At 61.8% G+C, this 53,887-nt stretch carries 67 protein-coding genes and 14 pseudogenes (2 of these 81 only partly in view); 52 read left to right on the top strand and 29 right to left on the bottom strand.

The features are described from left to right. Window positions 1-407 carry the 5' portion of an amino acid permease gene (locus L0A91_RS18510; protein WP_311198043.1) on the bottom strand. The gene continues 82 nt to the left of window position 1, outside the view, so the window shows 407 of its 489 coding nt (coding positions 1-407); its start codon is at window positions 405-407; its stop codon lies beyond the left edge, outside the window. Beyond that, the gene (locus L0A91_RS18505) at window positions 326-619 is read right to left on the bottom strand and encodes a hypothetical protein (protein WP_311198042.1); all 294 of its coding nucleotides are present in this window, start codon (window positions 617-619) and stop codon (window positions 326-328) included. The genes L0A91_RS18510 and L0A91_RS18505 overlap by 82 nt, the downstream gene beginning before the upstream one ends. A 148-nt stretch (window positions 620-767) precedes the next feature. Between L0A91_RS18505 and L0A91_RS05655 the strand changes: the two genes are divergently transcribed. Both L0A91_RS05655 and L0A91_RS05650 read left to right on the top strand, forming a co-directional pair. Continuing rightward, entirely contained in the window at window positions 768-1,055 is a 288-nt protein-coding gene (locus tag L0A91_RS05655; protein ID WP_235246175.1) for a FadR/GntR family transcriptional regulator, read from the top strand. An 8-nt stretch (window positions 1,056-1,063) separates the two neighbouring features. Next, complete coding sequence (locus tag L0A91_RS05650; protein ID WP_235246174.1) at window positions 1,064-1,471, top strand: FadR/GntR family transcriptional regulator; 408 nt, start codon at window positions 1,064-1,066, stop codon at window positions 1,469-1,471. Here the strand turns inward: L0A91_RS05650 and L0A91_RS05645 are convergent. Next, window positions 1,468-2,226, bottom strand: coding sequence for a DsbA family oxidoreductase (locus L0A91_RS05645; protein ID WP_235246173.1), 759 nt, complete (start codon window positions 2,224-2,226; stop codon window positions 1,468-1,470). The genes L0A91_RS05650 and L0A91_RS05645 overlap by 4 nt on opposite strands. Before the next feature lie 92 nt (window positions 2,227-2,318). Here L0A91_RS05645 and L0A91_RS18500 point away from each other — a divergent pair, with 92 nt between their 5' ends. The 8 genes from L0A91_RS18500 to speB all read left to right on the top strand — a co-directional run bounded on the left by L0A91_RS18500 (window position 2,319) and on the right by speB (window position 8,740). Further along, window positions 2,319-2,654, top strand: a complete 336-nt coding sequence (locus L0A91_RS18500; RefSeq protein ID WP_311198040.1) for a DUF429 domain-containing protein — start codon at window positions 2,319-2,321, stop codon at window positions 2,652-2,654. Continuing rightward, window positions 2,621-3,295 (top strand): DUF429 domain-containing protein, encoded by a 675-nt coding sequence (locus L0A91_RS18495; RefSeq protein ID WP_311198039.1) that lies wholly within the window; start codon window positions 2,621-2,623, stop codon window positions 3,293-3,295. Before L0A91_RS18500 ends, L0A91_RS18495 begins: the two co-directional genes overlap by 34 nt. Window positions 3,296-3,336: 41 nt before the next feature. After that, window positions 3,337-4,065: a GTP pyrophosphokinase family protein gene (locus tag L0A91_RS18490; RefSeq protein WP_397333809.1), complete on the top strand. Its 729-nt coding sequence runs from the start codon at window positions 3,337-3,339 to the stop codon at window positions 4,063-4,065. A 225-nt stretch (window positions 4,066-4,290) separates the two neighbouring features. After that, window positions 4,291-4,716, top strand: coding sequence for a hypothetical protein (locus L0A91_RS05630; protein WP_235246172.1), 426 nt, complete (start codon window positions 4,291-4,293; stop codon window positions 4,714-4,716). Next, window positions 4,644-6,086 carry a primary-amine oxidase gene (locus tag L0A91_RS05625; protein ID WP_235246170.1) on the top strand — a complete coding sequence of 481 codons (1,443 nt, stop codon included), beginning with the start codon at window positions 4,644-4,646 and terminating at the stop codon, window positions 6,084-6,086. Before L0A91_RS05630 ends, L0A91_RS05625 begins: the two co-directional genes overlap by 73 nt. An 88-nt stretch (window positions 6,087-6,174) precedes the next feature. Further along, complete coding sequence (locus tag L0A91_RS05620; RefSeq protein WP_311198038.1) at window positions 6,175-7,230, top strand: APC family permease; 1,056 nt, start codon at window positions 6,175-6,177, stop codon at window positions 7,228-7,230. Next, a complete protein-coding gene (locus L0A91_RS18485; protein WP_311198037.1) occupies window positions 7,227-7,682 on the top strand; it encodes a hypothetical protein in 456 nt (151 codons plus the stop codon). The genes L0A91_RS05620 and L0A91_RS18485 overlap by 4 nt, the downstream gene beginning before the upstream one ends. A 2-nt stretch (window positions 7,683-7,684) precedes the next feature. Continuing rightward, the gene (speB, locus tag L0A91_RS05615; RefSeq protein WP_235246169.1) at window positions 7,685-8,740 is read left to right on the top strand and encodes an agmatinase; all 1,056 of its coding nucleotides are present in this window, start codon (window positions 7,685-7,687) and stop codon (window positions 8,738-8,740) included. 55 nt (window positions 8,741-8,795) lie between these two features. On the opposite strand, the gene L0A91_RS05610 is transcribed toward speB, so the two are convergent. Further along, the gene (locus L0A91_RS05610) at window positions 8,796-9,536 is read right to left on the bottom strand and encodes a LysR family transcriptional regulator substrate-binding protein (protein WP_235246168.1); all 741 of its coding nucleotides are present in this window, start codon (window positions 9,534-9,536) and stop codon (window positions 8,796-8,798) included. A gap of 11 nt (window positions 9,537-9,547) precedes the next feature. Then, window positions 9,548-9,718: a LysR family transcriptional regulator gene (locus L0A91_RS05605; RefSeq protein WP_235246167.1), complete on the bottom strand. Its 171-nt coding sequence runs from the start codon at window positions 9,716-9,718 to the stop codon at window positions 9,548-9,550. Window positions 9,719-9,959: 241 nt separating this feature from the next. Between L0A91_RS05605 and L0A91_RS05600 the strand changes: the two genes are divergently transcribed. Then, window positions 9,960-10,196, top strand: coding sequence for a DUF3592 domain-containing protein (locus L0A91_RS05600; protein WP_235246166.1), 237 nt, complete (start codon window positions 9,960-9,962; stop codon window positions 10,194-10,196). 31 nt (window positions 10,197-10,227) lie between these two features. Here L0A91_RS05600 and L0A91_RS05595 read toward each other — a convergent pair whose 3' ends face one another. The 11 genes and pseudogenes from L0A91_RS05595 to L0A91_RS05560 all read right to left on the bottom strand — a co-directional run bounded on the left by L0A91_RS05595 (window position 10,228) and on the right by L0A91_RS05560 (window position 18,849). Then, a complete protein-coding gene (locus tag L0A91_RS05595; RefSeq protein WP_235246165.1) occupies window positions 10,228-10,605 on the bottom strand; it encodes an ATP-binding domain-containing protein in 378 nt (125 codons plus the stop codon). Beyond that, window positions 10,599-11,267, bottom strand: a complete 669-nt coding sequence (locus L0A91_RS17320) for an AAA family ATPase (protein WP_260115310.1) — start codon at window positions 11,265-11,267, stop codon at window positions 10,599-10,601. Before L0A91_RS17320 ends, L0A91_RS05595 begins: the two co-directional genes overlap by 7 nt. After that, window positions 11,254-13,116, bottom strand: a complete 1,863-nt coding sequence (locus L0A91_RS05590) for an AAA family ATPase (RefSeq protein WP_260115309.1) — start codon at window positions 13,114-13,116, stop codon at window positions 11,254-11,256. Before L0A91_RS05590 ends, L0A91_RS17320 begins: the two co-directional genes overlap by 14 nt. Beyond that, a complete protein-coding gene (locus tag L0A91_RS05585; RefSeq protein WP_235246164.1) occupies window positions 13,077-14,162 on the bottom strand; it encodes a 3'-5' exonuclease in 1,086 nt (361 codons plus the stop codon). The genes L0A91_RS05590 and L0A91_RS05585 overlap by 40 nt, the downstream gene beginning before the upstream one ends. 160 nt (window positions 14,163-14,322) lie before the next feature. After that, complete coding sequence (locus L0A91_RS05580) at window positions 14,323-15,483, bottom strand: UvrD-helicase domain-containing protein (protein WP_235246163.1); 1,161 nt, start codon at window positions 15,481-15,483, stop codon at window positions 14,323-14,325. Beyond that, window positions 15,480-15,773 carry a hypothetical protein gene (locus tag L0A91_RS05575; protein WP_235246162.1) on the bottom strand — a complete coding sequence of 98 codons (294 nt, stop codon included), beginning with the start codon at window positions 15,771-15,773 and terminating at the stop codon, window positions 15,480-15,482. The genes L0A91_RS05580 and L0A91_RS05575 overlap by 4 nt, the downstream gene beginning before the upstream one ends. Continuing rightward, complete coding sequence (locus L0A91_RS05570; RefSeq protein ID WP_235246701.1) at window positions 15,767-15,913, bottom strand: hypothetical protein; 147 nt, start codon at window positions 15,911-15,913, stop codon at window positions 15,767-15,769. Before L0A91_RS05570 ends, L0A91_RS05575 begins: the two co-directional genes overlap by 7 nt. Beyond that, window positions 15,858-16,637, bottom strand: a pseudogene (locus L0A91_RS18480) (hypothetical protein). The gene L0A91_RS05570 and the pseudogene L0A91_RS18480 overlap by 56 nt, the downstream one beginning before the upstream one ends. 187 nt (window positions 16,638-16,824) lie before the next feature. Further along, window positions 16,825-17,229, bottom strand: coding sequence for a hypothetical protein (locus L0A91_RS18475; RefSeq protein ID WP_311198036.1), 405 nt, complete (start codon window positions 17,227-17,229; stop codon window positions 16,825-16,827). Next, entirely contained in the window at window positions 17,214-18,557 is a 1,344-nt protein-coding gene (locus L0A91_RS17310) for an exodeoxyribonuclease V subunit gamma (RefSeq protein WP_311198035.1), read from the bottom strand. The genes L0A91_RS18475 and L0A91_RS17310 overlap by 16 nt, the downstream gene beginning before the upstream one ends. Next, on the bottom strand, window positions 18,469-18,849 hold the full coding sequence (locus tag L0A91_RS05560) for a hypothetical protein (RefSeq protein ID WP_235246161.1): 381 nt from the start codon (window positions 18,847-18,849) through the stop codon (window positions 18,469-18,471). Before L0A91_RS05560 ends, L0A91_RS17310 begins: the two co-directional genes overlap by 89 nt. 458 nt (window positions 18,850-19,307) lie before the next feature. Here L0A91_RS05560 and L0A91_RS05555 point away from each other — a divergent pair, with 458 nt between their 5' ends. From L0A91_RS05555 to L0A91_RS05550, 3 genes are all read left to right on the top strand, one after another. Continuing rightward, a complete protein-coding gene (locus tag L0A91_RS05555) occupies window positions 19,308-19,982 on the top strand; it encodes a cation transporter (RefSeq protein ID WP_235246160.1) in 675 nt (224 codons plus the stop codon). A 102-nt stretch (window positions 19,983-20,084) separates the two neighbouring features. Next, the gene (locus tag L0A91_RS17305) at window positions 20,085-20,339 is read left to right on the top strand and encodes a YhjD/YihY/BrkB family envelope integrity protein (protein WP_260115308.1); all 255 of its coding nucleotides are present in this window, start codon (window positions 20,085-20,087) and stop codon (window positions 20,337-20,339) included. Further along, window positions 20,336-21,196 (top strand): YihY/virulence factor BrkB family protein, encoded by an 861-nt coding sequence (locus L0A91_RS05550; RefSeq protein ID WP_260115307.1) that lies wholly within the window; start codon window positions 20,336-20,338, stop codon window positions 21,194-21,196. Before L0A91_RS17305 ends, L0A91_RS05550 begins: the two co-directional genes overlap by 4 nt. Here L0A91_RS05550 and L0A91_RS05545 read toward each other — a convergent pair. Further along, window positions 21,159-23,643: pseudogene (locus tag L0A91_RS05545) on the bottom strand (DNA topoisomerase (ATP-hydrolyzing) subunit A). The gene L0A91_RS05550 and the pseudogene L0A91_RS05545 overlap by 38 nt on opposite strands. Before the next feature lie 204 nt (window positions 23,644-23,847). Between L0A91_RS05545 and L0A91_RS05540 the strand changes: the two are divergent. Then, the gene (locus L0A91_RS05540; protein WP_235246159.1) at window positions 23,848-24,066 is read left to right on the top strand and encodes a hypothetical protein; all 219 of its coding nucleotides are present in this window, start codon (window positions 23,848-23,850) and stop codon (window positions 24,064-24,066) included. Here the strand turns inward: L0A91_RS05540 and L0A91_RS18470 are convergent. Both L0A91_RS18470 and L0A91_RS18465 read right to left on the bottom strand, forming a co-directional pair. Further along, window positions 24,063-24,236 carry a hypothetical protein gene (locus L0A91_RS18470; RefSeq protein ID WP_311198034.1) on the bottom strand — a complete coding sequence of 58 codons (174 nt, stop codon included), beginning with the start codon at window positions 24,234-24,236 and terminating at the stop codon, window positions 24,063-24,065. The genes L0A91_RS05540 and L0A91_RS18470 overlap by 4 nt on opposite strands. Window positions 24,237-24,445: 209 nt before the next feature. Beyond that, window positions 24,446-24,613, bottom strand: a complete 168-nt coding sequence (locus tag L0A91_RS18465) for a nitroreductase family protein (protein ID WP_311198033.1) — start codon at window positions 24,611-24,613, stop codon at window positions 24,446-24,448. 114 nt (window positions 24,614-24,727) lie between these two features. Between L0A91_RS18465 and L0A91_RS05530 the strand changes: the two genes are divergently transcribed. The 7 genes and pseudogenes from L0A91_RS05530 (at window position 24,728) to L0A91_RS05495 (ending at window position 29,859) form a co-directional block, all read left to right on the top strand. Beyond that, the gene (locus L0A91_RS05530) at window positions 24,728-25,837 is read left to right on the top strand and encodes a GNAT family N-acetyltransferase (RefSeq protein WP_235246158.1); all 1,110 of its coding nucleotides are present in this window, start codon (window positions 24,728-24,730) and stop codon (window positions 25,835-25,837) included. Then, window positions 25,825-26,234, top strand: a pseudogene (locus L0A91_RS05525) (hypothetical protein). The gene L0A91_RS05530 and the pseudogene L0A91_RS05525 overlap by 13 nt, the downstream one beginning before the upstream one ends. Beyond that, entirely contained in the window at window positions 26,222-26,746 is a 525-nt protein-coding gene (locus L0A91_RS05515) for a hypothetical protein (RefSeq protein WP_235246156.1), read from the top strand. Before L0A91_RS05525 ends, L0A91_RS05515 begins: the two are co-directional and overlap by 13 nt. Before the next feature lie 238 nt (window positions 26,747-26,984). Continuing rightward, the gene (locus L0A91_RS05510) at window positions 26,985-27,371 is read left to right on the top strand and encodes an acetate--CoA ligase family protein (protein WP_235246155.1); all 387 of its coding nucleotides are present in this window, start codon (window positions 26,985-26,987) and stop codon (window positions 27,369-27,371) included. Window positions 27,372-27,389: 18 nt separating this feature from the next. Continuing rightward, a complete protein-coding gene (locus L0A91_RS05505) occupies window positions 27,390-27,977 on the top strand; it encodes a DUF5998 family protein (RefSeq protein ID WP_235246154.1) in 588 nt (195 codons plus the stop codon). Continuing rightward, window positions 27,974-29,128 carry an alkaline phosphatase family protein gene (locus tag L0A91_RS05500; protein ID WP_235246152.1) on the top strand — a complete coding sequence of 385 codons (1,155 nt, stop codon included), beginning with the start codon at window positions 27,974-27,976 and terminating at the stop codon, window positions 29,126-29,128. The genes L0A91_RS05505 and L0A91_RS05500 overlap by 4 nt, the downstream gene beginning before the upstream one ends. Before the next feature lie 32 nt (window positions 29,129-29,160). Continuing rightward, window positions 29,161-29,859 (top strand): thymidine kinase, encoded by a 699-nt coding sequence (locus L0A91_RS05495; RefSeq protein ID WP_235246151.1) that lies wholly within the window; start codon window positions 29,161-29,163, stop codon window positions 29,857-29,859. A gap of 16 nt (window positions 29,860-29,875) precedes the next feature. On the opposite strand, the gene sepH is transcribed toward L0A91_RS05495, so the two are convergent. Together sepH and L0A91_RS17300 are read right to left on the bottom strand one after the other, a co-directional pair. Continuing rightward, window positions 29,876-31,009: a septation protein SepH gene (sepH, locus tag L0A91_RS05490; protein WP_260115306.1), complete on the bottom strand. Its 1,134-nt coding sequence runs from the start codon at window positions 31,007-31,009 to the stop codon at window positions 29,876-29,878. Window positions 31,010-31,032: 23 nt separating this feature from the next. Continuing rightward, window positions 31,033-31,188: a DUF3071 domain-containing protein gene (locus tag L0A91_RS17300; protein WP_260115305.1), complete on the bottom strand. Its 156-nt coding sequence runs from the start codon at window positions 31,186-31,188 to the stop codon at window positions 31,033-31,035. Between the two features lie 107 nt (window positions 31,189-31,295). Here L0A91_RS17300 and L0A91_RS19630 point away from each other — a divergent pair. The 12 genes and pseudogenes from L0A91_RS19630 to L0A91_RS17280 all read left to right on the top strand — a co-directional run bounded on the left by L0A91_RS19630 (window position 31,296) and on the right by L0A91_RS17280 (window position 36,794). Further along, window positions 31,296-31,666: pseudogene (locus L0A91_RS19630) on the top strand (trimeric intracellular cation channel family protein). Further along, entirely contained in the window at window positions 31,618-31,968 is a 351-nt protein-coding gene (locus L0A91_RS05475; protein WP_235246148.1) for a trimeric intracellular cation channel family protein, read from the top strand. The pseudogene L0A91_RS19630 and the gene L0A91_RS05475 overlap by 49 nt, the downstream one beginning before the upstream one ends. Next, the gene (locus tag L0A91_RS05470) at window positions 31,965-33,161 is read left to right on the top strand and encodes a ferrochelatase (protein WP_235246147.1); all 1,197 of its coding nucleotides are present in this window, start codon (window positions 31,965-31,967) and stop codon (window positions 33,159-33,161) included. The genes L0A91_RS05475 and L0A91_RS05470 overlap by 4 nt, the downstream gene beginning before the upstream one ends. A 40-nt stretch (window positions 33,162-33,201) precedes the next feature. Continuing rightward, window positions 33,202-33,426, top strand: coding sequence for an inositol monophosphatase family protein (locus tag L0A91_RS19625; protein ID WP_397333852.1), 225 nt, complete (start codon window positions 33,202-33,204; stop codon window positions 33,424-33,426). Between the two features lie 5 nt (window positions 33,427-33,431). Beyond that, complete coding sequence (locus tag L0A91_RS05465; protein WP_260115304.1) at window positions 33,432-34,013, top strand: inositol monophosphatase family protein; 582 nt, start codon at window positions 33,432-33,434, stop codon at window positions 34,011-34,013. Window positions 34,014-34,220: 207 nt separating this feature from the next. Then, entirely contained in the window at window positions 34,221-34,520 is a 300-nt protein-coding gene (locus tag L0A91_RS05460; protein ID WP_220122691.1) for a DUF4193 domain-containing protein, read from the top strand. A 23-nt stretch (window positions 34,521-34,543) separates the two neighbouring features. Then, window positions 34,544-35,025: pseudogene (gene dut, locus L0A91_RS05455) on the top strand (dUTP diphosphatase). Between the two features lie 110 nt (window positions 35,026-35,135). Further along, entirely contained in the window at window positions 35,136-35,732 is a 597-nt protein-coding gene (locus L0A91_RS05450; protein ID WP_235246146.1) for a DUF3710 domain-containing protein, read from the top strand. After that, the gene (locus L0A91_RS05445; RefSeq protein ID WP_235246145.1) at window positions 35,729-35,938 is read left to right on the top strand and encodes a hypothetical protein; all 210 of its coding nucleotides are present in this window, start codon (window positions 35,729-35,731) and stop codon (window positions 35,936-35,938) included. Before L0A91_RS05450 ends, L0A91_RS05445 begins: the two co-directional genes overlap by 4 nt. Next, complete coding sequence (locus L0A91_RS05440; RefSeq protein WP_235246143.1) at window positions 35,925-36,095, top strand: hypothetical protein; 171 nt, start codon at window positions 35,925-35,927, stop codon at window positions 36,093-36,095. The genes L0A91_RS05445 and L0A91_RS05440 overlap by 14 nt, the downstream gene beginning before the upstream one ends. A 2-nt stretch (window positions 36,096-36,097) precedes the next feature. Next, window positions 36,098-36,603 (top strand): annotated as a pseudogene (locus L0A91_RS17290) (DUF3159 domain-containing protein). Next, window positions 36,600-36,794, top strand: a complete 195-nt coding sequence (locus L0A91_RS17280) for a DUF3159 domain-containing protein (RefSeq protein WP_397333808.1) — start codon at window positions 36,600-36,602, stop codon at window positions 36,792-36,794. Before L0A91_RS17290 ends, L0A91_RS17280 begins: the two are co-directional and overlap by 4 nt. Here L0A91_RS17280 and L0A91_RS05430 read toward each other — a convergent pair. Beyond that, window positions 36,791-37,485, bottom strand: a pseudogene (locus L0A91_RS05430) (potassium channel family protein). The gene L0A91_RS17280 and the pseudogene L0A91_RS05430 sit on opposite strands and share 4 nt — an antisense overlap. 9 nt (window positions 37,486-37,494) lie before the next feature. Next, window positions 37,495-38,141, bottom strand: a pseudogene (locus tag L0A91_RS05425) (potassium channel family protein). 147 nt (window positions 38,142-38,288) lie between these two features. Here L0A91_RS05425 and L0A91_RS05420 point away from each other — a divergent pair. From L0A91_RS05420 to L0A91_RS05380, 11 genes are all read left to right on the top strand, one after another. Beyond that, entirely contained in the window at window positions 38,289-38,564 is a 276-nt protein-coding gene (locus L0A91_RS05420) for a hypothetical protein (RefSeq protein WP_235246142.1), read from the top strand. Window positions 38,565-38,619: 55 nt separating this feature from the next. After that, the gene (locus tag L0A91_RS05415) at window positions 38,620-39,672 is read left to right on the top strand and encodes an APC family permease (protein ID WP_235246141.1); all 1,053 of its coding nucleotides are present in this window, start codon (window positions 38,620-38,622) and stop codon (window positions 39,670-39,672) included. Continuing rightward, window positions 39,650-40,198, top strand: a complete 549-nt coding sequence (locus L0A91_RS05410) for a hypothetical protein (protein ID WP_235246140.1) — start codon at window positions 39,650-39,652, stop codon at window positions 40,196-40,198. The genes L0A91_RS05415 and L0A91_RS05410 overlap by 23 nt, the downstream gene beginning before the upstream one ends. Continuing rightward, the gene (locus tag L0A91_RS05405; protein WP_235246139.1) at window positions 40,195-40,341 is read left to right on the top strand and encodes a hypothetical protein; all 147 of its coding nucleotides are present in this window, start codon (window positions 40,195-40,197) and stop codon (window positions 40,339-40,341) included. The genes L0A91_RS05410 and L0A91_RS05405 overlap by 4 nt, the downstream gene beginning before the upstream one ends. Next, on the top strand, window positions 40,302-40,511 hold the full coding sequence (locus tag L0A91_RS19620; protein ID WP_397333807.1) for a hypothetical protein: 210 nt from the start codon (window positions 40,302-40,304) through the stop codon (window positions 40,509-40,511). Before L0A91_RS05405 ends, L0A91_RS19620 begins: the two co-directional genes overlap by 40 nt. 11 nt (window positions 40,512-40,522) lie before the next feature. Then, complete coding sequence (locus L0A91_RS19615) at window positions 40,523-40,810, top strand: hypothetical protein (protein WP_397333806.1); 288 nt, start codon at window positions 40,523-40,525, stop codon at window positions 40,808-40,810. Then, window positions 40,750-41,109 carry a hypothetical protein gene (locus L0A91_RS05395; RefSeq protein ID WP_235246137.1) on the top strand — a complete coding sequence of 120 codons (360 nt, stop codon included), beginning with the start codon at window positions 40,750-40,752 and terminating at the stop codon, window positions 41,107-41,109. Before L0A91_RS19615 ends, L0A91_RS05395 begins: the two co-directional genes overlap by 61 nt. Further along, window positions 41,061-41,309, top strand: a complete 249-nt coding sequence (locus L0A91_RS05390) for an RsmD family RNA methyltransferase (protein WP_235246136.1) — start codon at window positions 41,061-41,063, stop codon at window positions 41,307-41,309. The genes L0A91_RS05395 and L0A91_RS05390 overlap by 49 nt, the downstream gene beginning before the upstream one ends. Then, complete coding sequence (locus L0A91_RS05385) at window positions 41,297-41,485, top strand: hypothetical protein (RefSeq protein WP_235246135.1); 189 nt, start codon at window positions 41,297-41,299, stop codon at window positions 41,483-41,485. The genes L0A91_RS05390 and L0A91_RS05385 overlap by 13 nt, the downstream gene beginning before the upstream one ends. 217 nt (window positions 41,486-41,702) lie before the next feature. After that, entirely contained in the window at window positions 41,703-41,999 is a 297-nt protein-coding gene (locus L0A91_RS19610; protein ID WP_397333804.1) for an aconitase family protein, read from the top strand. Next, window positions 41,974-44,412, top strand: coding sequence for an aconitate hydratase (locus L0A91_RS05380; protein WP_397333803.1), 2,439 nt, complete (start codon window positions 41,974-41,976; stop codon window positions 44,410-44,412). Before L0A91_RS19610 ends, L0A91_RS05380 begins: the two co-directional genes overlap by 26 nt. Window positions 44,413-44,478: 66 nt before the next feature. Here L0A91_RS05380 and ppk2 read toward each other — a convergent pair. Continuing rightward, a pseudogene (ppk2, locus tag L0A91_RS05375) lies at window positions 44,479-45,381 on the bottom strand (polyphosphate kinase 2). Between the two features lie 93 nt (window positions 45,382-45,474). Between ppk2 and L0A91_RS05370 the strand changes: the two are divergent. The 7 genes and pseudogenes from L0A91_RS05370 to L0A91_RS05345 all read left to right on the top strand — a co-directional run bounded on the left by L0A91_RS05370 (window position 45,475) and on the right by L0A91_RS05345 (window position 49,966). Beyond that, the gene (locus L0A91_RS05370; RefSeq protein WP_220122684.1) at window positions 45,475-45,840 is read left to right on the top strand and encodes a hypothetical protein; all 366 of its coding nucleotides are present in this window, start codon (window positions 45,475-45,477) and stop codon (window positions 45,838-45,840) included. Between the two features lie 40 nt (window positions 45,841-45,880). Next, window positions 45,881-46,462, top strand: a complete 582-nt coding sequence (locus L0A91_RS05365) for a TMEM165/GDT1 family protein (protein ID WP_235246134.1) — start codon at window positions 45,881-45,883, stop codon at window positions 46,460-46,462. Window positions 46,463-46,566: 104 nt separating this feature from the next. After that, a pseudogene (locus L0A91_RS18460) lies at window positions 46,567-47,342 on the top strand (1-deoxy-D-xylulose-5-phosphate synthase N-terminal domain-containing protein); the annotation flags it as partial. A gap of 9 nt (window positions 47,343-47,351) precedes the next feature. Then, window positions 47,352-48,413 (top strand): transketolase C-terminal domain-containing protein, encoded by a 1,062-nt coding sequence (locus tag L0A91_RS18455; protein ID WP_397333851.1) that lies wholly within the window; start codon window positions 47,352-47,354, stop codon window positions 48,411-48,413. Then, complete coding sequence (locus L0A91_RS05355; protein ID WP_235246133.1) at window positions 48,406-49,050, top strand: TrmH family RNA methyltransferase; 645 nt, start codon at window positions 48,406-48,408, stop codon at window positions 49,048-49,050. The genes L0A91_RS18455 and L0A91_RS05355 overlap by 8 nt, the downstream gene beginning before the upstream one ends. 83 nt (window positions 49,051-49,133) lie before the next feature. After that, window positions 49,134-49,307 (top strand): annotated as a pseudogene (locus tag L0A91_RS18450) (MerR family DNA-binding transcriptional regulator); the annotation flags it as partial. Between the two features lie 464 nt (window positions 49,308-49,771). Beyond that, window positions 49,772-49,966: a GyrI-like domain-containing protein gene (locus tag L0A91_RS05345; protein WP_235246132.1), complete on the top strand. Its 195-nt coding sequence runs from the start codon at window positions 49,772-49,774 to the stop codon at window positions 49,964-49,966. Here the strand turns inward: L0A91_RS05345 and L0A91_RS05340 are convergent. From L0A91_RS05340 to L0A91_RS05320, 5 genes and pseudogenes are all read right to left on the bottom strand, one after another. Next, window positions 49,963-50,466, bottom strand: coding sequence for a CoA-binding protein (locus tag L0A91_RS05340; protein WP_235246131.1), 504 nt, complete (start codon window positions 50,464-50,466; stop codon window positions 49,963-49,965). The two genes, L0A91_RS05345 and L0A91_RS05340, sit on opposite strands and share 4 nt — an antisense overlap. After that, window positions 50,463-51,776 (bottom strand): O-acetylhomoserine aminocarboxypropyltransferase/cysteine synthase family protein, encoded by a 1,314-nt coding sequence (locus tag L0A91_RS05335; protein WP_235246129.1) that lies wholly within the window; start codon window positions 51,774-51,776, stop codon window positions 50,463-50,465. The genes L0A91_RS05340 and L0A91_RS05335 overlap by 4 nt, the downstream gene beginning before the upstream one ends. A gap of 1 nt (window position 51,777) precedes the next feature. After that, window positions 51,778-52,643: pseudogene (locus tag L0A91_RS05330) on the bottom strand (ABC transporter permease). Between the two features lie 31 nt (window positions 52,644-52,674). Next, a pseudogene (locus L0A91_RS05325) lies at window positions 52,675-53,708 on the bottom strand (aliphatic sulfonate ABC transporter substrate-binding protein). A 70-nt stretch (window positions 53,709-53,778) separates the two neighbouring features. Further along, window positions 53,779-53,887 (bottom strand): annotated as a pseudogene (locus tag L0A91_RS05320) (ABC transporter ATP-binding protein) (it continues 688 nt past the right edge of the window).

Below are 53,887 nucleotides of genomic sequence, written 5' to 3'. Positions count from 1 at the left end.
AACGCACTCGACATGGTCGAGCCGTCCGGGTCGATGTTGACCAAGTTGCTGAACTCAAACTTCGGGATCAAACCAACCACGGTGGCAATGAGGGCCAGGACGGCGATAGCCGTGATGCCAAACATCAACTTCAGGGCTTCGCCGACACCCCAAATGTGGACGGCGATGAAGATGACATAAGCCGCGAGATAGATGGGCCAGCCATTGGTGAGGCCAAAGAGGCCAAGTGCCTCGACATAGCCACCGATGAACACGGCAATGGCTGCTGGCGCCACCGCATACTCGATCAAGACGGCGGTGCCAGTCGCGAAACCGCCTAGCGGGCCTAGCGCCCGGCGGGCGAAGCCATAACCAGCGCCCGACGTAGGCAGGGTGCTCGATAATCGGCCAGGCCAAACACCATGCACGAATACATCAGACCCATCGCGATGGTGGCGATCAGCAGTCCGCCCCAACCGCCTTGCTCAATGCCGAAGTTCCAGCCGGCAAAGTCGCCGGAGATGACGTAACTGACGCCAAGGCCAGCGAGCAGTATCCAGCCAGCGGCTCCGGACTTAAGCGAGCGATGCTCCATGTAGTCCGCGTCAACGCCTTGACCGGCATTCTTTGCCTTGCTCATGTGGTGCCCCTGTCCATTGGATCAGATGTAGACCATTGGGGCTGAGTGTTGCGTCAAAGAGCCTGGCGCGTCAAGGGTTTTTACCAACTCCAAACCTGGCAAAACTGGGCTTGAGGTGCGAAGCGAGTGTGCCGGTACGGTGAGAGCCATGAGCCAGCCGGTGACACCACGAATGCAGCCTATTCGGGTGGGCAATGTCTATGAGGGGACGCTTGAGCGACTTCTCCAGGCAATCAGGCTGGGGCAGTTCAGACCTGGCGAGAAGATGCCCCCTGAACGGGAACTGGCCGAGTCATTGGGGGTTTCCCGCACGACGCTGCGGGATGCGCTGTCTGGCCTGCAGAGCGCGGGCTACGTGGCCGTGGCTCGTGGTCGCTACGGGGGACACACGTATGCGACAGGTTGCCGGACCCTTCACGTTGGCCCGACGAATTAGAAGCGGGAGTGGTGCACGACGTCTTGACGACTCGAGAAGTTGTCGAGCCAGCGGTCAGCAGGCTGACTGCCCAGCGCGGGATTAGTCATGAGCAGGTGGCGGCATTACGCGCGGGCCATCAAGCACTATGTGACGCCCCGGAACATCACTATCGACCGCTGGACTCAAGGTTTCACCTGTTGATCGCGGACCTATGCGGCAGTCCGACGTTGTCAAACGTTGTGCTGCAAAACCGCGCTCGGGTGAACGAACTTCTGGATCACATCCCGCTCTTGACGCCCAATCTGGCGCACTCAACCCAGCAACACGAGGTGATCTTGCTGGCGATTGAGCAGGGGGATGGTGATGCCGCCGCAGCAGCGACGCGCGAGCACATTGAAGGCACCGCATCGCTGCTGCGAGGGTTCCTCGACTAGTTGCTCGTGCCGTCTTGCGCTTCCGGGACGGCGCAGCCATCTGGGCCGCAGGCGCTCGCATCCGCATCGCCCTGGACGGCGGTTAGTTGGGGCGCCTGGTCGGCCCGGGCTCGCTGGATGGCCTCGGCAAAGACGCTCGCTGGCTGCGCGCCAGAGATGCCATAGGTGCCATTCACGACGGTAAAGGGAACGCCATTGGCTCCATAGGCCTGAGCCTGGGCCATCTCGGTGCGGACCTCAGTGCTGAATTCATTGGAGGCCAGCACTTCAGCCACACGGTCAGCGTTCAAGCCCACCTCAATGGCCAACTTCGACAGCACCTCGGGTGAAGAGGTGTCGAGTCCCTGGGTGAAGAAGGCGGCGAAGAACCGTTCCTTCAGGGCATCCTGCAAGTTCGTGCTTTCCTCGGCCGCCAAGTGCAGCAGGCGGTGGGCGTCGGTCGTGTTGCCGGTGCCCACCAGGTCGAGATGGAAGTCGAGGCCTTCGCCTGCGGCGACCTTGGTCATCTGCTCATTCATTTGTTGGCCAGCCTCGATGCCGCCGCCATACTTTTGGCCCAAGTGCTCGGCCATTCCTTGACCGTGGCCAGGCTCGCCGGGGCGAGGTGAATTTGGATCGAGTTGAAAGGCTCGCCAAATGACCTCAACATCGCCGGAGCCGACGTCGCCGAGCGCAGTTTCGAGACGGCGCTTTCCGATGTAGCACCACGGGCATACGACGTCGGACCAAACTTCAATGGTGATGGGTTCGCTCATGCATGGGTCAACACGACAAAGGGTTCAGGTGTTCCGCCATTGCCCATTCGCCCAATGCTCGAATAACCGAGCGTTTCTGTCAGAGTGGCGTAATGCACTACATTGGCCTTGATCTTGCCTGGGGCGCCCGTAAACCCACCGGCGTTGCCGTGCTGGCGGGCGACGGCACGCTGTTGCACGTCGCTTCAGTGATGAGTGACGCGGACATCCGATCAGTTATCCAGGCCTATTTATTGGGGCCGATCGTGGTGGGTTTTGATGCCCCCATCATCGTGAAAAACCCCAGCGGTAACCGTGGTGCCGAGGCGGCTTTAAACAAGGACTTCGCTGGCTTTGAAGCCGGAGCACACCCTCAAATACGGCGAAGCCTGAGTTCAGCAACGGGACCAGAGCGATGCGAATTGCTCAAGAATTGGGTCTTGACCTGACACCGCTCGGGCAGAGTTCGCGTCGTGGCCTTGAGGTGTATCCACACCCGGCCACGATTGCACTCTTTGGCCTTTCCAAGACCATCAAATACAAGAACAAACCAGGTCGAACCTTTGAGGGGCTTAAAGGGGAGTTGCTGCGCCTGGTGACGTTGATGGAGGGCCTGAGCGAATATGACCCAGCGTTGGCGTTAGCCGACTCTCCGCTCTGGATCGAATTGCGTGAGCGGGTGACTTCTGCCCGGCGTAAGAGCCAACTGCGCATTGCTGAAGATCAAATTGACGCTGTGTTGTGCGCCTACATTGCAATGTTCTCGGATCGGCGGCCCGCCGATGTTTCTGTTTATGGCTCGGCGGAGGAGGGCGCCATCGTGACCCCGAGGTTGGGTGTGGCTCGCATCCGCCCCGAAGTGTCGCCGCGGCTGGCGCCAACCTTGGTGCACGCTGCAGTGCAGCAATATGCCGAGCGGTATCCAGGGCTAACGGGAATCACTGAGTCCTATCAGCAAGCCCTGACCCAGTTGTTGGACGACGCGGGCATTAACTATCTGAGCGTGACGGCCCGAACAAAGTCGGTGGCCTCTTTTGCCGGCAAAGCGAACCGGCACGTCGACGGGGCCCTGTCTATCCGGACCCGCTGAATCAAATCACTGATCAGATCGGCCTGCGGGTCGTCACCTATGTGCAAAGTGATGTCGCTGCTGTGGCAGATTTGCTGGCTGACCAATTTGCCATCCATGACGACAGAGACATGGGCGAAGAAACGGCTCGAGAAGGGCGATTCGGGTATAGCTCACGCCACTTGTTGGTCCAAGTGGCACCCGACCATGAGCGTGCCGAAATTAGGCAGCACACGGCTTCCGTCCAACTGCGCACGGTGTTGCAGCACGCCTGGGCCGAGTTTGAGCACGACATCCGCTACAAGGGCACCGTGTCTGAGCAGGATGCGCCGGACCTAGATCGCCGTTTCACGCTCGCAGCCGGCCTCTTAGAGCTGGCCGACGCCGAGTTCTCGAAGATCCGCGAGCGCCTCCAAGAGCGTTCGGGCCACGAGTTGGGGGAAGCCGACCCGAGCGATCCCCGAATCAGCGCCCAGGACTTAACGGCGTTCCTGTCGGCGACGATTCCAGAGGCGGGCTGGTCGCGCACGGAGCACTACGAGTGGGTGTCCGGGTTGCTGCTAGAGCTCGGCGTGACCTCGCTAGGGGAGTTGGGCGACTTGCTGCGATCCGTTGATTCGGCGGCTATCAGCGTGCAATTGGGCTATCGCTACCCGCCTGGAGCGGTCCGCCGGTTGGACGATGCGCTCTTGGCCATCTTTGGTCAGCGCTACGTCCAATTGCATGGCAATCAGGAGCGGACCGAGCTGTTGACCTCACGGTTAAGGCGCCTACAAACACCTCTCGTCTAGTCAATCAAGGCGAATTGCCTAGCAGGCATACGCGCTATGCAAAAGGGTGATTGACCGGCGGGCAGAACGGCGAGACTCTTGGCCAAGCCACTGTCGTCTGCCGAAAGAGACTCCCTTGTCATCTCACCCCCTAGATCCACTGTCCTCCGACGAGTTCCGGTCGGTGGCAAGCATCCTGCGGCGCGACCAGGAGTGTCTGAATCCTGGCGTTTTGCATCCATCGAGATGCAAGAGCCACCTAAGGCTGAGGTCAAAGCCTGGACGCCCGGCGACGCGATGCCGCGCAAGGCCATTGCCGTGTTGTGGGACCGCGAAAACAACGAGACCTTTGAAGGCGTCGTTGACTTGGCCGCTGACTCAGTTGCCTCCTGGACGCACATCCCCGACGTCACCCCAAACTTCACTGTCGACGAGTACCACGACGTTGACGAAGCCCTCCGAGTCCACCCCGACGTGGTCAAGGTGCTGTCGGAGCGTGGCATCACCGACATGTCGCTGGTCCTGATTGACGTCTGGACCTACGGCCGCGAGGTTATGCCCGAGCAGTGGCGCGATCGCCGGCTCGGTTGGTGCGACCTGTGGCTGCGCAAGACACCCACGGGCAACCCTACGCGCACCCGATCTCGGGCCTCAAACTCATCGTGGACATGAACACCCTTGAGTTGCTGGATATCGAGGACCACCACGACTACGGCCTGCCCGAAGTTGATGGCGAATACGTGCCCGAGTTGCGCGACAAGCCCATCCGCGAAGACCTCAAGCCACTCGACATCGTGCAGCCAGAGGGGGTCTCCTTCACCCTCGATGGCAACGAACTGACCTGGCAAAACTGGAAGATGCGGGTTGGCTTCAACTTCCGTGAGGGTATGACGCTGCACCAGATCAGCTTCAACGATCAGGGCGAAGAGCGCGACGTCGCATACCGGATGTCGTTCGCCGAAATGGTCGTTCCCTACCGCGACCCCGGCTATGACCACTACCGTCGCACCGCCTTCGACATTGGTGAGTGGGGTCTGGGCTACATGACGACTTCCCTCAGCTTGGGTTGCGACTGCCTCGGTGAGATCACCTACATCGACGCGGTCATCAACAACAGCAAGGGCGAGCCGGAGACCATCAAGCAGGCTATGTGTCTGCACGAGGAAGACAACGCGGTCCTGTGGAAGCACGTTGATGGCGACGGCAGCGCTGAAGTGCGCCGGATGCGCCGGATGGTGGTGTCGTTCCACGCAACGGTGGCCAACTACGAATACCTGGTCTACTGGCGCTTCTACCAGGACGGCAACATCGAGTGCGAGGTCCGCGCGACCGGTGCCATGGTGACCACTCCGCTGGAAAACGATAGCGACAAGGCACCGCCGAGCGGGACGCTGGTTGACACCCGCACGTATGCGCCCTTCCACCAGCACTTCATCGTTGCTCGGATGGACCTGGACGTCGACGGCGAAGGCAACACCTTGGTCGAGGTCGACTCCTCGGCGGCTCCGATTTCCGAGGAGAACCCCTACGGTCTCGCGCTGCAAACCCAGCAGACCCAGATTGCTTCCGAAAAGGATGCCGGTCGGGACTTCAACTGGGAGACCCAGCGGGCATGGAAGGTGATGAACCCCAACAAGACCAACAAGTTGGGCAGCAACACCGCATACAAGATCGTTCCGGGCGATGCCTTCCCAGCGATGCTGGATGAGTCTTCACCGGTCTACAAGCGCGCGCCCGTGATTGGTCACCAACTGTGGGTCACCGCAGAAGACCCGGCCGAGCGCTGGCCAGCGGGTGACTACCCGACCCAGTCGGTGGGTGGCGAAGGCATCACCACCTGGATCAAGGACGACGCGAACCTGATCGACGAAGACCTCGTGCTCTGGTATGTCTTCGGCGTGCACCACATCACTCGCATCGAGGACTGGCCGATGATGCCGTCCGACACCGTGTCGTTCTGGCTGAAGCCGTTTGGCTTCTTTGACCAAAACCCGTCGTTGGACGCACCGCGGTCCAAGCCCAAGGGCATGTCCTGCCACTAACAGCATGAAGGCGGCGAGTGCTCCCAGGCTGGGCACTCGCCGTCGCACCTCATAGCCTTCCCGCGACAACGATGTTGAGGACAATGACATGGCCGATAAAGGGCTAAAGGGCGACTCAGTCGGCCTGATAGGTAGCACCGTTCTAAGTATTTCTTCTGTTGCCCCGGCCTATGCCCTGACCGCAACGATTGGCATCTTGGCCGCCAGCGCCGGGGCCAAAGTGCCAGTGGTCATCATCGCGGGCTTCCTGCCGATGTTCTTCGCCGCCTATGCCTACCGTGAGATGAACAAGGTCTCGCCCGACTGCGGCACCTCCTTCACCTGGACGACCAAGGCTTTCGGCCCGGTCATCGGCTGGCTGGGTGGCTGGACAGCGATCTTGGCCACCATCTTCGTGCTGTCCAACTTGGCCGCTGTTGCCGTCCAGTTCTTCTACCAGTTCTTTGGCGAGGTGTTCGGCAGCCAAACCATCGCTGACCTGTGGCTGAACACTCCAATTAACGTCCTCACCTGCCTGGCGTTCTTGGGGATCGCCAGTTACGTCGCATACCGCGGCGTTGACGCCACCGAAAAGGTGCAGATCGTCTTGGTGAGCTTCCAACTCATCATCCTGCTCATCTTTTCGGTGCTGGCGATTGCCAAGCACGGCGAGTCAGGCGTCGGCCTGGACTTCAGTTGGGATTGGTTTAGCCCGTCCGGACTGACGTTGTCGGCCTTTATTGCTGGCCTGTCCGGCTCGATCTTTGCCTTCTGGGGATGGGATGTGTCGCTCACGGTCAACGAAGAGTCCAAGGACCGCGAGAAGATCCCAGGCCGCGCTGCGCTGTTGTGCGTCGTCTCGATTCTGTTGACTTACCTCATCGTCAGCATCGCCACCCAGATGTATGCGGGCCTGGGCGAAACGGGCATCGGCCTGGCCAACCCCGACACGGCCGACAACGTGTTTGGCGTGCTGGCAGAACCAGTCATGGGTAACTTCGGCATTTTGCTCTTCTTGGCTGTGCTGGCCTCCTCGGCAGCATCCTTGATCACCACGTTCTTCCCCACCACACGCACCATGTTGGCCATGTCCTCCTACAAGGCACTGCCAGCCGGCCTGCAGAAGATTCACCCGGTGCAAAGACCCCGACGGTGGCCATCATGACCGCTGGCATTGCTGCTGGTGGCTTCTACACCGTGATGACGATTGTCAGCGAGCGCGTCTTGCTGGACACGATCTACTCCCTCGGTATCGCGATCTGCTTCTACTACGGACTGACCGCGTTCGCCTGCATCTACTACTTCCGCAACCAGTTGTTTGCCAATGCCTTCAACTTCACTTTCAAGTTCCTGTTCCCACTGCTAGGTGGGTTGGGCCTGTTCTTCGTCTTCCTCATCACCCTGCGAGACAGCGCTGACCCGGCCTACGGCAGTGGCGCCGCCATCGCCGGTGTTGGTCTCGTGTTGATCCTTGGCTTGGGAATGATCCTGGGCGGTTTGGTCTTCATGGCTTTCCTCTGGATGAAGAACCCGGCCTTCTTCCGTGGCGAGACTCTGCCGCAGACAACGGCCGAGACGGACAACCAGGAAGCCCTTGAACTCAAGGAAGTGAAGTAAGGATGGCTCGTTACGGCCCCATGTTCGGCCCGGACATTACTTTCTTGGGCGTTGAACGCTGCGACCTGACTGATCCCAGCACGTTTGCCGACGCGGATGTCGTCATCTTGGGTGCGCCGTTTGATGCAGGTGCCTCGTATCGCTCGGGGGCCAGGTTTGGCCCTCAGGCGATTCGAATGACGGACTATTTGCCGCACGATGGGTCTCGCCCATCGTTGGCGTTGCGCACTGACGGGCTTAAAGACCTCAAGGTGTATGACGCTGGTGACGTAGAGATGTTCAACGGCGACATCATGACGTCGCTCAAGGCGTTGGAAGATGCCGTCGAGATCGTCTCGCGGGCGGGAGCAATTCCGGTCACGTTGGGTGGCGACCACTCGATCGCCTATCCAGATGCCAAGGGCTGTGCCAACGTCCTCGGCCTGGGCAAGGTGTCGATGATCCACTTCGACGCCCACGCGGACACTGGAGACATGGAGTTTGGCTCCTTGTGGGGTCACGGTCAGCCGATGCGCCGACTGATCGAATCAGGTGCGGTGCGCGGTGACCGCTTCCTGCAGGTTGGCCTGCGCGGCTATTGGCCCGAGCCGGAGACGCTGTCGTGGATGGCTGGTGAAAAGATGCGCAGCTTTGAGATGACCGAGATTGGTCACAAGGGGTTGCAGAACTGTCTCACCGAGGCCTTTTCGATCGCGGTCGATGAGTGCGAAGGCGTTTATCTCTCGGTCGACATTGATGTGGTTGACCCCGGCGCTGCTCCGGGCACTGGCACACCAGAGCCAGGCGGGCTGTCCTCGCGAGAATTGCTCGACTCGGTGCGGCGCATTTGCCTGGAGTTGCCGGTCTGCGGCATCGACATTGTTGAGGTCAGCCCGCCGTATGACCACGCAGACATCACTGCAGCACTGGGCAACCGTGTCGTGCTGGAGGCGCTCTCGGCCATTGCTCGGCGACGCAAGGATGAGCGCGACGGGACGACGTGGGACCCCGGTCTACCGTTGCTTGATGAGCGTGAGGCGCCCATCCCGGTTGGCGAGATTCACGGGCACAGCCACTAGTACGGCTGAGTGATGGGGTCGGTCAAGGCTTTCACGCCTGGACCGACCCCGTTTGTCATTCAGCTGCTGGAACTGGGAGCATGTTTGCTCCGTAAAGGTGCACGACGTATCCACCCAAGGTTGTGACTAGGCGCTCCAGGGCCGCCGCGGCGTGGTGCTCGGGTTGCCAGGCGGCAAAGAGGTCAATAGCCAGGGTGCTTCGTTGTGTCTCATTGGCGGTTGCTGGCACCGAAATGGGCACCCCGACTAGCTCGAACCGTGAGTCATCGGAGACGACGGCGACACCGTGACCAGCAGCCGCAACAGCTTGGGCAATTTGGCTGGAGGTGAACTCCCGAATGCTGGAGTATTCCACGCCTTGCGCGGTCACAACGGCGTCGAGGGCTGTCCGGGTGTAGGTGCCGGTGGGGGAGAGCAAGAGGTGGTGTGCCACCAACTCCGAGACACAGACATACTCCTTTGCAGCCAGGGCGTGCGCCGCGGGGACGTAGGCGAGAATTGGCAGCGTGGCGACCCACTGGTGACTGAAGCGCTGAGGGGGAACAACGGTGGTCAACACCAAGTCGGCGCCTTGCTCAAGGGCGTCACACCCCTGATTCGGGTCTAGTGCCGAAACCGTGGGCACTGGGTCGCCTGGGCCTAGACCAGCGATAAACGGAGCAAGAACATCCGTCAGGGTGACCGTTGGTGCGGCTATGTGAATGGTGTCCAGGGGACCCTTGCGGATCGCTTCGGCTGCGTTCTTGGCGTTGTCTGCTGCGGCCACCAGGTTTCGTGCAGTGGGGAGAAAGCGCAAGCCCGCGGCGGTCAGCTGCAGTCGACCGTCCCGGCTAGCAAAGAGTTGCAGCCCAGCTCGCTCTCCAACTGATGCAGTTGTCGGGACAGTGATGGCTGCGTGATGTGCACCAACTTTGTGGCGGCAGAGACCGAGCCAGCGTCTGCGACCGCCACAAAATACCTAACCGTGCGCAACTCCACGTGCTTGCTCCATCCTTGGAAATGACCCTGTAGTGGACTCTAGCCAGTGATTTGGCGAAGCATAATTTGGTGCTGTCTTCAGTGGGTGAAAATCTGACTACTCCACAAGTCGTGAAGGGGTAGTCGCAGTGGTTTTTCGTGGGCTGAAATCGGGGACGTCAGCACCGAAGAAGTCACCAACTACCGGCCCGGTTCCCTCACCGCTCGTCCTGTTTCGTCCTACGAAACTTGGCTCTATTCGGTGACGTTCACGACCAACGAGGGTCAGGTTGTCGAGGCGGAGTTTAATGACGGGCGCACGGCTGACCCAGCGGGCTACGACGTGGGGGCCAAAGTCACCGTGGCCTACCTGCCGGATGACCCGTCCGATATTCTCCCGATGCCCGAGCGTGAGCTATACGTCTACGAGCCTTCCTCGGGCCTACAAATCGAGTATGTTCTTCCGATCTTTTTGGTCTGGCGATGGTCGCGCTGGTGACCCATCAACTTCTGCGCAAGGAAGACGAGAGCTAGCCCAATCGCGCGGCTAGCCCACTTGCCCGACGCACCTGCCGTTGGACACCGGCGGCAAATACCTCAGGAGTGCCGACAACATTGAGCTGCGATTGGGCTCTGGTCATCGCAGTGTAGACAAGCTCGCGGGTCAACAACGCAGAGTCCTTGGCAGGGAGGATGACCGTCACGACCTGGGCCTGACTACCCTGAGCCTTGTGAATGGTGCTGGCGTGCACAGTCTCAAACGCCGACAGTTGGCTGAGCGAGACGATTCGCGGCTCCGGGGAGTTGCCATCGGCTGGGAAGGCTGCCTGCACGTCGTCGCCATCAAGGAACAGCACCCCAGTGTCGCCGTTATAGAGCCCGAGGCCGTGGTCGTTCTTAGTCACCATGATCGGGCGGCCGACATAATTGCTTCCCAGAGCGGTTGGCCCGTGTGCTCAGCGAGCCAGCGTTCAATCTGGCGATTCCAGGCGGCCACTCCGGCCGGCCCTTCACGGTGAGCACACAAGAGTCGGTGTTCGTTCAAGATCTCAAGGGCGCGTGCGGGCTCTGAATCTGCTGCGGCTCGATGCAAGCGGACCGCATGTTGAGTCAGAGATCGGCGCAGCACAGCGGGCGGGTCGTCTGTTTCGGTCTTCAGGAAGGTGATGCGTTCACCGGTCGGGCGTTCCAGAAGGTCGATCGCCTGCGCCGCATCGCCCCGCTTGACTGCCCCCGCTAGGTCGCCGATCTGTGAGTCGAAGCGATGCGTTCTATTCAGCGTGGTGACAGGGATACCAGCCTGGCCCGTAGCGAGGCCTTTGACCAGGTCAGATAGCACGGCTCCAGCTTCTACCGACACCAGCTGGTCTGGGTCGCCGACAATCAGCAATCTCGTATCGTCAGCCGTTGCCGCCACCAATTGAGCCGCCAAGGACAACGGCATCATCGAGGCTTCATCAACAATGATCACGTCATAGGGCACCCGGCGGTCGCGGTGAAAGTTTGGTGCGCGGTAGGAGGCGCTTGAGCCCAGCAAACGGTGCAAAGTGCTCGCTTCAACGGACTCCACTTTTGGGTGACTTCCACCAAGTTTGGAGCGTGTTGACGGGCGCGCTCAATGATTCCAGCGACCTCGGCGTGAATGGCCTCTTCAAGCGAAGGGCGGCCTTGGCAGTCGGTGCGGCCAGGGCAATCCGGAGTCGCCGTGGCGTGGGCTTTGTTGCTGCGCCGGTGTCGCTGGGCGAAGCTTGGGCGTTGATCCACAAGAGGGCGAGCAGGCCAGCGATGGCGGTCGTTTTACCTGTCCCCGGCCCACCAGTGAGGACGCTGGTGCGTGCGGCGACCGCTGTGAGGGCTGCATTTCGCTGGGCGTCATAGCTGGCATCGGGTGGAAACACCCAAGCAGCGGCCTCGCCGAGAGCTTCAGCGTCGAAAGGCAACGGCGGCAGTGCGGCCCGATGTGCCAGAGATTCGGCCAGGCTGACTTCTTGATGGTGGAAGCGCTGAAGATAAACGAGACCGTCGTCAATCACGAGGGCACCGGCTCTGGTGACCTCGTCCGACTGCAACACCTTGAGCCATTCTTGGGAGTCGGGCCAGCCAATCGGGTGTGATTCCGCCAGTGCCTCGACCTCGACCTCGAGATCAACGCAGATTGAGCCTTCGCGCAGGCCTCGCGCGGTGAGCGCGATCGCTAACTCGACCAACTCGCGTTGCTCCATGGGCCGCGCCGGGCTGGGTTCCGTTGATTTAGCGAGGGTCTGCGCAAGATGGACATCTCCGGCGTGCAGAACACCAGCAGCGTTGAGCTCGGCCAAGACGCCTGTTGCATCCCTCGCGCGCCGGGCATCGAACTCACTCAGCTGATCGATGGGATTAGTCGGGGAAATACTCATGGCTGGGCCCCGTCCAAGAGGTCGGAAATGGCTAACACCATCGCGGACGGTGGCGACCAAGAGAACACTCCACAGGGATGCCCGTCGATGACTGGAGTCCCTGGGCCACATCCCTCGTAGGTAGAGATACAGCACACCGCCCAAGTGGCGATCAGGCTCGTAGTCGCGCAGGCGCCCGCGGAGGAACCGGTGGGCTACCACCGCATACAAGATGGCCTGCAAGGGATAACTCGAGTGCCCCATGGCCGCCGCAAGGGCGCTTGGGTCGTAGGCGCTTGCTGTCAACGGCTCATCGAATGGCCCGAGCCAGTTGGTCTTGTAGTCGACCACCAGGTAGGTCTCACCAACCCGCAGCACCACGTCAATCGAACCGGTGAGGTACCCGCGCAGTGGCTGGGCCCCCCACGGGGCTCCACGCAACGTGCGCGCCCATTCTCGGACGGGGTCACCTTCTGCGAGGTGCTCCTCCAGGATGGGTGCCAGGTCGCTCAAGAGAAGGTCACCGTTGTGCGCCGATGGTGAGTCGCCACCAGCCAACGGAAACTCAAAGTCCAACTCCGCGAGCCGGTCGGCCACAGTAATACTGCCCAACGAAACGTTGCCAGCAAGCGGCCCGAGCGGAGAGTCATATACGGCTTCGAGAGCGTCAGCCAGTTCGTCGTATTGCTCTGGTGCCAGGCCCGCTGGCCAAAAGTGGGCTTGAGCCTCAATGGAGTCAAGCAAAGCCTGATGCCGGTCCGGGCTTGCTGGGTCCGTGTGTTCAAGGACTGCGTGCACGAGAGAGCCAAAGGTGGCACCTACCGGCAAACCGGCCATCGGTGACGCGACTTCACTGCCGGGGATCCACGGGCCAGGGAGTTCGTCACGAGGCGGAACATCGCTAGGCACCGCATCTGCGCCCTGATCGTCTGGCAACAGACCGTCATCGTCTGGCGCGACTTCTGCCTCGGTGCCCACTCCCGGCCCAGCATCGGCGGGGGCACTCAGGGCGCTGTATGAGGTGCGGCGCCACTGGGTGTCCAACGCCCGGGCGAAAGAGCGTGCGCTGGCCGGAACAACCGAGCGGGTGAGTTGACGCGCAGGAGCGTGGGCAGGCTCAGCATGTTCCACGCTGATGTCGCCACCCGCTGCGAGGGCTTCGAGTTTTGCCAAGCATCGCGGTCACTGGGAAGGGCTGTTTTGTCGGGTATGTGGGAGGTGTCCCGAGCGCGGCCAAAGAGCACCCGGTGTAATGGGGCTGGACGTGTGTTCTGGCCCGTTGGTGCCCACCACGCCACTACCTGACTCTGGGCCCTGGTAAAGCCGACATAGAGTAATCGCAGAGATTCGCCAGCATCTTCGGCTGCATACTGCACGTGAGCATCACTGAAGCCAGGCCCGTCCTTCCCTCCGACATACAGGCTCCGCTGATGTTCTGGCTCGCTGTGGAAGCGCGGCAGCTTCTCATCAGAAATGTAGCGATCAGCTAGCGACGGGAGATACACGACCGGCCACTGAAGACCTTTGCTGGCATGCAGACTAGCCATCTGAACTGCTGCGTCGTCGCTCTCTAGTCGACGCACGCGGGCTCCCGAGGCCAACACGTCGTTGCCCATGTGCTCAGCGAGCCAAGTGGCCAGGCCAGCGGGCGTCAACTGTTCCCGATGACTGACGTGGTGGAGCATTTCGCCAACCTGGCGTAGATCAGTGAGGTGGCGCTCACCGTCCGGGCGAGTCACCACCCGGTCAGTGAGCCCATTGATGAGTGAATACTCCAGCAGGGCGGCAACGCCGCGCTCCCCGACAAGAGTCGCGAGCATCTGCAATTCACCGCTCAACTCGTCGTCGAGCCGGCGGGGGTCGGCTTGAATACGAGCATCAAGCGTGAGCGCATCGTTGCCCATCAAACTCGTGAGGGCAGCTGATCGAGCCAGCGATCCACGATGTGGGCTGGCCAACGCAGTGAGGACTGTTAGCCACTCCGTAGCCGCAGCCGTCAGCAAAACGTTGGCCGCGGACGCGATCACCGAAGGAATGTTCAGGTCAGCCAGGGCCTTTCCAATGGCCTCAAACTCCTTGTTCGTTCGCACCAGCACACCAATGTCTTGGGGGTAATAGCCCGCCCATCGAAGGTGGTGCCGGAATTAAGCAACCCAGCGATATCGCTTGCAAGGTCTTCGGCAATGGTCGATCGCGCGGCCTTGATGCTGAGTGCCTTCGGCTTGCCGCTGCCTTGAGCGGGCGGACTGCTTAAGACACGAAGTCGCACTGCAGCATTGTTGGGTGCACCGTCGAGGCGCTTACCTTGGTGCTGGGCGGCGACAGGGCGCACCACGATGGCGGGATCACCGAGGGCGGCACCACCGAGGATGTGCTGGAGCCCTGCACTAGCGGTTGGTCCGAGCGAAAGTTGGTGCCCAGGGTCATGCGTCGATCAGCAGTTTGGGCGGCCTCCAGGTATGTCGTGACGTCGCCACCTCGGAAGCCATAGATCGCCTGCTTCGGATCACCGATGAGGACCATCGAACCGTGCCCGGAGAAAGCTCGGCTGAAGACCTTCCATTGGATGGGATCAGTGTCCTGAAACTCATCGACCAAGACGATCTTCCAACGCTCGCGCATCCTTTGTCTGGCCAACGAGTTGGCGTGCTCAAGCGCATCGGCAAGTTGGGTGAGTAGGTCGTTGTAGTGCAGAACGCCACGTTGCCGCTTACGCGCGTCAAACTCTTTGCGCACCACTTCAGCGAACTTGACGCGGCGAGCAGCGGCGCTGAACTCCGCGGCACCCTCGGGCAAGATTCGAGCATCGGGATCCCCGGTGACTGCTCTCGCAATGGCCAGCGCCTCGTGGTATTCGAAAGCGGGTGGCCGGTCGTCGTTGACGAATCCGCGCAAATAAATGTCGTCAACGACCTCGGTCAGAAGGTCATCGAGGTCCTGGACCAACTCAGCTGATGGATCCGTGTCACCGGCCACGCCCAGATTGCGCAACACCAACTGGCAAAACTGATGGATAGTGGCGATGGTCGAAGAGTCGAAGTCAGACAGGGCACTCTTGAGCCGCCGACGGCGTACGGCAATCTCGGCGGCTGAGCCTGACTTCAACAGCGAGATGAGTTCGTTGTCCCCGGCCTTGGGCTCTGACCCCAAGGCTTGATGAGCCTCAAGCAACTGCTCGCGGACTCGGGTGCGCAACTCAGCGCTGGCGGCCCGACCAAAGGTGACAATGAGCATTTCCGGCAGGGTGGCCTCACCGTCCGCCACCCAACGAGTCACCAAAGCCGCAATGGTCCACGTCTTGCCGGTGCCGGCGCTTGCCTCCAACAGCGTTGTGCCGTGGGGCAGCGGATCGCTGATTGAGAACGTTGCCACGTCGGATTGGCTGGCTGTAGGCCCCGTCCTAGCGGTCACAGATTGCTCCACTGTTCGTTACCCATTTCGGTTGATTGCCAAATTCGCATGCTCAACGCTCCGATGCGGGTTTGGTGGCTGCGGGTCCATGATTCATCGTCCCGGGCTGGCTCGAGCAGTCTGTCCAAACTGGCATGTTGGCCCCAGAGCGCCACCACGGCTGAGTCTTCCCGGTCACCGGACATGTACTTGGAGCCCATCCAGTGGTCCCCGATGCCGTAGCGCCCCGCCAGATCGTTTTGTGGATTGTTCCGCGTCGCGTCGAAGTACGCATAACTGGTGTTCACCATTGCCGGTAGCGGTTCCACAAACCCCGGTCGTGCAGATCGACAAGGGCATGGAGCTCGGCCAGGGCTGCCTCGGGGCTAATGCCGCTATAGGTCAGAGCCGCCGGGCGCTTGACCGGCGTCCAAAAACGATGCTCGACCAAGTCTGCGAGGGTGACCGGCGCACAGAGCCAGCAGGCGAACCCAAGCCGCTATCCGATGCTTCGCACTGATGCGCGAGTAAGTCGTCTGGACTCAGCCGCTGGTGCACGAGGTGAACACTCTCGAGCGGACCGGCACCGGGCACGGTTCCTCAAGCCGGCGCCCGTCACCCAGATCGATATTGATCTCGGCCCAGCGGCGCTCGCCATCCAGCACCTGACGAGCCCCTGCAGCGAGCGCAACTACAGTGGGCCCCACCTCGTCGAGGACCCTATTGCCGAGTGCGTGTGGCGGCAAGGTGCCGCGGAGCCTCTCGATCTCTCCGGCTTCCGCCTCGCCTTGTCCGCTCAGCAAGTTGGCCAATAGCCGGTCAGCGACTTCCCATTTCTTGAGCCCGTCTAACTCAATGGGGATGCTGTCGTGCTCGGATTCTTCGGGGCCGGGCGGATCGGCTAGCCCCAGCCGGTTACCTCGGTAGTGCGCGAAGGGGTTGATCAACATCTTGATGAGGTCATTGAGGTCGACCGATGCTGGAGGTAGGGCGGGGAGCCGTTGGTCCCGTGGCGCTTGTGGTTTATCGATGAGCAGGTTCGCGCGATTCGCTCCGGCGACGGCGGCTCGATCGAAGGTGAAGGGCCGGTCTTCGCTAGCGATCAGGGCACCGGGCTCAACATTGCGCCGGTCAAAGGGATGCAGCGGGTGTGAGATCACGATCGTGTGCCCCATGGGCACGGTGGTGTGCGTCGCATCAATCAACTCACCAACCGGCACTGCCGGCGGTTGCTCGGCCCCACTGTGCTCGTTGGCCCCGGTGTAGGTGACCACCAAGTGTCTCGGGCTGCCATCACCGCGTCCAACATCAACTGGCGATCCTCGGAGCGAGAATCTCGCTCTCCGGTTAACGGGTTTCGGCCTAGGGCATCGTCGCCATCGACGAGAGTCTGGCGAGGAAAGATTGATCGTCCATGCCAAGCAAGACGACGACCCGGTGGGGGACTGAGCGCATCGGCACCAGACTGCATACCGTCAATGTCCCGGTGCGGAAATTAGCGCGTGTTGGGCGGCCGCCCAGACGGTCGATCAACGCAGAACGCACCTCGGCGAGGCTCAAGGTGATGTCTGGATCGCTGCGCTCGCTGAGGCGTTCCAATTCGCGGTCTAGCTGTGTTTGTTGCCATATGAGGTCTGCTGGAGTTTGAGTCAGCGCCTGGACCTGGTGCCGCAATTCGGCGCTCCACTCTCCGGCCGTGCGCGATTGAGCCAGGCGGTGCACGGCGTGCCGCAGGCGGGTCATGAACTCAGCTAACCGACCGACCAAGTCGATGTCGCCGCTGCCCATCCACTCCAACGGCGAGATCGAAGGCAGGTGTCCACCGTGGACAGCGTCCATCGGGATGCCGGTGATGATCCGCTCCAGGCCACGTTCCCAACTGTTCTGGTCGTAGTTCTTGAGCGAGAACTTGTCCAGGTGGTCGGCATCAAGTCCCCACTCAATGCTGGCAGCCTCAATCCACTGACCTGCCAGGTCACGGAGTCTTCGTCGAACGAAAACCGTGCCTGCACGGGCGGCGCTGCCATCAGGCTTTTGACCTGGCTGGCGGTGACCCGTGAGTCGGCCAGGCTCAGCAGTTCGATGACAAAAGACAACAACGGGTTGGTATGCCGTGCGCCGCGGTCAGCCAGTCGCACCCGAAATTGGTGGGCAGGGTGTCCCTTCCGGGCTGCGCCGGGGACGTCCAGCATGCCGAACTGTGCCTGAATCAGCGGGGCATAGTCATCAACGCGGGGGCACATCACCAGAATGTCGCGGGGCTCCAACGTGGGGTCGTCTTCCAACAATCCAGCCAGCACGTCGCGGAGCACCTCGACTTGGCGGGCCGGGCCGTGGCACGAGTGCACCTGCACCGAACGGTCCTGCGCAGACACATCGCGATCGGCAACCTCAGCCCGGGTGGCTTCACGATCTGCCCGGATGTCGGCCTGTAGCCAGCTCAGCATGCTCTGTGGCGCTGGTGCCGGTACGTCCACCGGTGAATCGAGGTATTCGATACCGGCCAGGCTGCGTTGCAACTCGCGTGTATCGCGACCAAAGGCAGAAAGTATCGGGTTTGAGGCATGTGAAGCTGTGTCATCGGCGGTCCTGTAGACTACCCCATCAGCCACCAGGGGGGCCAATTTGTCCCACAACGTTGTTGATGTCTGCGGTAGCCATAGGTGAATATCGCGGTGCTGTCCCAGCGCCTCCAGCAGTGCTAGTTCACTGCGAGCCAGGCGAGTGTGGCCAAAGAGCGATAGTCGGTCCGGCAGATTGAGATGGCCGGTGTCATTGCTGCGTAGCCGCTCAAGGGTCGTGGCCAATTGCTGATCTGGAGCAGGCTCCGACACCCGGGCTGTCACTTCGCGCCAAAGGTAGGGCTGCCATTCAAGGTCGGCCGCGAGTGGGGCATACCCGTCGGTGGCCTCTTCGGCGCTCCAGGCGCGCAACATTTCGGGCCGCTGAACGGCATACGAGGAAAAGAGGGTGGCGAGGCGGCGGGCCAGCGAAAGCGTCGCCCGCTTAGTTGGGTTGAGCCATCCTTGCCCACGCCAAGGTGGTCGGCGATCGGCTGGGCCACTCTTGGTCGAGGTTGTCCTCGATAGCGGCAAGCACCGGCCAAGATAAATGGTCGGCTGACCACGGGTCGCTGTGCGTGCGATCCAGCAACAGGCTGATCAGTGAGTGCGGCGTGATGAAACGGACTCCGGCAGTCCTCCGTCCCCGCCGCGCGGGCCGACTCGAGTTTGTGCGAGAGCCGCTGGGTGAGCCAGCGTTCGATGCCACGGGCTGGCACCACCACGACGTCCTGCTCAAAGGATCTGCCAGCGGTATGGCCAGCACGTTGCCCAACTCTTCGGCGAGCAGGGACGTGTCGGGTGCTCTATGCAAGGTCAGGGCCACGCGTTGCACTCTAACTTTGGTCGGCCAGAACCGCCTGCGAAAGTGCACAGCCAACCTTCAAGATTGCTGGCTAATATGGGGCAGCGAGCAAGTTGGCACGCCACCGAGACCCCGGTACGAGGGCCCGCATTCAGGAGTTCACTAATCATGCCCGCCAGTCGCGGTCAGCAAGATGCACCAGTTTCGTCGCAACCTTCCGAAACAGGATCCTTGCCACAACAAACTCAGCAAAAGCCAGCCAACCACGGTGAGCGTCGAGCGCTGCTCGAATCTGGTGCCGTCACGTTGGCGTTCGCCATTGGTGCCATTTTGTGGGGCTTCCTCTCCGAGTCGCGCGTCATCATTTTTGATGGCGTTTACACGGCGCTGGGATTGCTGCTGACGGCCATGTCGATGAGGGTGAGCCGCGTCGTCGCCCACGGGCCAACGGATCGCTATCCCTTGGCCGATCCGCACTCATGCCGATGGCGATTGTCGTGCAAGGCGCAGCCCTTGCTGGCGTTTTGGCCTACGCGGCCGTCGATGCGGTCTTGGTTATCTTGGACGGCGGAACCCCGATCAACACCGGCAACATCGTCGCCTATGGCGTCGTGGCGGCGCTGGTCAGCCTGGCTATCGCCTGGCGCATCGGCCGAGTGGCACCCCGCTCAGACCTGGCCAAAGCCGAAGTCATGCACTGGCACTCGGGCGCGGTGCTCAGCGCCGTCATCGCTATCGGCGCCCTGGCTGGTCTGGTCGCTATTCAACTCGACTACACGAACATCATCGATTATGTGGACCCGAGTCTGGTGCTGCTGTCGTGCATCGTGCTCATTCCTGTCCCGTGGCGGATGATCTCTGGCTCGTTGGCCGAACTGCTGGAAGCTAAGGCACCCCGTGATGTGGTGGCTGCCATTGACGCTGCAGTGGCGCAAGTGAGCGCCGACCGTGAGCTCACTGTCACGCACGTTCGGTCCACTAAATTGGGCCCGCGCCTCTCTGTTGATGTCGATGCAATGGTGCTGCCCGGCGCATGGGATGTGTCCGATGTGGACGACTACCGCGAAGAGTTGACTGCGGCCCTGCAGTCGTTGGGCTTCGACGTCTGGGCCGGCATCGAAGTGACCACGCGCACACCGGCAGAGGGAAAATGAGCCGCTGATAAGGCAGTTCCTGCCCTACAGTCGTAGGAGTTGAGGCTGAGAAGGAGTTGCCGTGCTTGATCGGATCGATGCGTTCCAACAGCGACACCCACTTTGGGCTACCCGATTGCGGTCATCTACAAATTTGTTGATGACCAAGGCATCTACCTCGCGGCCTTGATTACCTACTACGGCTTTCTGTCGCTTTTCCCCCTGCTCTTGCTGTTGTCCTCGGTCTTGGGTTTTCTTTTGACCAATCAGCCAGCCCTCCAAGAGGCCATTTTGGACTCGGCGGCTCGCCAGATCCCGGTCATCGGCAGCGAAATTGCCACCCCCAGGGCCTTGAAGGCAATGGCATCGCGGCATTGATTGGTGGTGCCATTGCGATCTGGGGTTCACTGCGAGCCTCGCAAGCCACGGGGCACGCCATGGACCTCGCGTGGGGCATCGCCCGGTATGCCCGTCCTAATCCAGTCTTGGCGCGGGTGCGCAGCGCCGGACTGGTGGGCCTAGCGGTTGTCGCGCTGTTGGGAAGCACCATTGTCTCGGGTGTGGTGAGCAGCGCTGACAGTTTCAACATTGAGTTGGGGCAGTGGACCATTGTGTTCATCACCCTGGGGACCATCACTGTCAACACCATCGTCTTCACCATGGGTATGCGCATCTCCACTGTGCGTGACCTGCAATTCAGTCAGGTTTTGCCAGGGGCCCTCGTGGCAGCGCTGGGTTGGCAGTGGTTGCAGAGCATTGGCACCTCATACGTTGGACAGATCGCGCGGACCACCTCCGACACCTATGGCGTTTTCGCCTTTGTGCTGGGCCTCATGGGATGGCTCTTTGCGGCAGCCTGCATCTTGGTCTTCTCGGTGGAGTTGAACGTTGTGCGAGTGAAGCGCTTTTATCCACGCGGTCTCTTGGCACCGTTCACCGAGGATTCGGGTTTGACCCCAGCCGACCGGGCGGCATACCGCCAAGTGGCGTCGGCAACACGGTTCAAACAATCCGAGCAAGTCACCGTCACTTTTGAGCCAGGCAGCGAAATGCGAGGCGCTCGAGCCGAGGCAGCCAAGGCCAGAGTTGAAGCCGAATCCAAGCGGCTCGCCGCTCTCTACAAGGGCGACGGTGTGGACTGGCAGCAGAGCAGTATGCCGCAGTCTTCAGCACCAACCGAAAACTCGTCTAGTTCGGCTACTGAGCCTCTGAATCGCTGGCCGACCTGGCCGTAATGGGGGTTGCGCTCACAGCGGCGATCGTTGCGGCGGCCGGCACTCCAGACCCATCACGTCGGCCGGCGGCGCCAGGCAGTGCAACCGGACTGCCCAAATCATCGCTGGCCTTTGGGGGAGTGGGGCCAACCCAGCCCACAGTCAGCGCATCTTCGCCCTGCAAGAACCGGTGACAGCGCACGCCACCGGTAGCGCGGCCCTTGGTGGGATATTCGACGAGCGGGGCCACTTTGACGCTGCCGTGGTCAGTGCCTGGTAGGGCTCCCGGACCGTTGGCGACCGTCACGACCACATTCTCCTGGTCACTATCGACCGCGGAGAAGCCGATGACGTGGGCGCCCGCCCCGAGTTTGATCCCGGCGACCCCGGAACCGCTGCGCCCTGCGGTCGCACCAACCCGGCACTGAACCTCAAGAGTTGCGCGTCGCTGGTGACAAAAATGAAATCCTCGCGGCCGCTATCTAATTCGATTGCCCCAACGACCTGGTCGCCATCCTTGAGGCTGATGACCTCGAAGTCATCGCGGTTGCCCGGATAGTCCGGGTTCACCCGCTTGATGACGCCCTGGCGGGTGGCGACGGCCAGCCCAGGGCCGTACTCAGTCAGCGAGCACAGCGACAACGGCTCTTCGCCCCCGGCCAAGTCGACAAAGGCCGCAAGCGGCGCGCCACCAGAGAGGCTAGGCGAGCCATTGGTCGGCGGCAGGGTCGGCAACTCAAGAGCCGACAGCCGGATGATGCGGCCGGCTGAGGTCAAAAGCCCGACATCTCCGCGAGCAGTTGAGCGGACTGCGGATGTGATGACGTCATGCTGATGACGAGATTCGTCAGCCCCCAGGACTCGCCATGGTTTGTCCGAGCCAGCAGCCCGGTCGCAGACATCAGGATCCAGCACGGGTCGTCGGCGACTTCGAGGGAGTGGCTGCGGACTTGCTGGTGGCTGAACCACTCGACTCCAGCAATACGGTGCGACGGGGAGTGCCATGTTCTTTGGCCACCGCGGCCAACTCGTCGGAGACGAGGTTGAGCAACAAGGTTTCGTCTTCAAGCAGTGCCCGCAACTCAGCGATGGCGGCCAGCAAGGCGTCGCGCTCAGTCTCCAACTCGATGCGAGAAAACTTCGTCAGTCGGCGCAGTTGCAGATCCAGGATGTAGCCGGCTTGCGTCTCGGAGAGGTCAAAGACGCTCATCAACTTGGTGCGTGCCTCAGCGGCGTCGTCGCTGCCGCGGATCAGTTGGATGACTTCGTCGATATCGAGAATGGCGATGAGCAGGCCCTCAACAAGGTGCAGTCGCTCCTCCTTGCGCCGCAGCCGATAGGTGGTGCGGCGACGGACGACGTCAGTGCGGAACTCGACATACACCGTGAGCAGTTCCCGTAGTCCCAGCGTCCGGGGCTCACCCTGAACCAGCGCGACGTTGTTGATGCCGAAGGACTCTTCCATCGGCGTCATTTTGTATAGCTGCTCCAACACCGCTTCGGGGTTGAAGCCATTTTTGATCTCAATGACCAGGTTCATGCCTTGAGCGCGGTCGGTGAGGTCGTTGATGTTGGCGATGCCCTGCAACTTCTTGGTTTGCACCAGTTGCTTGACCTTCTCGATCACCTTTTCGGGACCAACGAGGTAGGGCAACTCGGTGACGACGATGCCTTTGCGTCGAGCGGTGACATTTTCAATGCGTGCTTTGGCTCGCGTTTTGAACGAGCCACGCCCGCCCTCATACGCGTCTCGGATTCCTTCGAGGCCAACAATGGTGCCGCCACTGGGCAGGTCCGGCCCGGGGATAAAGCGCATCAGGTCATCCAGAGTGGCTGATGGCTTCTTGATCAGGTGGCGAGCGGCACTGATGACCTCGACCAGGTTGTGTGGCGCCATGTTCGTGGCCATGCCCACGGCGATGCCGGAAGCTCCATTGACTAAGAGATTGGGATAGGCAGCGGGCAACACATCTGGCTGGAAGAGTTGGTCGTCGTAGTTGGGGACGAAATCGACGGTCTCTTCATCCAAAGTGGCCGTCATCAGCAGCGCCGAGGACGCCATCCGGGCCTCGGTGTATCGCGAGGCTGCGGGACCATCGTCGAGGGAGCCGAAGTTTCCGTGTCCGTCAACGAGGGCGAGGCGCATCGTGAACGGCTGGGCCATTCGGACCATGGCGTCATAGATAGCCCCATCCCCGTGTGGGTGGTACTTACCCATGACTTCACCGACGACACGCGAGCACTTCACATGGGCGCGCTCCGGGCGCAGGCCCAACTCCGACATACCGAAGAGGATGCGTCGCTGGACCGGCTTGAGACCATCGCGGGCGTCAGGCAGGGCCCGGAGTAAATCACCGAGTAGGCGTACTCAAAAAGGCGCCCTGCATCTCGTTGTCGACGTCAATGTCCACGATTTTTTCGGTGACATCGGCGAGGTCCTCGGCGGCGGGACGTGAGCGACGGGCCATGCTTGATGAGCTCCTGGGTCAGGGGGGTGGAACATTGTGATCGTATGCCGTGCTGGGCCGAAGGTGGTGCACCGCCTCAACGTGCGCGTGGGCAGTCAATGGCATTTCGCCCGCCGGGACGCTAGGCAGTGGGGGTATTCGCACTTAAGGTGATCTTGGTTAGCGCGCAACGAAAGGGGGCAGGATGAATACGGATGCAGCATTGTGGTTGGTGATCTTTTTGGCATTGGCCTGTTTGTTCTGTTCCTCCTCGGCTTTGCTCTGTTCATCTTCGGCATCGTGGTCACTGGCATGATGACGGGCAAAGGTCGAGTGAAGTACAGCGGCCCAGTGTTGCGTTCGCGCCAGGTTGTCTCGCAGTCTGGCCTGCACCATTCAGATCATCCTGGCGGTTCAGCTGGCGGAGGAGGAGGCGGCTACTAGCCACCGTTCCACCGCTGGCCAAATTCGCCGTCGTGCGCCACGGTTTCCAGGGCGCGCCGTCCCCGGCGCAAACTGGGAGACTTGCGATCGGCAAGCGGGTAGCCCATCGCCACCACGCCGACCAGTCGCCGCTCCTGGGGAATCTTCAGCCCTTTCTTGACCTCGGCCATGGCGTGCGCAGGGACACCAAAAATAGCGCCCCAAGCTCGTGGTCAGTTGCCGTGAGCAGCATCAACAGGGCAGCCATCCCGGTGTCTACATCCCAGTAGGGGATGGGCCAACGGTCCGTGTCCCGGTCTGCCCACCCCTTATCCGGCTCGGCATACCGATCGAGGTAGGCGTCCGGGTCAGAGACACACGATGAGGCACGGCGCAGCGCTCACCCCCGTGAGCCACCGATCGGCCGGGCGGTCTTCGCTCGTCGTCGCCGACCAGAACTTTGGGTCTGCTCGCCTCGCAAGACCACAAAGTCCCACCCTTGGGAGAAGCCGGCTGAGGGGGCTCGAGTCGCATGCTCAAGGGCACTCTGGAGTATGTGGTGGGGCACCGGCCGATCGGCGTCGAATCCCGCGTCATGCGACGCCGACGAACAACCTGAGAAAACTCCATGAGTCCATCCTGCCTGCGAGCCGAAGAAAGGCCGTCATGGGATGCTGGAGACATGACGCCACAGGAACCATTGCCACCTGGCTACCCCACCTCCTGGGAAGCCGATGTGGTTCTTGCCGATGGCTCCGTGGCCTGGGTTCGACCCATCAAGCCAAGCGACGCTGAAGGTGTTCACCGCTTTCATTCCGGCCAGTCAAAGGAGTCGGTCTACTTCCGCTTCTTTGCTCCGATTCCCCGGCTGAGCGACCGCGACGTGCGGCGTTTCACCAACGTTGACTACAACGAACGGGTCGCGCTGGTGCTGATGATCCGCGGCGATATTGCTGGGATCGGACGCTTTGACCGTCTGGAAGGGCCGACGTCAACTACTGCGGAGGTGGCATTTAACGTTTCGGATGCTCACCAGGGCAGAGGGGTTGGCTCAGTCCTGCTAGAGCACTTGGCCGACATCGGGCGACAACTGGCTATTCGGCGCTTTGTCGCTGACGTTCTGCCGTCGAACCGCAAGATGATCCGAGTCTTCAAAGACGCGGGTTATGAGATCGAGCAGGCTTTCGACGACGGGGTCCTTGGCGTCTCCTTCGACATCGAGCCCACCGATGCCTCGCGTGCGGTGTTGATGTCCCGCGAGCATCGAGCCGAGTCAGTCAGCGTCCGTCGCGTATTGAGCCCCACGTCGGTCGCCATCATCGGTGCATCTCGGGATAAGGGCGCCGTTGGTCGCGCGACCTTGGACCACATCGTAGGCGGCGACTTTGCTGGCGAGGTATTTGTCGTGAACCCGCAAGCCGAAGAGTCGATCGCCGGGCTGCCTGCCTACGACAACGTGACCGACATTGACGCACCGATTGACCTTGCGGTGATCGCGGTTCCGGCAGTCGCCGTCAACGAGATCATGGCCCAATGCGCGGATGCCCAGGTAGGGGCTGTGATGGTGGTCTCCTCTGGCTTTGCTGAGGCTGGCCCCGAAGGCGAGGAGCGGCAGCGCGACCTGCTGCGCATTGCTCGAGCCAGTGGGATGCGAGTCCTCGGGCCCAACAGCTTCGGGATGATCAACAACGATCCACAGGTGCGGCTGAATGCCTCCCTAGCCAGTGACATACCGGATGCAGGCGGGTTGGGCTTGTTGCCCAATCTGGTGCGCTCAGCATCGCGGTCCTGAGCTCGGCACATCGGCGCGGGCTCGGCATCTCGACCTTCGCCTCGGCAGGCAACCGGGTCGACATCTCGGGCAATGACCTCATGCAGTACTGGCTAGATGATGATGCGACCTCAGTCGTTGGCCTCTACCTGGAGAGCATGGGCAATCCAAGAAAGTTCTCGCGGATCGCTCGAAAGCTAGCGACGACTAAACCAGTCATCGTGGTGAAGTCCGGCGTCAGCGAGCACAGCGTGCCCCAGGTCACACCGTGCGGATCACCCGTGAGCGGCCAGAGGTATTCGGCTCGATGCTGCGCCAGGCTGGCGTGATCCGTGTTGAGAACACCCACCAAATGTTTGACGTCGCCCAGTTGGTGCTGCATCAGCCGCTGCCCAAGGGCCGCGGGTGGCCATTGTGACGAACTCCGATGCTCTCGGCTCACTGGCCGCCGACTCGTGCGTGGCCTGGAGCCTGCAGGTGATGGAACCGCCGACTATTTTGCCGGCCTGGGCAGAGCCGGAAGCATTTGCTGACGCAGTGCGAGATGCCCTCGAGAACCCCGAGGTCGACTCGGTCGTGGCAAGTTTTATCCCACCAGCAGCGTTGATCGATCCAGAGATCATTGACGCAGTGCAAGAGACCTCAGACCAGTACGACAAGCCCTGTGTTGCCACTTTTGTCGGTATGCGGGGTGGCAACGAGCGCGGGTCTCTGCCGGTCTACTCCATGCCAGAGGACGCCATCCGCTCGTTGGCCGCAGCCACTCGCTACGCCGACTGGAAAGAACGGCCCTATGGGGTCAGGGCTAGGCCCAGTGGCATCAATCGGCGCGAAGCCCAGAATGTTGTGGAGTCCTTTGGCGGCCAACCCCGGTGGCGGCGTGCTGAACCAACGAGATGCCTCCCAGTTGCTGGCCGCCTATGGCATTGAGGTCTGGGAATCGCGCACGGTCGGCTCGCCTGAAGAGGCCGCCCAGCGAGCCGTGAGATCGGCGGCATGGTGGTGGTGAAGGCAACCTCGGACGTGGTGAGCCACCAGCCAGGTGAGCGCTGGGTGCGTACCGGGTGTCGGATTCGCGCGAGGCCGCCAAGGCATACCGGGCAATCGCTGCTCAACTCAGCGAGATTGGCCTGGACGGAGTTGCCGTGCAGGCGCACGCGCCCACGGTGTGAGTGTCGAAATCACCAGTGTCGAAGACCCGCTCTTTGGTCCCGTGGTGGGCTTTGGGATTGCCGGTTTGCCCTCTGAGTTGATGGGTGACGTCGCCCACCGGTTCCCGCCGCTGACGAACCTGGATATTGAAGACATGGTGACGGCTGTTCGAGCCGCACCGCTGCTTGATGGCTACCGCGGAACGATGCCCGTAGACCACTCAGCCTTGTACGACCTGCTAGGCCGAGTTTCGGTGATGGCCGAAGACTTGCCCGAGATGGCTTTGCTCAGGCTTAACCCTGTTCAGGTGCACCAAGAAGGCAGCGCGGTGCTCGGCGCCCACATCAGATTGGAGCGCGGTGGCCAGCGTTCAGACACCAACCGGCGTGCCCTGATCACCTGAAGTGCGATGATGTTTGGCATGCCACGCCGACAACCGACATCTGTGCTGCCCGAGGGACTGAACCGCGACATTGAAGATGCAGGCTATTTACCTGCCGTCGTGCGCGACATCGTGGCCACAGCACTGGGCAATGACACGGTCGTCACACACCTGGTCCACCAGGAAATGACGTTTGACCAAGAAGCCGTGCGTCGCCACCTCACTGTCCTCGTGCTGACTGAGCACCGCCTGGTCATTGCGCACGCTGACGACCATGAGTCCGCCGAGCCGGGTCGCCAACACATGGCGACCGCCACGACTGAGGTTGTGACTATCCGCTCGGTGCGCAATGTCATGCTCACCCACGTTTTCCCGGAGCCCTCGACGTTCAAGGGCGGACTTGCAGGCCGAGCCGTGACCCTGACCTTGGGCTGGGGATCGGTTTCACGCCTCGACCTGATGCCCGCGACGTGCGGAGATCCCAGTTGCGAGGGTGATCACGGATACGAGGGCACGGTTGCCAGCGGCGATATCTCGCTCCGCATTGCGGCTGACTCTGAAGGTGAGCCTGCCCTCGAGCGTGCTTTGCACTTCGCCCAGTTGCTCTCGGCCCGGTTGGGTCGATGACTCAAAACGTTGGCTGGGCGCTTCCTCCGTATGACGTGACGCTGGCTGACACTTTGCCAGCAGCGCTTGCTTCGATGGGCGTTGAGTTGCCCTCTCAAGCTGAGATCGGTCGGCGGACGGGTTTAAGTTTGCCAACGGCACGCAACGTCGTGGTGGTGCTGGCCGATGGGTTGGGCGCCGCACAGTTGGAGCGCAGGCGTGGGCATGCGGCGTTCCTGCGCAACCTCAAGAGCGCCGCTAGTGAAGTGCGTTGTGGGTTCCCCTCCACGACTTCGGTCAGCCTGTCGAGTTTGGGCACTGGCCGGCTCCCCGGCGAACACGGCATCACGGCCTGGCAGACCAAGGTGCCCGGGGCTGATCGCCTGCTGAACCACTTGTCTTGGGCTGATGGGCCCGACCCACGGGCATATCAACCCGTCAAGACGCTGCTCCAGGAAGCAGATGAGGCCGGTGTGCACGTCACCACGGTGAGCCAGCCGCAGTTTCAAGGCTCTGGTCTGACCACAGCAGCCCTGCAGGGTGGCGACTTTGTGGGGGTCGCGAAGATTGACCAACGAGTGCCGACGGTGGCGCGATGCCTGCGGGCCCAGGACAACCACCACCTCGTTTACTTGTATTGGCCAGAGATTGACAAGGCTGGTCACGTCTACGGGCCAGATTCGCAGGAGTGGACCGGAGCCCTCGAGGTCTTCGACGCCGCCATGGCGCAACTCTCACGGTCGCTCCCGCCAGAGACGCTCCTGGTCATCACGGCCGACCACGGGATGATTGAGGCACCGCCGGCGCAGCGCTATGACCTCGTGGAGCGCAGCGAGCTCGCTCAGGACGTGCTGCTTCTCGGCGGCGAGCCTCGCGCCCCTTACGTTTATGTGGCACCAGGACAACAGGCCGCGGTCAAGGCTCGGTGGACCGAAGTCTTAGGTGATGACGCCTATGTGGTGGATCGCGATGAGGCCGTTGAGCGCGGTTGGTATGGCCCGATGCGCGACGGAGTCCTTGAGCGACTCGGTGACCTCATTGTGCTGATGCGTGGACGTGCCACGGTGGTTGACTCGTCCGCTTTGCGTCCAAATCTGCTGGCGTTGCCCGGCCTGCACGGGTCGGTGACCGACGAGGAGTCTTTGATCCCGATGCTGACCTACCTGTCCTGATCCCGGCCTAGCACCGCGTAAACTCGACTCTCGTGGCTGAGCTCTCCTTCTTCACCGGAACCATGGACTGCGGCAAGTCGACTCTTGCCCTGCAGATGGATCACAACCACGCCGCTCGGGGGCGCAGTGGATTAACGTTCACGCAGCATGACCGGGGTGGCGAGTTCGTGCTGTCCTCGCGGCTGGGGCTCTCTCGTCCCGCATTGGAGGTCTCGGAGTCGACGGACTTCTGGGAGTTGGTCGTTGAGCAGGCTACTCACGGCCGTCGCATTGACTACCTCATCTGCGACGAAGCCCAGTTTTATACGCCCGTCCAAGTTGAGCAGCTGGCCCGGCTTGTCGACGAGATGGCCGTCGACGTCTTCGCCTTTGGCATTACGGCCGACTTCAAAGCTCAGCTCTTCCCTGGGTCGCAGCGGCTGATTGAGTTAGCTGATCGCACTCAGGTGCTGCAGGTCGATGCGCTGTGCTGGTGCGGCCGGGTCGCCACCCACAATGCGCGCACCGTTGGCGGCGAGATGGTGGTCGAGGGGGAGCAGGTTGTGGTCGGCGATGTTGGAGACGCAGACGGCGATGACGACGCTCCCTCCGAGAGCGCTGCGGTTGAGTATGAGGTGTTGTGCCGACGGCACTACATGCGACGGATGACTGCGCATTCTGCGCGAGCACAATCGTCCTCTAGCGCCGTGTTGCCCTTTGATTTGGATCTTTGTCCGCTGCCATTGCGTTAGCGAGCGCGAAGAGCGGTTAGCGGTTGCGGCCGCGGGCACCAAACATGATGTCGTCCCAACTAGGCACACTGGGCCGGTTCTTCTTGGCCTTGCTCGATTCTTCTTCGCTCAAATCCGGCACCGAGGGGTCCGGGACGGCTTCTTCGGTCTCGGGGGTGGGCTCTGACTCAACCTCGATGGCTGACTCTTCGCCCTCTTCAGGCTCGCCAGCCTCATCCTCAATAAAGTCTTCCGATTCGGAATCGCTGGCACCCTGCTCGTGATGCTCAGCGTCGTCATGTTGGCTCACGGACTGGGCGTCGCTCTCCTCGCTCACGCCGTCGCCGTCGCCACCTTCGTCCTGGGGCTCGTCGTCTTGCTTATCGTCGGAGTTTCGGCCAAAGAAATCTTCCAGCGTGGCCTCTCGGGTGTCCCGATCGTCATTGCCGCGTGCGCCCGGTGGCAGTCCAGCCGAGCGGGGGTCATAGTCGAAGTCTTCTAAGGGCAGCGCCTCGTTGGGGAAGTTTTCGGCACCAGGCACCGCACTGGGATCGGCGCTGCCGACGCCAGTCGCGGAGTCGGGATGCAGTGCGGCGTGAGCAGCCATCAACTCGGCTTCAGCGTCCGCGTCCGTGTCAGGGGCAGGTGCCTCAGGAGCAGCTTTCTTGCCCCGTGGACTACGGGTGCGCTGACGGCGACGCTCGCGCATGGAGTTCATGAGGTCATCTGGTTCATCACCAGCAGGGGGCCCAAACACGGCGTTGGATGGTGCTGCGCTGCTGGGCAGGGACTGCTCGTCCTCGCTGAGCCAGCGTGCCTCGTCATCCATCGCTTCAAGACCGCGAGCCTGAACATCGAAGTGCCAGTGGGCTGACCGACTGCGAGCTCCGGCGGTGAAATTGACTGCAACGGTCCAGCGACCGCCCTCTGGGCGCGTGGCATCCCAGACGATGTCTTTGCTCGAAACGCCGCGAACTTCTAGTCGGTTCGTGACGCGCTGACCGAGTGTCGGCGGCGTTTGGGACCGTTCGTGAGAACGCACCGTGCTGGCCTGGGCCAGGCTCGCGATGTGCTCGCGTTCAGCAAGGATGGGACCTTCGTAGCGTTGAATCCGCTCGATGGCCCAATCGGTCTGGGCCGCGATATCGCTTGCGCTTCGGCCGGCGCGCATGAGCGCTTGGACTTCGCGTGGAGTCAGGGAGAGGCCTCCTCGGCCCCCGGGGTCCGTGACGTGCGGACAGCTGAGCGCAGGCCATCAGTTAGCGGCACTGCATACCGAGAACCGTCTGTCGCGGTCATCAGCAACTGCGTGCCATCTTCGTTGAGCCCAGTGAACCTCAGTTGGTCCATGTCACCTCTCCATTTCGCATGCCTTGATGGCGACTGTGCCACTTGAGTAGTGCTCACTGGTGGAGGCCACGCCGTGACCCCAACTGGCGGGTAAAGTTTGTCCCACCATGGTCGCCTCCTCTGCAGAGATACAACTGATTCTTGACATCATCGGGGTCTTTATTTTCGGGCTGTCCGGGGCGCTCGTGGGTGTCCGTCGGGGGCTTGACATGATCGGCGTCGTGATGTTGGCGTGGGTTGCCGGCCTGGGGGAGGCATGATCCGAGATGTCTTCCTGGGGGACCTGCCCCCTGTGGGCATCACCGACTGGCGTCTCCTCGTTGCCGTCTGGACCGCTGGCTTCTTCATCTTCGGTCTGCATCCACACCTCACTGAAGTACGGCAAGAACGCCCCCGACTTCGACTGCGACTCATTAGCCAATCGGTGCAGTGGTTAGACGCCGCCGGCCTGGCCATCTTTGCGTCGGCGGAGCACTGAAAGCGATCTCCTACAACGCGCCCCCGATCGCGGCCGTCATCCTGGGGGTCATCACGGCAGTCGGTGGCGGCGTGATCCGCGATGTTCTTGCGGGACAGGTTCCCGAACTCCTACGCGGGCAACAGCTTTATGCTTTGCCAGCCTTGGCGGGTTCGACCGCCGTGGTGATCGCCTTTGAAACGGGCCACCTGAGTGTGTGGCTCATTTGGCTATCAGTCATGCTGGTCTTTCTGATCCGCATGGCTGCGGTCTTATTCAAAATCAACATTCCGACCGCAATGCGCAACGAGGGAGTTTCATGACGACACCGGCAGCCGAGCCCACCGAGCCCACCGAGCCCACTGGCGTTGAGCCACAGGAGCCTCAGACCGAGCTAGAGACTCCCGAGTCCAGGGGCGAAGAACTCGCGCCCTACGACGCGGTCGTGCTCGTGTCGTTTGGTGGCCCCGAAGGGCCAGACGAAGTGATGCCGTTCTTGCGTCGAGTCACCGCGGGGCGTGGTATCCCGGATGAGCGTCTGGCCGATGTGGCCGAGCACTACCACCACTTCGGCGGCCGTAGCCCGATCAACGACCAGAACCGTGCGTTGTTGAAGGCAATGCGCGAAGAGCTGGATCGGCGCGGCATCAGCACACCCTTGTTGTGGGGCAACCGCAACAGCGAGCCTTTCCTCACCGACACGCTGCGTGAAGCACACCAGGGCGGGCTGACCAATGTGGTTGCGGTGACGACCAGCGCATACTCGTGCTACTCCTCCTGCCGCCAATACCGCGAAGACCTCGCCGCGGCCTTGGAAGAATTGGCCTTTGAAGACGTCAGCCTGAACGTCCACAAGATTCGCCAATATTGGAACCACCCAGGCTTTGCCGCAGTGAACACTCGTCTCGTCACTGAGGCGGCTCGCGAGGTCAAGGAACGGACTGGCGTGATGCCTCGCGTGGTCTGCGTGACGCACTCGATTCCGGACGCGATGGATGACACGTCGGGTCCGGGGGATGAAGACGGCAACCTCTACAGCGCTCAGCACAAGGCGCTCACGGTCGCGATCGCCGATGAGGCCAGCGCCACTTTGGGTGAAACCGTCACTGCCGAGCTCGCCTACTGCTCGCGATCTGGCCCACCCAGCCAGCCATGGCTTGAGCCCGACGTCAATGACCACCTGAGGGAGTTGCACTCCCAAGGCGTCCAACACGTTGTCGTGGCGCCTATCGGCTTTGTCTCTGACCACATGGAAGTGGTGTTTGACCTCGACACTGAAGCCCGTGAGACGGCAGATGAACTGGGCTTGGACATGGTCAGGGTGCCCACCGTCGGCATTGACCCAGAGTTCGTCAGCGGCCTGATTGACCTCACCGTGGAGCGTTCCGCAGAAGCCCGCGGGCAAGACGTCGTCAAGCCGGCCTGGCCGATTTCCGAACCTCGCCCGTCCACTTGTCGGCCAGGCTGTTGCCCGAATCTGCGTGCAGCCAAACCTGCCTGTTGCGGAATGGACTGAGCGTTAAGAACGTGACTTTGAGTGAGAAAATCTCGAAGACCTGCACGCCCTGGCGCTTGAGTTAGCGCTGGCTGGCGGACGCTTTGTCCGCGATCAGCGACCGGACAAAGTTTTGGTGTCCCAAACAAAAGAAACCGATCTTGACGTGGTCACGATCATGGATACCCAATGCGAAGCACTGCTCCGCGCCATGATCCGTGAGCAGCGCCCAGACGATGCCATCCTCGGTGAAGAGGGGATGCTGTCACTGGAACCTCTGGATTGACGTGGGTGCTGGATCCAATTGATGGCACCGTCAACTACCTCTACGACGTGCCTGCCTACGCGGTGTCGATCGGCGTTGTCACTGGCGATCCGCTGACCCCAGGGGAATGGGAGGCCGTTGCTGGTGCCGTGTACAACCCGATTATTGATGAGGTGTTCCACGCCCACCGTGGCGGAGGCGCCAGGCTTAGCCGTCCGGCGACGGCACAGATCGACGACGGGTTCGTTTTGCAGGTGCAAGAGCCTGACACGTTGACGAAGGCACTGGTCGGGACCGGCTTCTCCTACAGCGTCGAGGATCGCCGCAGTCAGGCAGTTATCGCCAGCGAAGTGCTCGTGAACGTTCGTGACCTGCGGAGGATGGGCGCAGCGTCGTTGGATCTGTGCGCCGTCGCGGCTGGCAGGCTGGACGCCTACTACGAGCGCGGGCTGCACCCGTGGGACATGGCGGCTGGCTGCGTGATCGTCTCGGAGGCCGGCGGGGTGGTGTCAGGCTTGCTTAAACCTGTCTCTCGCGAGATGACTATTGCTGGGGCTCCGGGAGTGCATGCAGCGCTGCATCGCTTGCTCGTTCGGATCATTCGCTAGGCCCCGAGTGCGCGGTTGGGGCCAACTCGTGATAGAACACACCCGTGTCGCGCAGGAGAGCCTCGAAGGGGCAATCCGGTAGCACGCTCAATTCATTGGCGACGGTGGGCACAAAACCGGCCTTCAATGCGTTGCTAAGCCAAGACCAACGTGGCGGCCCCTGTGCCGTCACATCCACATACAAGCAGTTAGGACAGGGAGACAGTCATGGCAACTGACTACGACGCCCCACGCAAGTCCGAAGATGACGTCAACGAGGACTCCCTCGAAGAGCTCAAGGCGCGCCGCAATGACAAGAGCGGCAGCAGCGTTGATGTCGACGAGACCGAGCACGCCGAAGGATTTGAACTGCCGGGTGCAGACCTTTCCGGCGAAGAGCTCTCGGTGCGCGTGCTTCCACGTCAATCGGATGAGTTCACCTGCACCAAGTGCTTCTTGGTGCACCACCGCAGCCAACTCGCTAAGGAAGACGGCGGTATGCCGGTCTGCAGCGAGTGCGCAGCCTGAGACCACCGTTAGTCTGGTGAGTTGTGACTGACCAGAACCAGCCCGTGCCCGTGCTGCTGCGGCGACTTGATAATGAGTTGCCGGTGCCGGCATACGCGCATCCAGGCGATGCAGGCGTCGACCTGTGCGCCGCCCAGGATGTAGTGCTGGAGCCAGGCGCCAGGGCCCTCATCGGGACAGGCGTGGCAATGGCTCTTCCGGCTGGCTACGTCGCCCTGTTGCACCCCAGGTCGGGATTAGCCGCAAAGCACGGAATCACAGTGCTCAACGCACCAGGCACAGTCGATGCTGGGTATCGCGGAGAGATAAAGGTCTGTCTGCTCAATACCGATCAAAACAACTCGTTCACCATCACTCGAGGGATCGCATCGCCCAGTTGCTGGTGCAACCCATTCCCTCCGTGAGGTTCATTGAAGTGAAAACCTTGCCTGGCAGCCATCGCGGCGATGCAGGGCACGGCTCAAGCGGCGGATTTTCTGCTGCATCACCATCAGCGAAGGACTAAGGCAACAACGTGGCTATTTTTGGCAAGCGTCAGCGCAACTCGGAGCCGGTCCAGCCGGACGTCGAGGAAAACCTGCCTGCCCCCGACGGCGAGCCTGGTGTGGACCGCGCTTGGCATCGCCCCGTGGATGGTCCCTTGACATCGCTGAGCGCCCCGACCTCGATGGACTCCTGGACCTGGGGTCGATGCGGATCCCGCAGCGCTCGGGCATGGAGCTGCGTCTCGATGTGGAGAAGTCAACGCAGCGTCTCGTTGGCGTGACCTGTGGGCTTGGCCCCAACAAGGTTCAGTTGCAGGCTTTCGCTGCGCCGCGCTCAAGCGGCTTGTGGGCCGAAATCCGCGCAGCGCTCGTCGAGGGATTGGCTAAGGCCGGTGGCTCCGCTGAAGAAACCGAAGGCATGTTCGGGCCAGCCCTGCAGGCGCGGATGCCCTCCCGCAGCAACGATGGCCGAGTGGTCTATCAGCCTGCCCGCTTCATGGGCGTTGATGGGCCACGTTGGTTCTTGCGCGTGGTGATCAATGGGCCTGCTGCTGGACAAGATGACTCCTTGACCGATGTGCTTTCGTTCGTGCGCAGCGTTGTCGTCGATCGCGGCGACGAGCCCCGCCCGCCTCGTGAGTTACTGGAGTTGCGTGCCCCGCAGGCCGTGGTCGACGCTGCGGCGGCAAAGCAGGCAGCCAAGCAGCAGTCGGCCGGACAGGTATGAGCGTCCTGACGCGCGCCTTTAGCTCCTGGGGGCGTGACCAGGCGCTCATCGAGGCTGACGAGGTCGCCTACGAGTGCGCTCGCCCCGGATGCTCGCCCATCGGTGGCGTCACCGAGGGTGAGATTGCCCAGGTCACCGGCACGGTGCACAGCATGGCTGTCCAGCCGTCGGGCAAGCGCCCAGAATTGCGCGTTGAGTTGTCATGACGGCACGGCCATTCTCGAACTGATCTGGCTGGGCCGCCGCAGCATCGCTGGGATCGCGCCCGGCGCATACCTGACGGTGTCTGGCCGCATTGCTCAACACGGCGACAACCTGGTGATGTACAACCCTGGCTACGACCTCTTACCGGCACGAGGCTGAGGGTGAGCACGCCCGAGCAGTCAGGGCCGCCAGAGCCTGGGCCGCAGGCGCAGACAGTCGAGCAGAGCGTCGAGCACGTGATCCGCTCACGCCTGTCCGATCTCCTGGGCGGCTGGTATGGCTCGCTGGAGACGGCACTCCCAACCGTTGCCTTTGTTGTCTTGTGGGTCTGGCGCAGCGACGTTCAATTCGCCGTTATTGGCGCTGTCGTCGCCACCGCCATCTTGATCGGCCTGCGTCTGGCTCGTGGCGGATCTCTGCGCTATGTGTTGTCGTCAGTGATCGGCATCGCTCTGGCTGCGTTTTCGCGTTGCGTAGTGGCGACGCCGAAGATGCGTTCCTGCCGGGCATTTTGATCAGCGCGGCCTATGGCGCTGGAGCCCTTGTCTCGATCTTGGCGCGTTGGCCCTTGATTGGCTTCTTGGTGGCCGCTGCCGATCCCACTTTGCCGAGCAGCCGACCGCATGGCGCCGCGACCGTGGGCTGGTGCGGGTATGTAGCCGCTTGACCTGGGTCTTGGTTGGCCTGTTCGCCGTGCGTCTGGTCATCATGCTCCCGCTGTATCTGGCTGGGGAGGTGGCGTGGCTGGGCATCACCAAGATCGCGCTGGGCTGGCCCGCCTACATCGTCGCTATCGCGATTATGGGCTTCATGTTGAGCGTCGGCCGGACGCCGGTTGAAGGCCCTGAGCAGGCCTAACCCTCGTCCTCTTCGTTGTCGTCGCGCAGATGGGCGTCGGGGTTAAGCGTGAGGGCCAACTCTGTCTCTGCCTCGGGCGGGCACATAAAGATCACTTCGTCTGCCATTTCGAGCACCTCGTCGGGCTGAGGCACCATCGCTCGGCCATCGCGCAGGATGGCCATCAGCGCCGTGTCCGCGGGCAACGGGACATCGCCGACCCGCCGACCGACATACGGGCTCGATTCGGGCATAGTGAGCTCCACCATGTGGACCTGGCCCTGTTGGAACTCGAACAAGCGCACCAAATCGCCAACCGACACGGCCTCTTCGACCAGTGCTGTCATCAGCCGGGAGTCGAGACCGCAACATCGACGCCCCACGAGTCATTGAACAGCCACTCGTTACGGGGGTTGTTGACGCGGGCCACCGTGCGCGTGACGGCGAACTCGGTCTTTGCCAAGAACGACACCACCAAGTTGACCTTGTCGTCACCGGTTGCGCAGACCACGTGGTCATACGACTCGAGGTTGGCTTCGGCCAAGGTGCTCAACTCGCAGGCATCGCCCAACAACCACTCAGCGGCTGGCACCCGAGAGGTCTGGTCAGGATCTGGCTCTTCGTCGATGATCAGGACGTCGTGTCCGTTGTGGATTAACTCTCGCGAGATTGAACGGCCCACACTGCCGGCACCAATAACTGCTACGCGCACGGCGATCTCCTAATCCTGCGGCGGTGCCGCGTCGAGGCGTTGTTCAAGCTCGGGCAATCGCATCCGCTCAGTCAGCAGGTGCACTTCGTCACCCTCCTGATAGACCATCTGCCGATCGGGCAGCCTCGCCTCGCCCAAGCGCGTGATGAAGGCCACCCGAGACTGGCTGAAGTCTTCGATGTCAGTCAGTCGGCGGCCCACCCAGCCGTCATCGAGATGGATTTGCGCCAGCACGAGTTTGCCTGAAGGGTCGAAATAATCAGGTGTCGATCCCTGGGGAGCAGGTGGTGCAGCGTCTGGTCCGCAGCCCAGCGCACGGTGGCGACGGTGGGGATGCCCAAGCGCTCAAAGATTTCGGCGCGACCTGGGTCATAGATCCGGGCCACGACTCGCTTCACCCCGAAGGTCTCGCGAGCGACTCGCGCCGCAATGATGTTGGAGTTGTCACCGCTGCTGACCGCGGCGAAAGCGAAAGCCTCTTCGATACCTGCGCGGCGCAACACATCACGGTCAAAGCCCACGCCACGGATCTGGTGGCCCTGAAAATCTTTGGCTAGACGGCGGAACGCCAACGGGTCACGATCAATGATCGCGACCTCATGGCCACGCCGCTCCAGACTGGTTGCAAGCGTTGATCCGACTCGGCCGCAGCCCATAATCACGAAGTGCACACCCCGACGCTATCCCGCTCTCGTAGAATCGTCATCTATGGGCTATCCACGGTTGCTGCTTAAGCGCGCCTTCTTGGCCGTGCTCTGCGCAGTGACCGGTTAAACGAGACGCTTCTGCCCAAGCGGTTGGGTATGCCGGTCTTTGCCAGTGACGCGTTGTCGTCGGTGGCTTATGCGCCAGATGAGATCGTTTTGACTCTCGCACTGGCGGGTGGCACGGCGATCTTGAGCCAGTCGTGGGAGATCACGCTGGCGGTCTGCGCTGTGATGGCGATCATCGTGGCTTGCTATCGGCAGAATGTGCACGCTTATCCCAGTGGTGGTGGCGACTACGAGGTTGCTTCAAGAACCTCGGCCCGACAGCAGGCCTGGGTGTCGGTGCCGCGTTGGCCGTCGACTACATCTTGACTGTTGCGGTCTCGGTCTCGGCTGGTGTGCAGAACGCCGGGTCAGCGCTGGACTTTTGCGTGGCTATGAGCCCTTGGCGGCTGCGTTGCTGATCGTTGGCCTCACTTTGATTAACCTGCGTGGCGTCCGCGAGTCTGGTCGGGCCCTGGCGGTGCCGGTGTATGCGTTCCTCGGGGCGATGGGGCTGATGCTCGGCTATGGCGGATTCCAGTGGGCCACGGGCACACTGGCGCAGGCTGAGAGTGCCGGGTATGACTTGGTGCCGGCCAATGGCTATGAGGCGCTCACCGCGTTGGGCGTCGGGGTGCTGATCCTGCGGGCTTTTGCCTCAGGCACTGTCGCGCTGACGGGCGTGCAAGGCGTCGCCAACGGCGTTCCGGCCTTCCAACGGCCCAAGAGCAAAAATGCCGCATCCGTTTTGGTGATCATGGCCACCTTGTCGATCACCATCTTGCTGTCGGTGATTGCCCTCGTGGCAGCCTCCGGCATTCAACTGGTGGTGGACCCGCAAGAGCAGTTGCGCCTTGACGGCTCCCCACCAGCCGAAGACTTCGCGCAAGACCCGATCTTGGGTCAGTTGTCGACGGTGATCTTCGGCGAAGGCAGCATCGGTCTACTTGTCGTCTCGTTGGTCACTAGCGTGATGTTGATCGTCGCGGCAAACACAGCATTCAACGGATTCCCGCAGTTGGCCTCCCGGCTAGCCACTGATGGTTTCCTGCCGCGGTTGCTGCTCAGCCGTGGGATGCGCCTCGCATACTCCAATGGCATTTTGCTGCTGGCTGGCGGCGCACTGGCACTAGTATTGGTCTATCAGGCCACCGTGACCGAGTTGATCCAGATGTACCTGGTGGGCGTCTTTATTTCTTTCGCGGCCAGCCAAATCGGGATGGTCAAACACTGGAATAGCCAAATGCGCCTGGAGTTGAGCGAACGCGCGCCCGGTCCAGGTGCGCAGCCGGTTGATCAACATCATCGGGGCTACTGTTTCCATCACGGTGCTGGCCACCGTCATAACGACCCGGTTCACCCAAGGTGCCGGTCTTTCTCTGCTCGCGATTGCAACCCTGTGGATGGTGATGACCGTGGTGTATCGACTTCACCGTGATATAGACCGCGAGATCGCTTTGCCCGAAGAGGGCGAGGTCACTCAGCGAGTACCGTCCCGAGTGTTGGCCCTGGTCTACGTTGAGCACCTTGACTCGCCAACCCTGCGCGCCGTGGCCTATGCACGGGCAACCCGCCCGCAGTCCATCGAGGCCGTGAGCGTGGACATCAACGCTGATCGCTCGCAGGAGTTGCGGGACGCGTGGCGGCGACACAAAATCCCGGTCACGCTGCGCTTGCTCGAATCGCCCTATCGAGAGCCAGCTCGGCCGTTGGTCGACTACGTCGGTCGCCTGCACCGTGATCACCCCCGAGACATGGTGGTCGTCTATGTGCCCGAATATGTCGCGGCCAACCGATTCGTTCGCTGGGTGCGTAACCGCGCGCTCAACGAATTGCGCAGTGAGTTGATGCGCACCCCAGGCGTCATCGTGGCCACGGTGCCCTGGCAAGCCGACGCCCGCCATAAGGCTCAACAGCAACCCGCCCCGTCCAAGCGTCCCGCCCAGTCAGGGGAATCCGTATGAGCACCACCACCGAACAAACACCATTGCAGGTTGGCGATCGCGTTGAGGTCGAGGTCGGCCCGTCGCTCATGGCGGCCACTGCGTTGCGCGCCACGAAGGCCGGGTGCTGTTTGTCCGGCATGCCATCCCTGGCGAGCAGGTGATCGCCGAGATCACCGACCTTGGCCCCAAGGGCCGATTCCTGCGGGCAGACGCCGTGCAGGTCGTTGAGCCTTCCGATCAACGAATCCAACCCGCCTGCCCCTGGTCTGGGCCGGTCGCTGCGGCGGCTGCGACTTCCAGCATGTCGATCTGGGGCACCAGCGCCAGTTGAAGGCGCAGGTTGTGGCCGAGCAGTTCAGCAGGCTGGCCAAGATTGACCTGGCTGAGTTGCTGGGCGCCGATGTCGTGTGCGAGGCCGTGCCAGGCGATGACGCCGGTCTGGGGTGGCGCACCAGAGTTGAGTTTGCGGTCAGCCCCGAGGGCACCGTGGGCTTGCGCCAGCACCGCTCACCGAGATCGTCCCGGTCGACACCTGCCGGATCGCCCACCCTGCCGTCCAGGCAAATTCGGTGTGGTCAGACTCCGCTGAGGCACGCAAACAGCGCGCTGGGGTTGAGGCGATCGACGTGATCGCGACTCAAGCGGGCATCGGTGTGCAGCGCACCCCAGAGGTTGTCGCTGTCACCGTTCCAGAAACTGCGCGCACACCAGTGGTCAAAGAATCTGTGGCCATCGAAGACAACACCTGGGCCTTCCAGTTGAGCGCCCGCGGCTTTTGGCAGGTTCACCCTGGAGCAGCGACCACGTTTAGCCAGACCGTTTTGGGCTGGTTGGACACGCAACCGGGGAGAGTGCCCTGGATCTGTATGCCGGTGTTGGTTTGTTTGCCCGCGGGCTTTCGGCGGCCGTCGGTCAGGAGGGGCGGGTGATGGCTGTTGAGGCCGACCGTGCCGCAGGTGGACATGCTGCCCAGAATCTCTCGTCCATGCCGCAAGCTTCCGTGCGTCGCGACAAGGTTGACCGGGTTGTCGCGAGTTTGCGTCGCAGTGATGAGCACGCTGATGTCATCGTGCTTGACCCGCCCCGCGTGGGGCTGGCAAGCAAGTTGTCGGCGACATGGCCGCGTTGAAGCCACGGGCCATCGCCTACGTGGCCTGTGACCCAGCAGCGCTCGCGCGCGACACCGCATACCTGAAGGATGTTGGGTATGCCTTGCAGAAGTTGCGCGTTTTTGATGCGTTCCCGATGACGCACCACATGGAATGCATCGCGTTGTTCGCTCCGGTGGGACACACTGAAGACTGAGCACTCACCCGACGCTGCTACGGCAGATCTGGTAATTTATCTTGACGTCAAGATAAATCGACACAAAAGTTCGACGAAGGGACAGGGCAGTGAGTGACAACACCACCGGCGCCGACAGCTTTGGAGCTAAAGGCACCCTGAACGTCGGTAGCGACAGCTACCAAATGTTTCGCATTAAAGATCTGAGGGCGCGGACACGCTCCCATTCAGCCTCAAGGTGCTGCTGGAAAACCTCCTGCGCACCGAAGACGGCGCCAACATCACCGCAGACCACATCAACGCCGTGGCCCAGTGGGACGAAAACGCACAGCCCGACACGGAGATTCAGTTCACCCCGGGTCGCGTCATCATGCAGGACTTCACCGGTGTGCCCGTGGTCGTTGACCTCGCCACCATGCGTGAGGCCATGGTTGACCTGGGCGGTGACCCGTCAAGGATCAACCCGCTCGCACCGGCCGAATTGGTCATTGACCACTCGGTGATCATCGATGTTTTCGGCCGCGCTGACGCTTGAGCGCAACGTCGAGATCGAATACGAGCGCAATGGCGAGCGCTACCAGTTCTTGCGCTGGGGCCAGAAGGCGTTTGAGGACTTCAAGGTTGTGCCTCCGGGCACCGGCATCGTCCACCAGGTCAACATTGAGCACCTGGCCCGCACCGTCATGACCCGCGAGGTCAACGGTGAGTTGCAGGCCTACCCCGACACCTGCGTCGGCACCGACTCCCACACCACGATGGTCAACGGTATGGGCGTGCTCGGCTGGGGCGTCGGCGGTATCGAGGCAGAGGCAGCCATGTTGGGCCAGCCCGTCTCGATGCTGATCCCGCGCGTTGTCGGCTTCAAGCTGACCGGCGCTATCCCCGCTGGTGCGACCGCGACCGACGTCGTGCTGACGATCACCGAAATGTTGCGTGAGCACGGTGTGGTCGGCAAGTTCGTCGAGTTCTACGGCGAAGGTGTCACGGCTGTGCCGTTGGCTAACCGCGCCACCATCGGCAACATGAGCCCTGAGTTTGGCTCGACGTGTGCGATCTTCCCGATCGACCAGGTCACGCTCGACTACTTGCAGCTGACCGGCCGCAGCGCCGAGCAGATTGCGCTGGTCGAGGCCTACACCAAAGAGCAGGGCATGTGGCTGGAGCCAGAGAAGGAGGCTCGTTACTCCGAGCGCCTTGAGCTGGACCTGTCGACCGTTGTGCCCTCGATCGCTGGCCCGAAGCGTCCGCAGGACCGCATTGCGGTCACCGACGCGAAGGACCAGTTCCGCCGCGACCTCAACACCTACGCGAGCAACGACGAGACTGGCGAAACGGCGCTGGACGACGAGCTTGAGTCGACTTTCCCGGCCTCTGACCCGCCGTCAACCGACGCTACCGACGAGGCTGGCGCCGAGCCGCCACACTCGCGTTCGGCAGTGCCCGAGGGTGGTGTTGGCGATCGCGTCAGCAAGCCCGTTTCGGTCACCGTGGGCGACGACACCTTCGAGATTGACCACGGCATCGTGGCCATCGCCTCGATCACCAGCTGCACCAACACCTCCAACCCGTCGGTCATGATGGCCGCCGCGTTGCTGGCGCGTAACGCTGTGGAGCGCGGCTTGACCGTGGCTCCGTGGGTCAAGACCTCGATGGCGCCTGGCTCCAAGGTCGTCACCGGCTACTTCGACAAGGCCGGCATGTGGCCCTTCCTGGAGGCCTTGGGCTTCCACCTGGTGGGCTATGGCTGCACGACCTGTATCGGCAACTCCGGCCCGTTGGTCGAAGAGATCTCTAAGGCCATTCAGGACAACGACCTGGCCGTGACCTCGGTGCTCTCGGGTAACCGTAACTTTGAAGGCCGGATCAACCCCGACGTCAAGATGAACTACTTGGCTTCGCCACCGTTGGTCATTGCGTATGCACTGGCTGGGTCGATGGACTTTGACTTCGACAGCACGCCACTGGGCAAGGGCAAGGATGGCGAAGACGTCTTCTTGACCGACATCTGGCCGATGGCTGCTGAGGTTGAAGAGGTCATTGCCGGCTCGATCTCCCGCGAGATGTTCAAGTCGGACTATTCCGACGTCTTCGCTGGCGACGACCGCTGGCGCAGCTTGCCCACCCCCGAAGGTGACACCTTCGACTGGGAGGGCGAGTCGACATACGTGCGTAAGCCTCCATACTTCGACGGCATGGCCGCTGAGCCGGCGCCGTTGCAAGACATTGAGGGTGCACGCGTGTTGGCGCTGCTGGGCGACTCGGTCACGACCGACCACATCAGCCCGGCTGGCTCGATCAAGGCTGACAGCCCGGCTGGCCGCTACCTGGCCGAGCACGGCATCGAGCGTCGGGACTTCAACTCCTATGGCTCGCGTCGTGGCAACCACGAAGTCATGATCCGTGGCACGTTCGCCAACATTCGACTGCGCAACCAGTTGCTGGATGACGTTGAGGGTGGCTTCACTCGCAACTTCTTGGCTGATGGCGAGCAGACCTCGATCTTTGAGGCTTCTGAGGCTTACGCCGAGGCTGGCGTCCCGCTGGTCGTGCTGGCTGGCAAGGAGTATGGCTCGGGATCGTCGCGCGACTGGGCTGCCAAGGGCACCCGGTTGCTCGGTGTGAAGGCTGTCATTGCTGAGTCGTATGAGCGCATTCACCGCTCCAACCTGATCGGCATGGGCGTCCTGCCCCTGCAGTATGCCGAGGGTGACAGCGCTGAGAGCCTCGGGCTTGATGGCACCGAAACCTTTGCGATCGCTGGCATCACCGCGATGAACGATGGCGGCAGCGTCCCCAAGACGGTCAAGGTCACGGCGACGAAGGTCGATGGCGGCGACAGCGTTGAGTTCGACGCTGTGGTGCGCATCGACACCCCCGGTGAAGCGGGCTACTTCCGCAACGACGGCATCCTGCAGTACGTGCTGCGTTCGCTGGCCAGCGCCAGCTGAGGCAATCTAGCAGTAGCGTGATGAGGGCGGGCACCCATTTGGGCGCCCGCCCTCATCGTTGCTATTTCAGCTGATGTCCTCGTGACTGCGCCGTTTGAGTGGCTTTCCGGCTTCTCTGGCCACGTCGAGTGCCCGGTCTGGGACTGGCAACTGCAACTCCCGATCCGTGCGATGGTAGCCCGTGGATTGTGGGCGCTTCGGCATCGAGAGTGCTGGTTGCTCGACTTTTTCGAAAGGGATGGAATCCAAGAGGTGAGCGATCATATTGATGCGGGCGGATCGCTTGTCATCGGAGGCGACGACATTCCAGCGCGCTTCGGGGATATCGGTATGGATAAACATCTCGTCCTTGGCACGGCTGTAGTCTTCCCAGCGGGTGAGTGACTCTAGATCCGTGGGGGAGAGCTTCCAACGGCGCATGGGGTCGTTCATTCGGGATCGAAAACGGCGCTCCTGCTCGTCGTCGGAGACAGAGAACCAGTATTTGCGCAGGATAATCCCATCGTCCATGAGCATCCGCTCGAAGATGGGGCACTGTTGCAAAAAGAGCCGGTGCTCTTCGGGGTGCAGTAGCCCATCACGCGCTCGACTCCGCCACGGTTGTACCAGGAACGGTCGAAGAGCCGGATCTCTCCGGCGGCTGGTAGATGCTCGACATAGCGCTGGAAGTACCACTGGGTCTTTTGGCGCTCGGTCGGAGTTGGCAGTGCCACGATCTGGGCTTGCCGTGGGAGAGATATTCGGTGACCCTTTGATTGCACCGCCCTTACCCGCGGCGTCGCGTCCTTCGAAGATCACGACCAACCGTTGATCCGTTGCTTTGAACCAACTCTGCATCTCAACCAGTCGCTCTTGCAGCCGCAGCAGTTCGGCCTCATAGATCGCCTTGTTCAGCCGGGGCACTTTGCCGCGTCCCTGGCCGGTATTTTTCTTGGTCTGCGACGAGGTTTCGCTCTTATCGTGAGTCATGTCCTCATGTTTCACTAAGTTGCGCTGTAGTGGAAGTCTTTGGGTGGATTCTCCTGACCTGCGCGCCCAGACAAAAGTCGTACACTTGTTCGCATGTCGAGTGGACCAGTGGGATGGCCAGACCGGGTGCCGCCGCCCGGTGTGTCCGGCTGGGAGCAAGCGGCCACCTCTTGGTTGTTGGACCACTGCCCAGCTGACTATCGCGCGTATGCAGCGTGGCGCCGACACCCGGTAGCCCTTGCTTGGGTCACGGTCCGGCACATCCAAGCCCAGCTAGCTGCGATGCGTGGTGCTTGGCGTGATGTGCGCCCGGAGCTTGGCCCAGTTTTGCCACCAGGTTCCCTGAGCGATGTCCTTGGCTCGCTGACTCAAGAGGGGCTTCGGCTGCGTGCGGCCCTGCGAAGCGCCGAGTTGTTGCTGGAGGCACTGCAGGTTCGGGCTCCGATCAATCTTCGCTAGGATGGACCCGTTCAGCACCGCGGTTTTCGGGTGCTTTTTGATGTTTGAAGCACTATGGCTCTCGACCGCCGTGATCTTTGTCGCCGAATTGGGCGATAAGAGCCAACTCATGGCGATGACCTTCGCGACCCGCTATCGCACCTGGCAGGTCCTCATCGGCATCACTGTCGCGACTGCTCTCGTCCACCTCGCATCCGTGGCCTTGGGCTTCTGGGTCGGTGCGGCCTTTGGCGACTATCAGGGGTGGATCTCGCTGGTAGCGGGGATTGCCTTCCTTGGCTTTGCTGCGTGGACACTTCGAGGCGATGAGCTGACCGAGGACGAAGCACAAAAGGCCCGTCGCAGCTCAGGGGCCGCCATTGTCGCTGTGGGTGTGGCGTTCTTCTTGGCCGAGCTTGGCGACAAGACCATGTTGGCGACGATCACCTTAGCCACCCAATACAACTGGTTCGGCACCTGGATTGGCAGCACGGTGGGCATGGTCGCCGCCGACGCGCTGGCCATTCTGCTGGGCGCTCTGCTCGGTCGCAAACTGCCAGAAAAGGCCATCAAGTACGGCGCTGCTATTGCGTTCTTGATCTTTGGTCTCATCTTGATCCTTGAAGGCGTCGGCAATATTTGAGCCATCAGAGATTTTACAGGGTGCCATCAGGTGCCGTCGTAGACTGACGCGTTACCCTGGACTGCCCGCATGAACGACGAAAACCACTGAGAGGTGCCGCTGACATGGGTCTCCTGAGCAGCATCAAGAGTCCTCGTGATCTCACAGGCTTGTCGACCTCACAGTTGGACGACTTAGCTCAAGAGATCCGTGACTATCTGATCGACTCGGTCTCCCAAAGCGGCGGACACCTCGGCCCCAACCTCGGTGTCGTTGAATTGACCATGGCCATTCACCGGGTCTTCAACTCTCCTCATGACACGGTGGTGTTCGATACCGGTCACCAGAGTTATGTGCACAAACTGCTCACCGGTCGCCAAGACTTCTCGACACTGCGCAAGCAAGGCGGCCTCTCGGGTTATCCCAGCAGGGCTGAGTCGGCGCACGATGTCGTCGAAAACTCACACGCCTCAACGTCGCTGTCCTGGGCCATCGGCATTGCTGCAGGTCGCAAATTGCGCGGCGAAGGGGACCGCCACACCGTTGCTGTGATCGGCGACGGCGCGCTGACCGGCGGGATGGCGTGGGAAGCGCTGAACAACATCGCCGACAACCCCGACCTGCCGTTGATCATCGTGGTCAACGACAACGAGCGCTCGTATGCACCGACCACCGGCGGCATGGCCCACTACCTGGCATCGCTTCGGGCAAGCCGCAAATACGAAGACCTCCTTGACTGGAGCAAGCGTAAACTCGGCCGGGTGCCCTTGGCCAGCAGGTGTATGCCACAGCGCACGGAGTCAAAAAGGGCCTCAAAGACATTGTTAGCCCCCAGGGCATGTTTGAAGACCTCGGGCTGAAATACCTTGGACCGATCGATGGCCATGATTTGGAAGCTGTCGAGACGGCGATGACTCAAGCGAGGTCGTTCGGGGGCGTCGTGCTCGTGCACGTGCTGACCGAAAAGGGCCACGGTTATGACCCGGCCACCGAAGACGAAGCCGACCGTTTCCATGCCGTCGGCGTCATCAACCCCGAGACTGGCCTGCCGCTAGAGGTTTCGGGCCGCTCCTGGACCGATGAGTTCAGCGAAGAGATGGTGGCGCTAGGGCACGAACGACGTGACGTCGTGGCGATCACCGCGTCCATGCTGATGCCGGTGGGCCTGAAGTCGTTTGCTGAGACCTTCCCGCACCGCGTCTTTGACGTGGGCATTGCCGAGCAGCACGCCGTGACGATGGCTGCTGGGCTCTCGTTCACCGGCTTGCACCCCGTTGTCGCGATCTATGCGACCTTCCTTAACCGCGCTTTCGACCAGTTGTTGATGGACTGCGCGCTGCATGGCCAAGGTGTCACCTTTGTGCTCGACCGCTCCGGCGTCACAGGCACGGACGGCGCCAGCCACAACGGTATGTGGGATCTCGCCATCTCCGGGATCGTCCCTGGCCTGCGGGTGGCAGCACCGCGCGATGGTGCCCAGGTCCGCCGGGCATTGCGCGAATCTGTCGATATCGATGATGGCCCCAGCGTCGTGCGTTTCCCCCAGGGCAGTGTCAAGGCGCCTATCGTGGCTCACCGCCAGGTTGACGGCGTCGACGTGCTGCGTGAAGCCGCCACCCCAGACGTCACGTTGATTGGCCTGGGCTCGATGGCTGAGGTCGCGCTGGCTGCTGCGGAGAAAGTCGCCGCCGAAGGCTATGAGGTCCAGGTCCTTGATCCGCGTTGGGTCTTGCCGATCAACCCTGCGTTGCTGCAGTTGGCTGGCGACTCGAAGGCAGTTGCTGTCATCGAAGATGGTGTCGTGAATGGTGGCGTCGGCCAGCGCATCGCTGACTCGAGCGACCGCGCGGTCTGGTGCTACGGCATACCGAATGAGTTCTTGGACCATGGCTCACGCAATCAGGTCCTTGACCACGTTGGCTTGACCAGCGATCGTCTCGCTGATTCGTTGTTGCAGCGCTTGAATGGCTGATCAGATTCACCCCACTGCGGGTGGTCACCGGATGGCGACCTGCACGCAGTGCCAGTTGCGCTTCCCCATGGGCCAGTTGGACTCGTTGCCGGGCTGCCCGCACTGTGGGGGCGAACTGCACATGGGCGAGGAGTATCACTCTCCAGAGCCCGCCGATTCGCCCCCGCCTGGGCGTGAGGTCGTCGCAGTCCTCGACAACGTCCGCAGCCTGATGAACGTCGGGGTCATCTTTCGCACCAGCGATGCCCTCGGGATCAGGCACCTGTATCTGAGCGGCATCACTCCGCCGGGGGATCACCCCAAGATGGCGCGCACCGCCCTGGGCTCGCAAGAAACGGTTGGCTGGAGCCACCACAAGCATGGCCCCTCGCTGATCTCGGAGTTGCAGAGCGAAGGCTGGTCGATCTGGGCTGTCGAAGCAACTCCCACGGCACAGCAGATCGCTGCCATCACCGAGCCTGGCCAACAAGACATGCCTGAGCGGATCGCGATGGTTGTTGGGCACGAGGTGGGCGGCATTGACCCCGACATCCTGGCTGTCGCTGATCGGCACGTGATGTTGCCGTTGCGGGGCATCAAACGCAGCGTGAATGTGAGCACAGCCTTCAGCATGGTTGCGCACCAGCTAACGCATTAGTCGTCACGTCCGCAGCGCTGCCAAAGACCAAAGGGCGGCGTGTTTGTTGACCCTCACATCGTGTCAGGCGCAAGTATTGGCGCATGGCCGAGACCACGAACACCAACCTGATGACGATTGGGCGCTTTAGCTCACTGACCCGTCTGTCAGTTCGGATGCTGCGTCACTATGACTCCCACGGAGTGCTGGTGCCAGCCGATATTGACCAGTGGACCGGATACCGGCGATATGCACCGCACCAATTGGCCGATGCAGCCGATATCCGTAACCTGCGCGATGTCGGGTTTGGCGTCTCCGCCATTGGCATCCTCCTCGCCGCCCGCGGCACTGAGGCCTGGTCTAACGCGCTGCAGTTGCAGCGCGAAAGCCTTGACGAAGAGCTGAACGCGGCCCAGGGACGGGTTTCCCTCATCACCCGATTGCTTGACCAAGGAGAGCACACCATGTCGATCACACTCAGCCGCAAGACCGTCCCAGCCATGACTGTCGTCAGTCTGCGTGGCACCGTCCCCGCCTACAATGAGGAGGGTCAACTGTGGGGTCAGATGATGCCACTTGTGGGCGCTCAGGGCATCCAGCCTGTCGGCCCGTGCGGCGTTATCGAGCACGACGAGCAATACACCGAGCGCGACGTTGACCTGTCGACCTTTCTGCCGGTCTCGTCAGGGACCAGCGTTGAAGCCCCCTGGAGATCATCGAATTGCCCGAGCGTGACTGCTTGGTGGCGCAGATCAAGGGCTCGTTTGAGCAGATCAGCGAAGCGCACGACCGGATCAATGCGCGCATCGCCGCTGAAGGCTTGGCGACCAAGAACGACGGAACTGTTGGCAGCAAGCACTTCAACCTCTATCTGACGAACCCAGGTGAGGTCAGCGAGGACGAGCAGGTCACCGAGGTCTATCTGCCTCTGGCCTAACCTCGCACGGCCGAGTCGCGCCGGGAGCTAATCACTCCGGTGTCGAATCCAGCCAAGTGCAGACCGCCGTCGAAGCGGGCATGCTCGATTTTGACGCAGCGATCCATCACAACATTGAGCCCGGCTTCTTCGGCGCGGGCAGCAACCTCTTCGTGCCACGAGCCGAGTTGTAGCCAGAGGGTCTTTGCGCCAACCGCGATGGCCTCGTCCAGGACGCTGGGCAGGTCATCGTGACGGCGGAAGACGTCGACGACATCGGGCACCTCGGGCAGTGACTTCAAGTCCGGATAAGCTGGCTGACCGAGAATCTCGGTGGCCATTGGGTTCACAAAATAGACCCGATAGTCAGAGCTAGACAGCAGGTAGGTGCTGACAAAATAGCTGGCCCGCGATGGGTTGGTGGAGGCACCAACGATCGCAATCGACTTGGCCTGACGCAGCAGGTTGAGGCGTTGTGGGGCGCTGGGGCCAACCCAGGTTCGCTCGGCTGGCGTGCTCATCGGCTCACTCCTGTCGCTGCGGTGAGGGCTTGGTCGAGATCCCACAAGATGTCTTCGACATCTTCGAGACCAACGCTAATACGCACGAGGTCAGGCTTGACGCCGCCCGCCTCAAGCTGGGCCTGAGTCAGCTGCTGGTGCGTTGTCGACCCGGGGTGAATCACCAACGTGCGGGCATCGCCGATGTTGGCCAGGTGGCTGGCGAGTTGGACAGACCCGATGAACTTCTCGCCGGCTGCTCGGCCATCAATCTCATCGGTGCCCTTGATGCCAAAGGCAAAGACGGCGCCCGGTCCGAGCGGGAAGTACTTCTTCGCCCGCTCGTGGTGCACGTGGTCTGGCAGACCGGCATAGGTGACATAGGCGATCCGCGGATCCTCAGCCAGCCACTGGGCAACCTTGGCGGCATTAGCGACGTGGGCATCCATCCGCTGGGGGAGCGTCTCCACGCCTTGTAGCAATTGGAAGGCGGCGGTCGGCGACAGGCTGGGCCCAATGTCGCGCAGTTGCTCGGTGCGCAGTTTGGTCAAGAAGCCATACTCGCCAAAGTTGTCCCACCACCTGATGCCGCCATAAGACTCAACCGGCTCTGTCATGGTCGGGAAGCGGCCGTTGCCCCAATTGAAGCGACCAGACTCAACCACGATGCCGCCCAGCGTGGTGCCGTGCCCACCGATGAATTTGGTGAGCGAGTGGATGACGATGTCAGCGCCATGCTCCAACGGCCTGACCAGGTATGGCGTAGCGAGGGTTGCGTCGATCACCAGCGGCACCCCGTGCTCGTGGGCAACAGCCGCCAGAGCCTCAATGTCGGTGACTTCACCGGAGGGATTGGCAATGACCTCGGCATACACCGCTTTGGTTTTGTCGGTGATCGCCGCGGCATAGTCGGCCGGGTCGGTGCCGGTGACAAACGTCGTCTCGACGCCAAAGCGGCGCAGCGTGACATCGAGTTGAGTCAGCGTGCCGCCATAGAGCGATGCTGCTGCCACGAGGTGGTCACCGGCGCCAGCCAGCGCGGAGAAGGTGATGAACTCAGCCGACATACCCGAAGCGGTTGCGACCGCGCCGATGCCGCCTTCGAGCGAAGCAACGCGCTCTTCAAGGGCTGCAACGGTGGGGTTACCGATCCGCGAATAGATGTTGCCGTACTTCTGCAGCGCGAAGAGGTTGGCAGCGTCTTTGGTGTCGTTGAAGACAAAACTCGAGGTCTGATAGATCGGCACAGCGCGTGCGCCGGTGGTTGGATCGGGGATGCCGCCCGCGTGCAGTGCGCGAGTCCTAAAGCCGAAGGTGTGCTCGTCTGCCATTTCAGGACCACTTCCTCAAAAGTCGTTTTTCGACAAAGCCAATAATGATGTCGGTCAGCACGCCCAGCAGCGCCAACAAGACAATAGCCAGCAACACTCGATCGACGCGGCCATTGTTTTGTGAGTCCGTCAGCAGGAAGCCTAGGCCCATGGAGGCACCCGCCAACTCTGCCGCCACCAAGAAGAGCCACGATTGAGCCATCGCTAGCCGCAAACCGGAGATCACCGAGGGGATGACGGCTGGCAACTGGATCGTGCGAAGAGCGTGAAGCCGCGCAGGCCAAAGGCACGCCCGACCTCGCTCAAGTGCGGATCAACGTGGCGCAGCGCTGCAGACACTGTGGTGTAGACGGGGAAGAATGCGCCGATGGCGATCAACGTGACCTTGCTGTCTTCACCGATCTTGAGCCAGATCAACAACAGCGGGATCCAGGCCAGCGACGGCACCGCCCGAAGCGCGCCGATCGTGGGCGATAGCAGCGAGGAAGACAGGTTGGACAAGCCCACGATTGCGCCAACAGCCAGGCCCAGGGTGGCACCAACCAGGAAGCCAATCAGGACCCGTTGGGTCGAGATTGCGACGTGCGTCCACAACTCACCGCGTTGAATCAGATCCACCCCTGCGTCCCATACAGATGCTGGCGGCGGCAGTTGATAGATCGGGAAGTACCCGGTGACAGCGGTGGACCAGTGCCACAACGCAAGGAGCACTGCCGGGACGATCAAGCCAATGCCCGCGATCGCCCAGGGGCGCTTGTTGAGCCGGTGCCGGGCAGGCTTGGACGCAACCGGTGCCACGGTGGGCGGCTCAGCCGGACCGCCGTCAGCAGCCTTGTTAGTGACACGCTCCCGAGTTGGTGCAGTCATCTCCAGTGCTCCTTGCGTTGAGGTCGGCGGATCAGTCGGTGAAACGGGTGGCGTCAGCGGCCTCGGCAAAGGAGGGGTCGAAGAGACTGGTCAGCGCTTCGTCCACTTGCTCCTGCGTCTGCACATCGCCGATCTCGACAAAGATCGGACCGACAACCTCCAGCACGGCTGCCTGGTCATCGCCAGGGACTGACACGTCCAAATTGGTGCGTTCCAGCAGGACGGTCTCCGCGATGGCGGGGTCGATGCCCAAGCGTCGGCCAAGATGGCAACCGTCTCGTCGGGGTTCTCATCGGCCCACACGCGTGCTCGCTCGTAGGTGTCGATCACGACCTGGGCAAGATCGGGGTTCTCCTCGAGGAAGGATTCGTTGGCGTTGAGGAAGCCATAGGTGTTGAAGTCGATGTTGCGATAGAACAGCTCGGAGCCGTTGTTCACTTCGCTATCGGCCATCAGCGGGTCCAGGCCAGCCCAGGCGTCGACGCTACCGTTTTCCAGTGCTGTCTTGCCATCGGCGTGCTGCAGGTTCTGCACCTCGATGTCGTCCAGCGTGAGGTCGGCGGTGCCGAGTGCCTGAAGCAAGAAAAAGTACGGGTCGGTGCCCTTCGTTGCTGCTACCGACTTGCCTTCAAGGTCGGCTACCTCGGTGATGTCGGAGCCTTCGGGGGCAACGAGCGCGGACCATTCCGGCTGGGAGTAGAGCAAGACCGTCTTGATGGGCGAGCCGTTGGCGCGAGCAAGGAGAGCGGCCGAGCCGGCGGTGGAGCCAACGTCGATCGCGTCGGCGCGTAGGGCCTCGTTTGCCTTGTTGGAGCCAGCGGACTGAGTCCAGGTGACCTCGACGTCGTCGCCGAGTTCTCCTTCTAACCAGCCCTGATCTTTAATGATCAACGACAACGGGTTGTAGGTGGCGTAGTCGACGTGAAGCTCGGTGTCGCTCCATTCGCCGTCGGCGGCAGAGCTGTCACTGGAGGCGGCGCTGTCTTCACCGGCTACGCAACCGGTCAGAGCAAAGGCGGCCACGGCGGGGATGAGCAGAGACTTCAGGGCAGGGCGTGCAGACATAGTGGGGTCCTTGGTTTTTGCAGGTATGCAGGAAGTCGCCGTCAGCGCTGACGGCAGGTGAAGGCTGGGCTCAGCGGTGTCGGGAGACGCCGAGGCCCTCGAGCATCTCTTGGCGCAGCTGAGCCAAGACCGCGTCGGTCCGTGAGCGTGGTCGAGACCCGGGAACGGTCGTCAAGGAG

It is taken from the genome of Ornithinimicrobium sp. INDO-MA30-4, from assembly GCF_021535045.1.
GTDB lineage: Bacteria > Actinomycetota > Actinomycetes > Actinomycetales > Dermatophilaceae > Ornithinicoccus.
The sequence above is the reverse complement of the archived record's forward strand: the minus strand, read 5'-3'. Positions and strand labels throughout refer to the sequence as shown.

Coding starts and splice junctions, on each gene's coding strand:
- L0A91_RS18505 (WP_311198042.1), bottom strand. CDS start 619: ATGAGCAAGGCAAAGAATGCCGGTCAAGGCGTTGACGCGGACTACATG.
- L0A91_RS05655 (WP_235246175.1), top strand. CDS start 768: ATGAGCCAGCCGGTGACACCACGAATGCAGCCTATTCGGGTGGGCAAT.
- L0A91_RS05645 (WP_235246173.1), bottom strand. CDS start 2,226: ATGAGCGAACCCATCACCATTGAAGTTTGGTCCGACGTCGTATGCCCG.
- L0A91_RS18500 (WP_311198040.1), top strand. CDS start 2,319: ATGCACTACATTGGCCTTGATCTTGCCTGGGGCGCCCGTAAACCCACC.
- L0A91_RS18495 (WP_311198039.1), top strand. CDS start 2,621: ATGCGAATTGCTCAAGAATTGGGTCTTGACCTGACACCGCTCGGGCAG.
- L0A91_RS05630 (WP_235246172.1), top strand. CDS start 4,291: ATGCAAGAGCCACCTAAGGCTGAGGTCAAAGCCTGGACGCCCGGCGAC.
- L0A91_RS05620 (WP_311198038.1), top strand. CDS start 6,175: ATGGCCGATAAAGGGCTAAAGGGCGACTCAGTCGGCCTGATAGGTAGC.
- L0A91_RS18485 (WP_311198037.1), top strand. CDS start 7,227: ATGACCGCTGGCATTGCTGCTGGTGGCTTCTACACCGTGATGACGATT.
- speB (WP_235246169.1), top strand. CDS start 7,685: ATGGCTCGTTACGGCCCCATGTTCGGCCCGGACATTACTTTCTTGGGC.
- L0A91_RS05595 (WP_235246165.1), bottom strand. CDS start 10,605: ATGGTGACTAAGAACGACCACGGCCTCGGGCTCTATAACGGCGACACT.
- L0A91_RS05575 (WP_235246162.1), bottom strand. CDS start 15,773: ATGGTGAACACCAGTTATGCGTACTTCGACGCGACGCGGAACAATCCA.
- L0A91_RS05555 (WP_235246160.1), top strand. CDS start 19,308: ATGCCGATGGCGATTGTCGTGCAAGGCGCAGCCCTTGCTGGCGTTTTG.
- L0A91_RS18470 (WP_311198034.1), bottom strand. CDS start 24,236: ATGGCCGAGGTCAAGAAAGGGCTGAAGATTCCCCAGGAGCGGCGACTG.
- L0A91_RS05530 (WP_235246158.1), top strand. CDS start 24,728: ATGACGCCACAGGAACCATTGCCACCTGGCTACCCCACCTCCTGGGAA.
- L0A91_RS05505 (WP_235246154.1), top strand. CDS start 27,390: ATGCCACGCCGACAACCGACATCTGTGCTGCCCGAGGGACTGAACCGC.
- L0A91_RS05500 (WP_235246152.1), top strand. CDS start 27,974: ATGACTCAAAACGTTGGCTGGGCGCTTCCTCCGTATGACGTGACGCTG.
- sepH (WP_260115306.1), bottom strand. CDS start 31,009: ATGCGCGCCGGCCGAAGCGCAAGCGATATCGCGGCCCAGACCGATTGG.
- L0A91_RS17300 (WP_260115305.1), bottom strand. CDS start 31,188: ATGGACCAACTGAGGTTCACTGGGCTCAACGAAGATGGCACGCAGTTG.
- L0A91_RS05470 (WP_235246147.1), top strand. CDS start 31,965: ATGACGACACCGGCAGCCGAGCCCACCGAGCCCACCGAGCCCACTGGC.
- L0A91_RS05460 (WP_220122691.1), top strand. CDS start 34,221: ATGGCAACTGACTACGACGCCCCACGCAAGTCCGAAGATGACGTCAAC.
- L0A91_RS05445 (WP_235246145.1), top strand. CDS start 35,729: ATGAGCGTCCTGACGCGCGCCTTTAGCTCCTGGGGGCGTGACCAGGCG.
- L0A91_RS05420 (WP_235246142.1), top strand. CDS start 38,289: ATGCCGGTCTTTGCCAGTGACGCGTTGTCGTCGGTGGCTTATGCGCCA.
- L0A91_RS05405 (WP_235246139.1), top strand. CDS start 40,195: ATGAGCACCACCACCGAACAAACACCATTGCAGGTTGGCGATCGCGTT.
- L0A91_RS05385 (WP_235246135.1), top strand. CDS start 41,297: ATGGCCGCGTTGAAGCCACGGGCCATCGCCTACGTGGCCTGTGACCCA.
- L0A91_RS05380 (WP_397333803.1), top strand. CDS start 41,974: ATGTTTTCGGCCGCGCTGACGCTTGAGCGCAACGTCGAGATCGAATAC.
- L0A91_RS05370 (WP_220122684.1), top strand. CDS start 45,475: ATGTCGAGTGGACCAGTGGGATGGCCAGACCGGGTGCCGCCGCCCGGT.
- L0A91_RS05365 (WP_235246134.1), top strand. CDS start 45,881: ATGTTTGAAGCACTATGGCTCTCGACCGCCGTGATCTTTGTCGCCGAA.
- L0A91_RS18455 (WP_397333851.1), top strand. CDS start 47,352: ATGACTCAAGCGAGGTCGTTCGGGGGCGTCGTGCTCGTGCACGTGCTG.
- L0A91_RS05355 (WP_235246133.1), top strand. CDS start 48,406: ATGGCTGATCAGATTCACCCCACTGCGGGTGGTCACCGGATGGCGACC.
- L0A91_RS05340 (WP_235246131.1), bottom strand. CDS start 50,466: ATGAGCACGCCAGCCGAGCGAACCTGGGTTGGCCCCAGCGCCCCACAA.
- L0A91_RS05335 (WP_235246129.1), bottom strand. CDS start 51,776: ATGGCAGACGAGCACACCTTCGGCTTTAGGACTCGCGCACTGCACGCG.